The sequence below is a fragment of the Massilia sp. PWRC2 genome (assembly GCF_049896725.1).
Lineage (GTDB): Bacteria > Pseudomonadota > Gammaproteobacteria > Burkholderiales > Burkholderiaceae_D > JAFCUW01.
Window position 1 is genome coordinate 341,751 of record NZ_JAFCUW010000004.1, and the last position, 57,671, is coordinate 399,421.

At 64.9% G+C, this 57,671-nt stretch carries 34 protein-coding genes and 2 pseudogenes (3 of these 36 running past the window's edge); 21 read left to right on the top strand and 15 right to left on the bottom strand.

The genetic code is table 11. The annotated features are described in order from the left end of the window. On the top strand, positions 1-2 hold a 2-nt sliver of the coding sequence (locus tag ACP7BZ_RS11085) for an alpha/beta fold hydrolase (RefSeq protein ID WP_426113005.1). The gene continues 823 nt to the left of window position 1, outside the view; a 2-nt sliver of its 825-nt coding sequence is all that appears in the window; its start codon lies off the left edge, out of view; its stop codon straddles the left edge of the window (only 2 of its three bases are visible, at positions 1-2). After that, a protein-coding gene (locus tag ACP7BZ_RS11090) for a PAS domain-containing protein (RefSeq protein ID WP_426113007.1) crosses the window boundary here: on the top strand, positions 1-772 show its 3' portion. The gene continues 2 nt to the left of window position 1, outside the view; 772 of the gene's 774 nt are visible here — the last part of the coding sequence; only part of the start codon is in view: it crosses the left edge, with 1 base visible at position 1; the stop codon is at positions 770-772. The genes ACP7BZ_RS11085 and ACP7BZ_RS11090 overlap by 4 nt, the downstream gene beginning before the upstream one ends. After that, on the top strand, positions 766-1,755 hold the full coding sequence (locus ACP7BZ_RS11095) for an ABC transporter substrate-binding protein (protein ID WP_426113009.1): 990 nt from the start codon (positions 766-768) through the stop codon (positions 1,753-1,755). Before ACP7BZ_RS11090 ends, ACP7BZ_RS11095 begins: the two co-directional genes overlap by 7 nt. Positions 1,756-1,758: 3 nt before the next feature. Continuing rightward, on the top strand, positions 1,759-5,202 hold the full coding sequence (locus ACP7BZ_RS11100) for an ATP-binding protein (protein WP_426113011.1): 3,444 nt from the start codon (positions 1,759-1,761) through the stop codon (positions 5,200-5,202). Next, positions 5,202-6,155, top strand: coding sequence for a diguanylate cyclase (locus ACP7BZ_RS11105; protein ID WP_426113013.1), 954 nt, complete (start codon positions 5,202-5,204; stop codon positions 6,153-6,155). The genes ACP7BZ_RS11100 and ACP7BZ_RS11105 overlap by 1 nt, the downstream gene beginning before the upstream one ends. Before the next feature lie 167 nt (positions 6,156-6,322). On the opposite strand, the gene ACP7BZ_RS11110 is transcribed toward ACP7BZ_RS11105, so the two are convergent. The 3 genes from ACP7BZ_RS11110 to ACP7BZ_RS11120 form a co-directional block, all read right to left on the bottom strand. Beyond that, positions 6,323-10,753, bottom strand: coding sequence for a CHASE domain-containing protein (locus tag ACP7BZ_RS11110; protein WP_426113015.1), 4,431 nt, complete (start codon positions 10,751-10,753; stop codon positions 6,323-6,325). Positions 10,754-11,046: 293 nt separating this feature from the next. Further along, positions 11,047-12,105, bottom strand: a complete 1,059-nt coding sequence (locus tag ACP7BZ_RS11115; RefSeq protein WP_426113017.1) for an NAD(P)-dependent alcohol dehydrogenase — start codon at positions 12,103-12,105, stop codon at positions 11,047-11,049. A gap of 284 nt (positions 12,106-12,389) precedes the next feature. After that, on the bottom strand, positions 12,390-14,573 hold the full coding sequence (locus ACP7BZ_RS11120) for a copper-transporting P-type ATPase (protein ID WP_426113019.1): 2,184 nt from the start codon (positions 14,571-14,573) through the stop codon (positions 12,390-12,392). Between the two features lie 280 nt (positions 14,574-14,853). Here ACP7BZ_RS11120 and ACP7BZ_RS11125 point away from each other — a divergent pair, with 280 nt between their 5' ends. Further along, positions 14,854-16,620, top strand: coding sequence for an oleate hydratase (locus ACP7BZ_RS11125; RefSeq protein WP_426113021.1), 1,767 nt, complete (start codon positions 14,854-14,856; stop codon positions 16,618-16,620). Positions 16,621-16,636: 16 nt separating this feature from the next. On the opposite strand, the gene ACP7BZ_RS11130 is transcribed toward ACP7BZ_RS11125, so the two are convergent. The 3 genes from ACP7BZ_RS11130 to ACP7BZ_RS11140 form a co-directional block, all read right to left on the bottom strand. Next, positions 16,637-18,028, bottom strand: a complete 1,392-nt coding sequence (locus ACP7BZ_RS11130) for a multicopper oxidase family protein (protein ID WP_426113023.1) — start codon at positions 18,026-18,028, stop codon at positions 16,637-16,639. Beyond that, entirely contained in the window at positions 18,025-19,374 is a 1,350-nt protein-coding gene (locus ACP7BZ_RS11135) for a TolC family protein (RefSeq protein ID WP_426113025.1), read from the bottom strand. Before ACP7BZ_RS11135 ends, ACP7BZ_RS11130 begins: the two co-directional genes overlap by 4 nt. A gap of 162 nt (positions 19,375-19,536) precedes the next feature. Beyond that, a complete protein-coding gene (locus ACP7BZ_RS11140) occupies positions 19,537-19,890 on the bottom strand; it encodes a hypothetical protein (RefSeq protein WP_426113027.1) in 354 nt (117 codons plus the stop codon). Positions 19,891-20,046: 156 nt separating this feature from the next. On the opposite strand from ACP7BZ_RS11140, the gene ACP7BZ_RS11145 reads away from it, so the two are divergent. The 4 genes from ACP7BZ_RS11145 to ACP7BZ_RS11160 are packed head-to-tail and all read left to right on the top strand — an operon-like array spanning position 20,047 to position 24,336. Next, positions 20,047-20,766 (top strand): ABC transporter ATP-binding protein, encoded by a 720-nt coding sequence (locus ACP7BZ_RS11145; RefSeq protein WP_426113029.1) that lies wholly within the window; start codon positions 20,047-20,049, stop codon positions 20,764-20,766. After that, positions 20,766-21,668, top strand: a complete 903-nt coding sequence (locus ACP7BZ_RS11150; protein ID WP_426113112.1) for an efflux RND transporter periplasmic adaptor subunit — start codon at positions 20,766-20,768, stop codon at positions 21,666-21,668. Before ACP7BZ_RS11145 ends, ACP7BZ_RS11150 begins: the two co-directional genes overlap by 1 nt. After that, on the top strand, positions 21,665-23,128 hold the full coding sequence (locus ACP7BZ_RS11155) for an efflux transporter outer membrane subunit (protein ID WP_426113031.1): 1,464 nt from the start codon (positions 21,665-21,667) through the stop codon (positions 23,126-23,128). Before ACP7BZ_RS11150 ends, ACP7BZ_RS11155 begins: the two co-directional genes overlap by 4 nt. Positions 23,129-23,133: 5 nt before the next feature. Next, complete coding sequence (locus ACP7BZ_RS11160; RefSeq protein ID WP_426113033.1) at positions 23,134-24,336, top strand: ABC transporter permease; 1,203 nt, start codon at positions 23,134-23,136, stop codon at positions 24,334-24,336. A 91-nt stretch (positions 24,337-24,427) separates the two neighbouring features. Here the strand turns inward: ACP7BZ_RS11160 and ACP7BZ_RS11165 are convergent, their stop codons facing one another. Next, a complete protein-coding gene (locus ACP7BZ_RS11165) occupies positions 24,428-26,047 on the bottom strand; it encodes an alpha-amylase family glycosyl hydrolase (RefSeq protein ID WP_426113035.1) in 1,620 nt (539 codons plus the stop codon). A 164-nt stretch (positions 26,048-26,211) separates the two neighbouring features. Between ACP7BZ_RS11165 and ACP7BZ_RS11170 the strand changes: the two genes are divergently transcribed. Next, a complete protein-coding gene (locus ACP7BZ_RS11170; protein ID WP_426113037.1) occupies positions 26,212-28,953 on the top strand; it encodes an alpha-1,6-glucosidase domain-containing protein in 2,742 nt (913 codons plus the stop codon). A gap of 93 nt (positions 28,954-29,046) precedes the next feature. Here ACP7BZ_RS11170 and ACP7BZ_RS11175 read toward each other — a convergent pair whose 3' ends face one another. From ACP7BZ_RS11175 to ACP7BZ_RS11185, 3 genes are all read right to left on the bottom strand, one after another. Next, complete coding sequence (locus ACP7BZ_RS11175; RefSeq protein WP_426113039.1) at positions 29,047-30,894, bottom strand: glucokinase; 1,848 nt, start codon at positions 30,892-30,894, stop codon at positions 29,047-29,049. A 75-nt stretch (positions 30,895-30,969) separates the two neighbouring features. Continuing rightward, positions 30,970-32,646 (bottom strand): alpha-amylase family glycosyl hydrolase, encoded by a 1,677-nt coding sequence (locus ACP7BZ_RS11180; protein ID WP_426113041.1) that lies wholly within the window; start codon positions 32,644-32,646, stop codon positions 30,970-30,972. A 24-nt stretch (positions 32,647-32,670) separates the two neighbouring features. Beyond that, positions 32,671-34,008, bottom strand: a complete 1,338-nt coding sequence (locus tag ACP7BZ_RS11185) for an MFS transporter (RefSeq protein ID WP_426113043.1) — start codon at positions 34,006-34,008, stop codon at positions 32,671-32,673. Positions 34,009-34,243: 235 nt separating this feature from the next. Here ACP7BZ_RS11185 and ACP7BZ_RS11190 point away from each other — a divergent pair, with 235 nt between their 5' ends. Beyond that, the gene (locus tag ACP7BZ_RS11190) at positions 34,244-35,515 is read left to right on the top strand and encodes an MFS transporter (RefSeq protein ID WP_426113045.1); all 1,272 of its coding nucleotides are present in this window, start codon (positions 34,244-34,246) and stop codon (positions 35,513-35,515) included. Between the two features lie 171 nt (positions 35,516-35,686). On the opposite strand, the gene ACP7BZ_RS11195 is transcribed toward ACP7BZ_RS11190, so the two are convergent. Next, on the bottom strand, positions 35,687-38,338 hold the full coding sequence (locus ACP7BZ_RS11195; protein WP_426113047.1) for a TonB-dependent receptor: 2,652 nt from the start codon (positions 38,336-38,338) through the stop codon (positions 35,687-35,689). A gap of 632 nt (positions 38,339-38,970) precedes the next feature. On the opposite strand from ACP7BZ_RS11195, the gene ACP7BZ_RS11200 reads away from it, so the two are divergent. From ACP7BZ_RS11200 to ACP7BZ_RS11210, 3 genes are all read left to right on the top strand, one after another. Then, positions 38,971-41,370, top strand: a complete 2,400-nt coding sequence (locus ACP7BZ_RS11200; RefSeq protein ID WP_426113049.1) for an amylo-alpha-1,6-glucosidase — start codon at positions 38,971-38,973, stop codon at positions 41,368-41,370. Beyond that, positions 41,370-44,303, top strand: a complete 2,934-nt coding sequence (locus ACP7BZ_RS11205; protein WP_426113051.1) for an esterase — start codon at positions 41,370-41,372, stop codon at positions 44,301-44,303. Before ACP7BZ_RS11200 ends, ACP7BZ_RS11205 begins: the two co-directional genes overlap by 1 nt. A gap of 218 nt (positions 44,304-44,521) precedes the next feature. Then, complete coding sequence (locus ACP7BZ_RS11210) at positions 44,522-45,637, top strand: alpha/beta hydrolase (RefSeq protein ID WP_426113114.1); 1,116 nt, start codon at positions 44,522-44,524, stop codon at positions 45,635-45,637. On the opposite strand, the pseudogene ACP7BZ_RS11215 reads toward ACP7BZ_RS11210, so the two are convergent. Together ACP7BZ_RS11215 and ACP7BZ_RS11220 are read right to left on the bottom strand one after the other, a co-directional pair. Continuing rightward, a pseudogene (locus ACP7BZ_RS11215) lies at positions 45,555-46,239 on the bottom strand (ATP-binding cassette domain-containing protein); the annotation flags it as partial. The gene ACP7BZ_RS11210 and the pseudogene ACP7BZ_RS11215 sit on opposite strands and share 83 nt — an antisense overlap. 21 nt (positions 46,240-46,260) lie before the next feature. Next, positions 46,261-47,814, bottom strand: coding sequence for a succinate CoA transferase (locus ACP7BZ_RS11220; RefSeq protein WP_426113053.1), 1,554 nt, complete (start codon positions 47,812-47,814; stop codon positions 46,261-46,263). Between the two features lie 437 nt (positions 47,815-48,251). On the opposite strand from ACP7BZ_RS11220, the gene ACP7BZ_RS11225 reads away from it, so the two are divergent. The 4 genes from ACP7BZ_RS11225 to ACP7BZ_RS11240 all read left to right on the top strand — a co-directional run bounded on the left by ACP7BZ_RS11225 (position 48,252) and on the right by ACP7BZ_RS11240 (position 53,392). Next, complete coding sequence (locus tag ACP7BZ_RS11225) at positions 48,252-49,463, top strand: patatin-like phospholipase family protein (protein ID WP_426113055.1); 1,212 nt, start codon at positions 48,252-48,254, stop codon at positions 49,461-49,463. Positions 49,464-49,585: 122 nt separating this feature from the next. Beyond that, positions 49,586-50,326 carry an acetoacetate decarboxylase gene (locus ACP7BZ_RS11230; protein ID WP_426113057.1) on the top strand — a complete coding sequence of 247 codons (741 nt, stop codon included), beginning with the start codon at positions 49,586-49,588 and terminating at the stop codon, positions 50,324-50,326. A 63-nt stretch (positions 50,327-50,389) separates the two neighbouring features. Further along, a complete protein-coding gene (locus ACP7BZ_RS11235) occupies positions 50,390-51,175 on the top strand; it encodes a 3-hydroxybutyrate dehydrogenase (RefSeq protein ID WP_426113059.1) in 786 nt (261 codons plus the stop codon). A 453-nt stretch (positions 51,176-51,628) separates the two neighbouring features. Beyond that, positions 51,629-53,392 (top strand): ShlB/FhaC/HecB family hemolysin secretion/activation protein, encoded by a 1,764-nt coding sequence (locus tag ACP7BZ_RS11240; protein WP_426113061.1) that lies wholly within the window; start codon positions 51,629-51,631, stop codon positions 53,390-53,392. A gap of 185 nt (positions 53,393-53,577) precedes the next feature. Here ACP7BZ_RS11240 and ACP7BZ_RS11245 read toward each other — a convergent pair whose 3' ends face one another. Beyond that, positions 53,578-53,880: a hemagglutinin repeat-containing protein gene (locus ACP7BZ_RS11245; protein WP_426113063.1), complete on the bottom strand. Its 303-nt coding sequence runs from the start codon at positions 53,878-53,880 to the stop codon at positions 53,578-53,580. A gap of 323 nt (positions 53,881-54,203) precedes the next feature. Between ACP7BZ_RS11245 and ACP7BZ_RS11250 the strand changes: the two genes are divergently transcribed. After that, positions 54,204-56,363: an alkaline phosphatase family protein gene (locus ACP7BZ_RS11250; protein WP_426113065.1), complete on the top strand. Its 2,160-nt coding sequence runs from the start codon at positions 54,204-54,206 to the stop codon at positions 56,361-56,363. Positions 56,364-56,377: 14 nt separating this feature from the next. Then, positions 56,378-57,010 carry a hypothetical protein gene (locus ACP7BZ_RS11255; RefSeq protein ID WP_426113067.1) on the top strand — a complete coding sequence of 211 codons (633 nt, stop codon included), beginning with the start codon at positions 56,378-56,380 and terminating at the stop codon, positions 57,008-57,010. 213 nt (positions 57,011-57,223) lie between these two features. On the opposite strand, the pseudogene istA reads toward ACP7BZ_RS11255, so the two are convergent. After that, a pseudogene (gene istA / locus ACP7BZ_RS11260) lies at positions 57,224-57,671 on the bottom strand (IS21 family transposase); its annotated part runs 821 nt beyond the window's last position; the annotation flags it as partial.

A 57,671-nucleotide genomic window follows, 5' to 3' on the forward strand; every position in this document is an offset into this window, starting at 1 on the left:
GATCGCCTTCGACCAGCTGCCCTGTGCCATCCTGCACACCGACCACAGCGGCAGGATCTTGCAGATGAACCAGGAACTGCTGCACATCCTCGGCAGCGCCAGCGGCAGCGCGCCGCCGGCGGCGGTAGAGCAGATGCTGCCGCCAGCGAGCCGGATTTTCCTGCAGACGCACTTGTGGCCGATGCTCATGCGCGACGGCCAGGTGCGCGAAATTTACCTGCACCTGCGCACCCACGCGGGCGAACGGCTGCCGGTGATGGTCAATATCGGCCGCAGCGTGCTCGCCGGCGCGCCCTGCTATGCGTGGGCGCTGTTCGTCGCCCACGAGCGCAGCCGCTTTGAAGCGGAGCTGATCAAATCGCGCAACCGCAGCGAAGCGAGTGCCGAACTGGCCGAAGTGCAACAGCGCTTTGCCCAGCGCGTGGCCGACGCCAGTGGCCAGGCCATCGCCTTCTTCGACCTGGCGGCGCGCTGCCGCTTTGCCAGCAGCCGCTTTGCCGTGCTGGCCGGCCGCAGCCTGGCCAGCCTGCAAAACTGTGCCTGGCACGAAGTGTTCGATGCCGCCACCTGCGCCCAGCACCGCCACTCGCTGGAGGCGGCCCTGCGCGGCGAAAACGGCAGCGTGCCAGCGCCGCTGGTCAGCAGCGACGTCATCAGCGACGTCAGCGGCAGCGCCAGCGCCTGGCACGTCGCCTACCTGAGCAGCCGCGACAGCGCCGGCATCGTCGATGGCTGCTTCATGGTCGAACAGGGTGCGGCGCCGCCATGCTAAAACGCCGTCACCTGCTGATGCTCGCCATGGTGTTGCTGGCCGGCGCGGCGCTGGCATGGCGCTGGCAGGCAGCGCCGGCGCCGTTGACGCTGACCATCGCCGTCCCCACCCAGCTCAGTAGCGGCGCCGTTTTTGTCGCCCGCGACCATGGCGAGTTTGCGCGCCAGGCGCTCGACGTCAAGGTGCGCTCGACCACCCTCGGCAAACAGGCACTGCAGGCGGTCATCGATGACCAGGCCGACCTGGCGCTGGTGGCCGATGTGCCGTTCATGCTGGCCAGCCGGGGCGGTGCGCCGATTGTCGCGATTGCCACCGTGTTCGCCTCGCGCCAGGCGATGGCGCTGGTAGGCCGGCGCGACCGCGGCATCGGCGCCTTTGCCGACATCGGCGGCAAGACCGTCGGCACCATCGGCGGCACCAACGCCCAGTATTTTCTCGACCTGATGATCAGTACCGGCCAGTTGCCGGCGCCGCCGCGCGCCATCATCGATTTGCCGCCCGACCAGCTCGGCAGCGCCCTGCAGGCCGGCACGGTCGATGCCGTCACTGCCTGGAATCCGCTGCTGGCCAACATGTTGCAGCAGCAGGGCAGCAACGCCGTCGTCATGCGCATCCCCGACCTGTTCGTGTTCCGCTTTCTGCTGGTCGGCAAGCGCAGCCACATCGACGCCCATCCCGACGCCATGCGCCGCACCCTGCTGGCGCTGGCACAGGCAGTCCAGTATATTCAGGCGCAGCCGGCGCCGGCGCAGGCGCTGATCGGCGCTGCGGTCGGTTTGCGCGATGCGCAACTGGCGCCGTTCCACCCCGACGACTTCGCGCTCTCGCTCGACCAGTCGCTGCTGCTGTCGCTGGAAGACCAGACCCGCTGGGCCGTGCGCAAAGGCTTGCTTGCCGCCGCGCCGGCGCCGAATTACCTCGACGCGCTCGATGTGCGCCCGCTGACGGCGGTGGCGCCAGCGGCCGTCACCCTGATCGAATAGCAGATGACGCTACGCCGCCAAACCAGCTGGTTCATGATCGTCACTGCGGTGGCGGTGCTGGTGTGCCTGTCGATCACCGGCTACGCCAGCGGTCTGGTAAAGGCGGAGGCGGCGCAGGCCGCCAGGGCCGAAGCGGTGGCGCGCGCCGTCAGCCAGTTCCGCTATCTGGCGATCGAAACGGCGCTGTACCAGCAGGACCGCACCGACGAACAGTGGCGCCGCCGCGTCAACAGCTTTCGGGGCGCGCTCGACGCCCTGTCAGCGGGCACGCCGGCGGCGCTGTCGCTGCAGGCGCGCGAACGCAGCAATCTCGACGTCATCGACCGCCTGTACGCCACCCTCACCGCGCCCGGGGTGGCGCCGCTGCTGGCGGCCGGCACCCAGCGCGCATCGGCGGCGCCGGTGATCGGTGCGCTGCTGCTGGCCACCCAGACCATGACGGACGATGCCTTCGCCCTCGCCCGCATCAGCCGCGCAGCGCTCGACAGCGCCCATTACCAGTTGCTGGCCCTGATGCTGGTCAACGTGGTGCTGCTGGCCAGCCTGATCGCGCTGGGCTGCGTGGCGATTCGCCGGCGCATCCTGCGCCCCATCGCCAGCATGACCCTGGCAATGGAACAGGTCGGCGCCGGCAACCTGGCGGCGCGCTCAGGCATGCAGTCGTTCGATGAACTGGGCTATCTGGCGCACGCCTTCGATGCGATGACCGGTCAGCTCGAACGCAGCGGCGCCAGCAGCGCCCAGGAAATCGCCGCCACCCGTCAGGCCCAGCAGTCGCTCGAAGACACCGTGCGCGCCCTGCACCGCACGCGCGCCGACCTGCAGGCAATCGTCGACCATACGCCGGCGCTGGTGGTGTACTGGGACCGCCACCTGATCAACCGCTTCGCCAACCGCGCCGCGCTCGACTGGCTGGGTATGGCGCCCGAAGCGATGCGCGGACGTTCCATGGCCGAGCTGATTGGCCGCAAGCGCTTTGCCACGCACCAGGCGCGGCTCGAGCAGGTGCTGCAGGGCCAGCCCACGCTGTTCGAGGCGGAAGTGGCGATGGCCGATAGCAGCATCCGCCAGGTGCTGTTTTCGTATATCCCCGACGTCGACGGCGCCACCGGCGTGGTCAAGGGCTTGTATGGCTTCGTCAGCGATATCAGCGCCCTGCGCCAGGCCGAACAGGGCGAGGTGGCGGCGCTGGCGCGGTTGCGCGGCGTGGTCGATGCGGCGCGCGATGTGGCCATCATTCTGATGGACCTCGATGGCACCATCGATCTGTTTAGCGCCGGCGCCGAACGCATGCTCGGTTACACAGCAGCCCAGCTGATCGGCCGCAGCAGTCTCGCTGTGCTGCACGATGCCGATGAACTGCGCGCGCGCGCCGCTGCGCAGGCGCACCCCATCCCAGCTGACAGGCTCGCCGACGTCGTCCTGGCGCCGGTGCGCGGCGGCGGCTCCGATTCGCAGGTGTGGACCTTTTGTCGCAGCGACGGTGGCCGTCTGCCCGTCAATCTGACGGTGTCCGCAGTGACGGCGCCCGGTGGCAAGGTGATCGGCTTTCTGGGGCTGGCGCGCGATGTCGGTCCGGAACAGAAGCGCCAGCAGGAACTGATCGCCGCGCGCGATGCGGCGCAGGCGGCCAGCCGCACCAAGGGCGACTTTCTGGCCAATATGAGCCACGAAATCCGCACGCCGATGAATGCCGTGATCGGCATGCTGCAACTGCTCACCTACACCGAACTGGACCAGATACAACGCGACTACGCCGGCAAATCGCTGGCGGCCGCCCGCTCGCTGCTCACTTTGCTCAACGACGTCCTCGACCTCTCGCGCATCGAGGCCGATGGCTTGATCCTCGACATCCATCCGTTCGAGCCAGCCCAGCTGGCCAGCGAACTGTCCAGCGTGCTGGGCGGCCTGATCGGCGACAAAGATGTCGACCTGCTCATCCGCATCGACCCGGGTCTGCCGGCCAGCCTGTGCGGCGACGCCCTGCGCCTGCGCCAGGTGCTGATCAATCTGGCCGGCAATGCCATCAAGTTTACCGCGGCCGGCAGCGTCAGCGTGACCATCGCCCAGGGCGAGCACGGCACCATCGCCTTTGCCGTCAGCGACACCGGCATCGGCATCGCGCCCGAGCAGATCGAAGTGATTTTCGATCCGTTCAGCCAGGCCGAAGCCTCGACCACGCGCCGCTTCGGCGGCACCGGCCTGGGGCTGGCGATCAGCCAGCGGCTGGTGCAGCTGATGGGCGGCCAGCTGAGCGTCGACAGCACGCCCGGCGCCGGCAGCGTGTTCCGCTTTGCGCTGCCGCTGCCGGCAGCGCCAGCGCACAGCGCCGGCATTGGCGCCGTGCCGCTCGAGCAGCCTTACAGCGGCGGTGCAGCGGCGTCGCTGCCGCTGGCCGGCCTGCAGATTCTGCTGGTCGACGACAATGAACTGAACTTGCAGGTGGCGCGCGAGCTGCTGGTGATGCGCGGCGCCCGGGTGACGGTAGCCGATAGCGGCCAGGCCGCGCTGCGACTGGCACTGGCGCCGTCAGCACAGTTCGACGCCATCCTGATGGATGTGCAAATGCCCGACCTCGATGGTTATGCCGCCACCGGCGCCATCCGCGCCGCCGGCACCCACGCCAGCCGCATGCCGATCCTGGCGATGACGGCCAACGCCATGCAGGGCGACCGCGAGCGCTCGCTGGCGGCTGGCATGGACGACCACATCAACAAACCGATCGATCTCGATCACATGGTAGCGGTGCTGCTGCTGCACTGCCGCCAGCAAGCGCTGCCGGCCACCGCAGCGGCAACCGGGGCGACGGCGGCGCATGGCCCAGCGGGTACGGCTGGTACAACTAGTACGGCTAGTACGGCTGGCGCGGCCAGCATTGATTACGCCGGCGCCATGCGCCGCGTCGGCGGCAACGCCGAGGTCTACTTTACGGCCAGCGATGGCTTTGCCAGCCAGAGTAGCGCTTTGTTGCCGCAGTTGCGCAGCCTGTTTGCCCAGGCCGACTGGCGCGCCGCCGCTGACTGCCTGCATATTTATAAGAACAGCGCCGGGCTGGTCGGCGCCGACGCCCTGCAACAGTTGGCCGCGACGCTTGAGCAGCAACTGCGCAGCGCACCCGCCCAGCTCGACTGCACCGCCGCCTTGCATGAACTCGCTGCGATCACCGACGATATCGTGCTCGAACTGCAGCTGATCGAACAGGCCAACCGGCCGGCGCCGCCAGTGCTGCCGGCGGCGGCGCTGAGCGAATTGCCGGCCGCGCTGGAAGAGCTGGAAACGCTGCTGGCCGAATCAAACATGCGCGCCAGCGCGGTGTTTGTTAAACTGCAAGGCAATTTTGGTTCACAACTGGGACTGCAGTTGCAGCCGCTGGCCATGGCCATGGCGCAACTCGATTTCAAGACCGCCGTCACCTGCAGCCGGACGCTGCGCAAGGATTTGATTTGATGACAGATTTCCACTATGTCAGCGACCGCCTGACTGGCAACACCAGGAATGCCCCGCTGGTGCTGGTGGTCGATGACCAGCCCAGCAATATTCAGACGCTGTATGCCATTTTCCAGGACCGCTACGAAGTGTGCATGGCCGTCAACGGCGCCGACGCCCTCGCCTTTTGCGCGCGCCGCACACCCGACCTGATCCTGCTCGACGTCGTCATGCCGGGCATCGGCGGCTATGCCTTGTGCGAAACGCTCAAGCACGACCCGCGCAGCTGCGACATCCCGATTATTTTTGTGACGGGTAACTCGGACCCGCTCGACGAGGTACAGGGCTTCGACGTCGGCGGTGCCGATTTCATCACCAAGCCGTTTCACGCCACCGTGGTGCGCGCCCGCGTGCAGACCCAGCTCACCCTCAAGCGCCAGTCCGACCTGCTGCGTCTGATGGCGCTGGTCGATGGCCTGACCGGGGTGGCCAACCGGCGCCAGTTCGACCAGGTGCTGGGCGCCGAGTGGAGCCGTTGCGGCCGCAGCGGCCAGCCGCTGTCGCTGTTGATGATCGACGTCGATCACTTCAAGCGCTTCAATGACCATTATGGCCACCAGGAGGGCGACGTCTGCCTGCGCGCCGTTGCCGGCGCCATCAAAGCGGCAATGCGGCGCCCGCACGACCTGGCGGCGCGCTACGGCGGCGAGGAATTTTCCTGCATCTTGCCCGATACCGGACGCGAAGGCGCAGCAGTCAAAGCGGTCGAGATCGAGCAGGCGGTACGCCAGCTGGCGCTGCCCCACCTCGATGCTCCGCAAGGCATCGTCACCGTCAGCATCGGCGTGGCCAGCATGCTGCAGCAGGGCGCGGCCGAAACAGCTGCCAGCCTGGTGCTGACCGCCGACACCTATCTGTACCGTGCCAAGCGCGAAGGGCGCGGGCGCGTCTGCAGCGTGCTCGATCTGGCTTGAGCGGGTTTGCCGGACGCGCTCGGTTGCACGCTCGGTTGCACGCTCAGTTACGTGCTCAGTTACGTGCTCAGTTACGTGCTCAGTTACGTGCTCAGTTGCGTGCGCGGGCTCCGGCCGGTGCCAGCAAACTATGCAAGCGATCTATGTAAGCGATCTATGCAAGCGATCTACGCGAGAAACAGCAGGGCGGCGCTGAAATCGAGACGATCGATGGCGGCGCGCAGTTGCCCGGTGGCGTGCTCACCCAGCAACTGCGGCAAATCGGCCTCGATGCTGGCAAACACGGTGCCGGCGGCCAGGTTGCGGCCGTGTAGCAGCTGGCGCAACTCGGTGAGCTGCGCGCCGTCGACGCTGCCGGCGCCAGCGCTGTCGCGCTGCTGCGATGGGGGTTGCTGCTGCTGCCAGCGCTCCCGCCAGTCGCTGGCGGCCGCCAGCGTTGCCACCAGTTCGAGCCGCACGGCGGCCAGCAACTGCTCCAGCCGGGCCGCGGCAGCCGCGTCCTGCAAGGCCTGTTCGAGCTGGTGCGCGGCGGCGACCAAGCGCTGCGCGCCAAAGGTGCCGAGCGCGCCGCGCAAGGTGTGCAGGCTGCGGGCGGCGGCGGCGCGGGCAGTGGCGCTCCAGTCGTCGCCCAACTTGTCCAGTTCGCTGGTGCCGGCATCGAGCAGCATGCCCACCAGGCCGGCCAGGGTGCGCCCCTGATCGTCGCCGACGCCGGCAAGCGCGCTGACATCGAACACGCCCTCGGCCGTCGTCGCTGCCGCCGTCACCGTCAATGCCAGCCGGCGCGCCATTGGCAGATGCTTGCAAACCTCGCCGATCAACTGGTCGAATTCGATTGGCTTGGCAATAAAGCCATTCATGCCGGCGCCAATACAGCGGCTGCGTTCGTGCGCCATCACCCCGGCCGTCATTGCCAGCACGGGCAAACCCAGCCCCAGCTCGCCGCGGATCACGGCGATCGTCTCAAAGCCGTCGAGCACCGGCATCTGGATGTCGAGCAGCACCAGGTCGAAGCGCCAGGGCGCCGCGCGCAGCATGTCGATGGCTTGCTGGCCGTCGCCGGCGATGGCCACTTCGGCGCCGGCTGCCTCGAGCATGCGCCGCGCCACCATCTGGTTGAGCGGGTTGTCTTCGACCAGCAGCAGGCGGCAGGCCAGCACCGGCGCCGCCGGCGGCAACGGGCGGGCCGGCGCCGCCCCGGCTTCGGCCAGCGCCAGCAGACAGGCCAGCAGCGGCGCCGGCGTCACCGGCTTGTCGATGATGGCGTCGACACCGAAGCTGGCAGCGTCGTAACGTCGATGGCTGCGCTCGCAGGCATCGAGCATATTGATCACCGCGATGCCAGGATGGGCGGCGCGCATCTGCCGCACCTGCTCGACCAGCACAGCGTCATTCGGGGCACCGATAAAGACAATGTCGGCGCCGCCGGCGTTGACAGCGGCGCTGCCGCCGCCATCGACCAGCGCAGCCTGGCAACCGAGCGCGCGCAAGGCATCGAGCAGCACCGTGGCAGCGCGGCCCGGGCGCTCCCATACCAGCACCCGCAACGGCGGCAGCGCAGGCTGCTGCGGCTGCGCTTGTGCCAGCACCAGCGGCAAGCGCACGGTAAATACGCTGCCCTGCCCCGCCACGCTGTCAACGTCAATGGTGCCGCCCATCAGTTCAACCAGCCGGCGTGAAATCGCCAGTCCCAGTCCGGTGCCACCAAAGCGCCGCGTGGTCGAACTGTCGGCCTGCTCGAAGGCGCCAAACAGTTTATCGATGGCCTCAGCGCTGATGCCAATGCCAGTGTCGCTGACGGTCACCCGCAAGCCCTGCGCGGCGCGCTCGAAGCGCACCGCCACCTCGCCCTGCTCGGTGAACTTGAGGGCATTGGCGGCCAGGTTGATCAATACCTGCTGCAGGCGCAAGCTGTCGCCGATGACCAGCGCCGGCAGCGCCGGATCGAGCGCCACCGTCAGCATCAGCGGCCGCTCGCGGGCGTTCAGGCCCATCATCGTCGCCAGGCTGGCGGCCAGCGCGTCGAGGCGAAATGGCGCCTGCTCGATGGCCATTTTGCCGGCCTCGATCTTGGAGAAATCAAGGATGTCATTGAGGATGGCCAGCAGCGCCACACCGGCGTGACGAATCGCCGCCAGGTCGCGCTGCTGCGACTGGTCGAGGGTGCTGTGTTCGAGCAGTTGCGCCATCCCCAGCACGGCGTTGAGCGGGGTGCGCAGTTCATGGCTCATATTTGCCAGAAATTCGCTCTTGGCGGCACTGGCCTGGTCGGCCCGCAGCATGGCCCAGCGCAGCTCCTCGTCGGCGCGCCGTTGCTCGGTGATGTCGCGCGCGATACCGAGAAAGCCAGTCAGGGCGCCATCGGCGTCGCGGATCGCGCTGACGGTCAGCTGCACCGGCACGGTGCTGCCGTTTTTGCAGCGGTAAGTCCACTCGCGCGTTTCCGCCTGGCCGCTGCGGGCGCGCTTGACGAACACCTCGAAGCCGGCGGCGCCATCGAGTTCGGCCGCGCGGGCATTGACTTCCCCTGGCAGGTGGAACAGGGCTGGCGTATGGCGGCCGATCACCTCGTCGGCGCGATAACCGAGCATGCGCTCGGCGCCCACGCTGAACACATCGATGACGCCATCGAGGCCGGTGGCGATGATGGCAAATTCGCCGGCCGAATCGACCAGCACGGCGAAGCGGCGCTCCGACTGCCGCAGCGCGCCAGTCATCTGCGAGGCCAGCGCCAGGGCGTCGTCACTGGTCACGCGCAGCGCCCGCGTGATGCTAAACATCAGCAGCGCGATCAGGGTGCCGGCGAACAGCACGATCAAGCCCTTGGCGCGGTCGATACCGGCATCGAATGCGGGCAGCGAGACGATGCGCAGGGTCCAGAAGCTGTCGCCGACGGCGACGCTGGCGCTGCCGTGGTAAGCGGCGCGCACGCTCTCCTGCTCGGCGAGGGAGCTGGCGTACAGGCGGGCGTCAAGCGCGGTGGTCTGGCCGTCGAACAGCTCGATTGCCACTGGCGGTACGCTGCTGCCGAAAATCCCGGCCATCAGATCGTCCATCCGGAAGGCGCCGTAGACATACGCTTCGAGGGCCTGCTGGCGCTCGCTCCAGTTGCCGTGCGCGGCGCCCTTGCGGTACACCGGCAGGAACATCAGAAAGCCGTTTTGCCGGGCCGCCCCCCGCTCCTGCACCAGGGTGACTTTGCCGGTCAGCGCCAGCGTATCGAACTCCATCGCCCGCACCAGGGCGGCGCGCCGCACCGGCTCGGACAGGATGTCGTAACCGAAGCTGAGCGCATTCAGGCCGGTGGCCGGCTCGGCGCGCACCACCGGCACGTAGGCATCGCGCTGACCGGCGGGCCAGATGGTAAAGCCGCTGGCGCCCGCGCTGCGCATGCGGCGCTCGAGGGCATTGCGGTCGGTCACCTTGAGGGCGATGCCGAGCGACTGGATGCCGGGGTATTTGTCGGCCAGCCCAAGGCCGCTAACAAACTCGTGCCATTGCGGTGCATCGATGGCGGCCGCCCCGTGCAGGGCAAAACGGGCACTGTGCAAAATCTGGCCGTAGGCGGCGATGCGGTCACCCACCCGCTGGCGGACATCGGCGATCTCGCGATCGAACTGTTCGACCGCCCGCTGCTCGGTCGCCACCGTGACGTAATGCCAGGCCCCCACGGTGAGCGCCATGGCGCCCAAAAATACCGTCCAGTGCAGCCAGTCGGCCGCCAGCCGTGGCGCCCGCCGCTTCGCGCTGTCGGCATCGGCGGCCAGCACCAGGCCGACCAGGCTGAAGATGCCGATGAAGATCTCCAGCGCAAACAGGGCGTCCTGGCGCCCGGCGGCGGCAAATGGTCCCTTGCCGGCGCTGGTGGCGAGCACCGCCGCGGTGGCGATCACCAGCAGCGCCAGGGTGACCCCGCGAGCGCGGTAGCGGTAGGCGCAGGCGGCGATCAGGGGCAGCAAGACAAACACCAGGATGCGCCGCGCGGGGTCGGCGGGCGCCGCGAACAGCCAGTACAGCAAGGCGAGCAGCACGGCCGCCGCCAGCGCCCCTTCCAGCAGGGCGGCGCGGCCAGGCAGACGGCGCCAGCCATGCCAGCAGAGCAGGAACGGCGTGACGATGAACATGCCGGCGAGGTCGCCCACCCACCAGGTGGTGGCGATGGTGCTGGCGCTCGCTGGCACGACCAAAGCGGCAGACAGCAGCGTGGTGGTGCCGACCAGCGCGCTCACGGCGGCGGCAGCGGCGGCGGCGGCGGCGAACTGGTAAGCACGTTCCGGCCGCTTGAACAGGGCGCCATCGGCGACCACCCGGCGCAACAGCCAGGCGCCGCTCAAGGCTTCGAGCGTGTTGCCGCAGGCGATCGCCAGCGACGGCGCCAGCGCTGCTGACAGCGTCAGCGTACCGCTCTCGGTATCGCTAAAGCCCGCCAGATTGGCGGCCAGGGCGCCGAAAAAAATCCCCGGCCAGAAACGCCAGCCGATCAGCAACAGGGCGGCCAGCGCAATCCCCGACGGCGGCCAGACCGGCGATACATTGGTACCGGCGAAGGCCAGCAGCAGGCCGGCACGGGCAGTCAGGTAGTATACCGCCGCCAGCAAACCACATTTTGCGCATCGTAGGACGGCCACTGGCAAACGCTGGTGAAACAAGCAACCCTCCGGACCGTGAATGTTTGTTCTGACCTTCCCATTACGATGAAACAATATAGCCGCCACCGCTGCGTGACAAGGGTTAATCTAGCGATTTGGCAACTTTCGGTGGCTGACAGCACGCGAAAAAGACAGCCCGATACCTTGGGCTGTCCTGCGTGTTTTGTCGCGCTGTGTGCAACCTTGCACGGAACGCCATTTTATGGCGCAACAGGCCCGCTTTTTGCCCGCCTGCTGCCCGCTCAGGCAGCCGTCATGGCCCCGATGTCGATCACGAAGCGGTATTTGACATCGCTGTTGAGCATGCGCTCGTACGCTGCGTTGATGGTGCCGATCTCGATCAGTTCGATGTCCGAAGTGATGCCATGTTCGCCGCAGAAATCGAGCATTTCCTGGGTCTCGGCGATACCGCCGATCAGCGAGCCGGCGACTGCCTTGCGACCGCCGATCAGCGGCGCACTGTCCAACGGTGGCGCGATCGGGCCCAGATAACCGACCATCACCAGGGTGCCGTTGGTGGCCAGCGTCGGCACGTAGGGATTGACGTCGTGCACGTCGGGCACCGTATCGATGATCAGTTCAAAAGTATTGGCAACCAAGGCCATTTGCGCGGCATCGGTCGACAGCACCACGTGGTCGGCGCCCAGGCGGTGCGCGTCTGCCTGCTTGCCGTTCGAGCGGGTGAACAGGGTCACTTCCGCCCCCATCGCGTGCGCCAGCTTGAGCGCCATGTGACCGAGGCCCCCCAGTCCCACCACCGCCACCTTGCTGCCGGCCTTGACGTTCCAGTGGCGCAGCGGCGAAAAAGTGGTAATACCGGCGCACAGCAGGGGCGCCGCACCCGCCATGTCGAGCTGTTCGGGCACGCGCAGCACGAATTTTTCACGCACCACGATGCGGCTTGCATAGCCGCCGAAAGTGGGCGTGCCGTCCTGGCGGTCCACGCTGTTATAGGTGAAGGTCGCCTGCTTTTCGCAAAACTGTTCGAGATCGGCCGCGCAAGCCTTGCAATGCTGGCAGGAGTCAACCATGCAGCCGACGCCCACCTTGTCGCCTTCCTTGAAACGGCTGACGCTGGCGCCGACCCGCTTGACGCGGCCAATGATTTCGTGGCCTGGCACCATCGGATAGCTGGCGTTGCCCCAGTCGTTGCGGCTGCTGTGCAGGTCGGAGTGGCAGACGCCGCAAAACAGCACCTCGATGTCGACGTCATCGGCGCGCAGTGCGCGCCGCTTGAACGTAAAAGGCGCCAGCGGGGTGTCGGCGGAATGGGCGGCGTAGCCGGAAACGGTAAATGTCATGTGTGATCCTGTGGATGGATGAAAGGTGGCGGCGCAGCGGCTGAGAAGCGCCGTCGATGTGCTTGGGTGATTTGTATCAGTGTAGGGGCTGCACGCTTGAATCGGCGGTACGTCTGGCAATCACGCATTTTGTTGACGTTGAGCGGCCAGCCACGCACAGCGCGGCCGGCGCTGCGCCGATGATGGCGGCGCCGGCGCGTTGCCAGAGCTGCCGGCCAAGGCGCCAAGAGTCAGCCGGTGATCCGGTATTGCGTTAATCCGCTCGCTGAACTGCGGGGCACAGATCACGCGCTGCGCGCTGCGGGGGCCGCCTTGCCGCGCAGCCGCAGCGCATTGCTGATCACCGAGACCGAGCTCAGGCTCATCGCCAGCGCCGCAATCATCGGCGAGAGCAGCTGGCCGGTCCACGGATAGAGCACCCCCGCCGCCAGTGGAATGCCCAACATGTTGTACATAAAAGCAAAGCCGAGGTTCTGCCGCATATTGCGCACGGTCGCAATCGACAGCTGTCGCGCGCGTGCAATGGCGCGCAAGTCGCCGCTCACCAGGGTCAGGTGGGCGCTGTTGATCGCCACGTCGGTGCCGGTGCCCATGGCGATGCCGACATCGGCACGCGCCAGGGCGGGAGCGTCATTGATGCCGTCACCGGCCATCGCCACCACCTTGCCCTCCTGTTGCAGGCGCTCGACCAGGGCCAGCTTGTCCTGCGGCGTAACCTCGCCATAGAACTCGGCGATCCCCAGCTGCGCGGCGACTGCCCTGGCGGTGGTCACGCCGTCACCGGTGGCCATGATCACCGTAATGCCGGCCTCACGCAGGGACGCGATGGCTTCCATCGTGCTGTCCTTGAGCGGATCGGAAACCGCCAGCAGGCCGGCCAAGCGGCCGTCACAGGCAAGCAGCATGACGCTGGCGCCGCCGCCGCGCAGCGCCTCGGCCTGGCGACCCAAGCCGTGCCAGTCGATCTGCTCGCCATCCATCAGCGCCGTGTTGCCCAGGGCGATGCGCTTGCCGCCCAGTACAGCGCGCACGCCGATGCCGCTGGCCGATTCAAACCTGTCCGGCTGCTCCAGCGCCAGGCCCCGCTGGTGCGCCTCGGCGACAATCGCCCGCGCCAGCGGATGCTCGCTGCCCTGGTCGATACTGGCGGCCATCTGCAATACCGCCTGCTCGCTGAAACCAGGCGCGGCAATGACGCGCTCAAACGCCGGTTTGCCGGCCGTCAGGGTGCCGGTCTTGTCAACGATCAGGGTACTCACCTTGCACAGCGCCTCGATCGCCGCCGCATCGCGAAACAGCATGCCCTCGCTGGCGGCGCGGCCCGTGGCGGCCATGATCGACATGGGCGTGGCCAGTCCCAGTGCGCAGGGACAGGCAATGATCAGCACCGCCACCGCATTGGCAAAACCAAACACCCAGCCCGGCTGCGGACCGGCCAGGCCCCATACCAACAGCGTGAGCAGCGCGATGGCAAGGACGATCATGACGAAATAGCCGGCGACAACGTCAGCCAGCCGTTGCATGGGCGCGCGCGAACGCTGCGCCAGCGCGACCATCTGCACGATTTGCGCCAGCATCGTCCGGGCGCCGATTTTTTCGGCGTGCATCAGTAGCGCACCGCTGGTGTTAAGGGTGGCGCCGGTGACCTGGTCGCCCGGACGTTTATTGACTGGCATCGGCTCGCCCGTCAGCATCGATTCGTCGACGGCGCTGTCGCCCTCGACCACCTTGCCGTCGACCGGTACCTTTTCGCCGGGACGCACGCGCAGCGTATCGCCCACCTGCACCGCGGTGAGCAACACATCTTCTTCGCTGCCGTCAGCGCGCACGCGCCGCGCCATTTTCGGCGCCAGCCCCATCAGTGACTTGATGGCGGCCGAGGTGTGCGCGCGCGCGCGCAGTTCCAGCAATTGCCCCAACAAGGTCAGCGAGATGATGACGGCGGCCGCTTCGTAGTATACCCCCACGCGGCCACCATCCATGGCAAACGCCATGGGAAACCAGCCAGGGGCGAAAGTGGCGACCAGGCTGTAGCCGTAGGCTGCCGTCACGCCCGCGCCGATCAGGGTCCACATATTCGGGCTGCGGTGGCGGATCGAGGCGATGCAGCGAACAAAAAAAGGCCAGCCGGCCCACAGCACGACCGGCGTACTGAGGCCAAGTTCAATGAGGCTTTGATGCGCGATGCCAGCGGGGAACAGCATGGTGCCGAACATCGCCAGCACGAACACGCCCATCGACAGCGGCAAGGTGCACCAGAAGCGCCGTCTGAAATCGGCCAGTTCGGGATTGTCGGCCTCCAGCGGCGACGGCATCAGCGCTTCGAGGGCCATGCCGCACAGGGGGCAGCTGCCGGCTGCGCTTTGCCGAACCTGCGGGTGCATCGGGCAGGTGTACAGCACCGCCGCCGCCAGTGCCGGGCTGTCGCCATCGTTGGTCAGCGCCGTGGGCGCAGTGGCATTATTCATTGGGTCTCCTGGGTCATGGTCAACAGACCATACGCCTTCGCGGGAAAAACGCCCGCTCGCTTGTCAGGCACCTTTTTGCAAGCCAGTGCAGCAGGGGGACTGGTGCGAAGGCACGGTTTAGCCGGGAGACATGGGTGACACTTGCGCTGCCAGCCACAGCTAAGTGCGCAGGCACACAGAACATCTGCCGGCAGCAGCGCAAGCTGAATGATTGACCAGCGCGCAACCGGTCACCACCGGCCAGCTCGGCACGGCCTTCACATGCAAGGGACCCCCATTCATGCATTACAGCAGCGGCAATTACGAAGCATTCGTTCACCCGCGCACGCCACCAGGGGCCGAACATAAAACCGCCTGGTTTGTCGGCGCCGGCCTGGCCGGCCTGGCCGGCGCCGCCTTTCTCATTCGCGACGCGGGTGTCGCCGGTCAGCGCATCACCATCCTCGAACAGCAGCCGCTTGCCGGCGGCGCCCTCGATGGCGGCGATGTGCCCGAAAAAGGCTTTGTCATCCGCGGTGGCCGCGAGATGGAAGCGCACTTCGAATGCCTGTGGGACCTGTACCGCTCGATCCCCTCGCTGGAGATCGAAGGAGCCAGCGTGCTCGACGAATTTTATCGGCTCGACAAGGACGATCCCAACTATTCACTGCAGCGCGTCACCCAGGATCGCGGCGAGGATGTGCTCGACAAAGCGCTGCTGACCCTGAACGAAGCGGCGCAAAAAAATCTGCTGTCGGTCTTTCTGGCCAGCCATCAGGAAATGGAGAACCAGCGCATCAGCGATGTATTCGGCGCCGATTTTTTAAAGAGCAATTTCTGGCTGTACTGGCGCACCATGTTTGCCTTCGAAGAGTGGCATTCCGCCCTCGAAATGAAGCTGTATCTGCACCGTTTCATCCACCACATTGCCGGCCTCGCCGATTTCTCTTCGCTCAAGTTCAACCGTTATAACCAGTACGAATCGATGGTGCTGCCGCTGTTAAAGTGGTTGCAGGGGCACGGTGTGCAGTTCCGTTATGGCGTCGAAGTGACCGACGTGCAGTTCGACATCACGCCGGCGCGCAAGCAGGCCACCCGCATCGACTGGCGCAAAGACGGCGTCGCTGGCGGCGTCGACCTCGGCGCCGACGACCTGTTATTTATTACCATCGGCTCGCTGACGGAAAACTCCGACAATGGCGACCATCACACGGCAGCGAGACTCAACGACGGCCCGGCCCCGGCCTGGGACCTGTGGCGGCGCATCGCCGCGCGCGATGCCGCCTTCGGCCACCCCGACGTGTTCGGCGCGCATATCGGCCAGACCAAGTGGGAATCGGCCACCATCACCACACTCGACGGCCGCATTCCACCCTACATCGCCAGGATCGCCAAGCGCGACCCGTTCAGCGGCAAGGTGGTGACAGCCGGCATCGTCACGGTCAAGGATTCGGCCTGGCTGATGAGCTGGACCATCAGCCGCCAGCCCCACTTCAAGCAGCAGCCGAAACACCAGCTGGTCGGCTGGCTGTACGCGCTGTTCGTCGACGTGCCTGGTGACTACGTCAACAAGCCCATGCAGGATTGCACAGGCGAAGAAATCACCCAGGAGTGGTTGTACCACCTCGGGGTGCCACTGGAGGACATTGTCGCGCTGGCGGCCACCGGCGCGCGCACGGTGCCCGTCATGATGCCTTACGTCACCGCCTTTTTCATGCCGCGCCAGGCGGGCGACCGCCCCGATGTGGTGCCCGCAGGGGCTGCCAACTTCGCCTTCATCGGCCAGTTCGCCCAGACGCGCGAGCGCGACTGCATTTTTACCACCGAATACTCGGTCCGCACGGCGATGGAGGCGGTCTACATCCTGCTGGGCGTCGAGCGCGGCGTGCCGGAAGTGTTCAATTCCACCTTCGACCTGCGCACCCTGCTGGCGGCGGTCAAGCCGCTGCGCGACGGCCAGCCCCTGGCCATTCCGGGGCCGGCTTTCCTGCGCGACTACGTGATGGGGAAACTGGCGGGGACGGAACTCGGTGACTTGCTGGGCAAGTACAAGCTGATCGAGAAATAAGCCTGTTGTCCTATCCTTAATGACCGTGCTGCCCGCCGGGTTTGCGCACCGTCACTTCCACCTCTGGCGCATCGATGGCGGGCATGGCCTGGCCTCCACTGCCGGGCGCGCGCACCGCTGCCGGCACGGCGCCAGTCCATTCATAGGCCCGGGTGCCCGGTGGATGCTGGTACCAGCCAGGGTCGCGGTAGTCGCCACGCCGCTGCTCCGCCCGCACTTTGAGGACGGTAAACATGCCACCCATCTCGACGCCACCGAACGGACCCTGGCCTGTCATCATCGGCAGGGTATTGTCCGGCAAGGCCATGCGCATGGCGCCCATCGAACCGCCCTTCTCGCCCATCACCATGTAGCCGGGAATGAGCTGGTTGATTTTCTCGGCGATGCCGCGGTGGTCGACGCCGATCATGGTCGGCACCGCGTGCCCCATGGCATTCATGGTGTGATGGGATTTGTGGCAGTGCAGTGCCCAGTCGCCCGGCTCGGCAGCGACAAATTCGATGGCGCGCATCTGCCCCACCGCGATGTCGGTGGTCACTTCGGGCCAGCGCGCAGCCGCCGGGGTCCAGCCGCCGTCGGTGCCGGTAACCTGGAATTCGTGGCCATGCAGGTGGATCGGGTGGTTGGTCATCGTCAAGTTACCGACGCGAATGCGCACCTTGTCGCCCTGGCGGACGGGCAAGGCATCAATGCCGGGGAACACCCGGCTATTGAAGGTCCACAGGTTAAACTCCAGCATGGTGTTGATGTTCGGCGTGGCGGCGCCGGGCGTGACATCGTAGGCGCTGAGCAAAAACACGAAATCGCGGTCGACGGCATGCTGCGTGTGGTCTTTCGGGTGGGTCACCCAAAAGCCCATCATGCCCATCGCCATCTGCGCCATCTCGTCGGCATGCGGGTGGTACATGAAGGTGCCGGCGCGGCGCGCTTCGAACTCGTAGACAAAAGTTTTGCCAGGTGCAATTGCCGGCTGCGTCAGTCCGCTCACCCCATCCATGCCATTGGGCAGGCGCTGGCCGTGCCAGTGCACGCTGGTGTGTTCCGGCAGCCTGTTGGTCACAAAAATGCGCACGCGGTCGCCCTCGACCACCTCGATGGTGGGACCGGGCGACTGGCCATTGTAGCCCCACAAATTGGCCTTCATGCCAGCAGCCAGTTCGCGCACGACGGGTTCGGCGACCAGGTGAAATTCCTTGACGCCATGGTTCATACGCCACGGCAGCGACCAGCCATTGAGGGTGACGACGGGGTTGAAATGGCGCCCGTCAGACGGTGGCGGCGGCACATGGGTGCTGGCATTGTCCATCACCACCGCTTCCGGCAGCGACGCCGCGCCCACCCGGCTCACTGCCGCGCTGCTGACGGCCAGTGCACCGGCCCCTTTGAAAAAATCTCTGCGTGATGTCATGGCGTGGTCCTGGTGTCGCTGTGATTGGTGGAGTCACCGCTACCGTGCACGGCTGACTGCAGCCGGCTGTCGGCAAGCCAGAAATCGCGTTGCGTCTCGATCGCCATGTTGACGCTGGCCAGTTGCTCGCGGGCGTCGGCCAGCAGTTCGAACACGCTGGCCAGCATGCCGTTATAGCGCAGCAAGACTTGATCGGAGATTGCTTTGCGTAGCGGCAGCACCTGATCGCGATATTGGCGGGCGATGTCGTAGCTGCTACGGTAGGCGGAATAGGCCTCGCGCACCTCGGAGCGGGCGCGCAGCGCCGTGTCCGAGGTGCGGTGGACCGATGCCATGTAGCGCGCCTGGGCCCGTGCCACCGTGGCGCCGCCCCAGTCGAACAGTGGCAATTCGAGCGCAACCTCGTAGCCGCCCTGCCCTGGCTGGGCGCTGCTGCTCTTGCTGGCGTAGCCGGCATCGAGCACATTGATGAAGCCGGTCGCGCGGTTCAGGCCCAGCGCAGCTGCGGTCGCTGCCGTGTCGCGCCGCGCCGCCAGCAGGTCGAGGCGCTGCGCCATCGCGCGTGCTTCGGCGTCGCCCATTGCCTGCGGCTGGTCGGGCAGCGCCGGCAGGCGCTCTGGCAGGACGAACTGCTGCTCACCTGACAGGCCGAGCAGGCGGGTTAACTGCTCGCGCGCGGCCAGCGCCTCATGGGTCTTTTTCGCCTGCTGGGTCAGCGCATCGAGATAAAAGGCGCGTTCACGCTGCATGTCGAGCGCGCTCCAGTTACCGGCCCGGGCCATCCGCTCGGCCAGCTGTGACGACGCCTCGGCGGCGCTGCGCACCTGCGCGGCAAAACTGGCCGATTGCGCGGCGGCGACGGCAATAAAAAATGCCTGGCGTGTCTCAAAGGCCAGTTGCACCGCCTGCGCGGCGCTGTGCAACTTGGCCTGCTCGAAGCGGCCCTGCTCGATGCGGGTGCGGGCGGGCAGCGTCAGCACACCGATGATGTCGACCATGATGCTACGGTCGATCTCCGTCGTGCCACCGCCGCTGAGGCGGCCAAAACTGACGCCCGGATTGCGCAGGCGGCCCGCCTGCACCAGATCCGCCTCGGCGATGCCCAGCTGGTCGAACGCTGCCTGCAAGGCCGGGTTGTTCAGTAGCGCCAGATCGACCGCCGTATCGGCCGTCAGTGGGCTCGCCAGCAGCGACTGCAGCGTGGCGTCGCGGGCGGGGGCGTGACCGATGCGCGCTGCGGTCAGGCTGGCGACGTCATTGCGGCCGCCATCGGCCGAAAAACTGGCGCAGCCGGCGAGCAGGGGCAAGCCGACCGCTGTGACTAGCAGCAAGGGCAAGGATGTCATGGTGTTCCTTAAAAAAATGGCAGGCGCTCGCAACCGGGGGACTGGCCGGGTCACGCGTTGTGCGAATGACCCGGTCCGATTTGTGGGCTGCACGGCGCTACGGCTCCACACGCCCTAACAATGGGGCGTAACAGCGCTTCAACCTTCCGTGCAGCTTTGATTTCAGGAAAGGACGCGCGGCGGCCGCTCCAGCGTGGCAGCAATCGGCGCCGTCATCGCCGGTTCGATGGACGCGCCGGCAAAGCGCGCCGGCATGGCGGGCATGGCCAGCACCGGCACGGTGGGCGGCGCGGCGGCGCCCACGCAGCAGCCGGCGCTGTGGCTGCATTTGCCATGCGGCGCACTGGCGTGATCGTGAACCGACGGCGCGCAGTGCGCTGCAGCCTCAGCCACATGATGGCCGCCGGTCAGCACCACTGGCGTCGCTGCCGCGCCAGCGAATGACGACGTGGCGCCCCCTTGCAAAGGCAGGGACACCATCAATATCCACAACAGCAGGCGGGCGAATAAGCGCATCGGCCAATTGTACAACAGCGCCCCGGCAGCAAGACGGTGCGCCACGCTACCGTGCCGCACCAAGCCGCGCCGTCACAACAATAAAAAGTCACAAAATTCCAATCAGATGTTGTCAATCAGATATACTCGGGCGCCCGAATGTTTCGCTGGACCATCATGGAATTTTGCAACGACAACGCCGTCCGCTGTCACCAACTGCTTGCCTCCTACGGTGCCGGTGCCACCCGGGTCGCAGCGCTGCGCGGTGCTGATCTCGATGTGCGGATGGGTGAGCTGCTCATGCTGGTCGGGCCGTCCGGATGTGGCAAAACCACGCTGCTGTCGATCATCGCTGGCATCCTCGACCAGGATGGCGGCCAGTGCACGGTCCTCGGCCGCGACTGGCTGTCGATGGGTGCCGACCAGCGCATCGCCTTTCGCGGCAGCGCGATCGGCTTCGTGTTTCAAGCGTTCAATTTGCTGCCGGCCCTGACGGTCGCGGAGAATGTGGCAGTGCCATTGATCATCAACGGCGTGCAGCGCAAGCTGGCGCTGGCGCGCGCCCGCGCAATGCTGGCCAGCGTCAACCTGACTGAACGTGCCGACCAGCTGGTAACCAAGCTCAGCGGGGGACAACAGCAGCGGGTGGCGATTGCCCGCGCGCTCGTGCATGCGCCTGCACTGCTGATCTGCGACGAACCGACCAGCAGTCTCGATCATGCCAGCGGACAGCAGATCATGACGATCCTGCGCTCGATCGCCCGCGCGCCACAGCGGGCGGTACTGGTGGTGACCCATGACGCCCGCATTTTTCACTACGCCGACAGGATCGCACGGATGGAAGATGGAACAATAGTTGACATGAGCAATACCTTGGAAACGGCGGTGACGCCGTGATGCGAAGGTACGCGCTGGCGCTGCTGGCGCTGCTCGGGGTGATTGCACTGTCGGTGGTGATCGTGCTCGACCACCGCCCCGCCCCTGCTGTTACACCAGCACCCTCGCCGCAGGCACCATTTGCTGCATCCATCGCTGGCACCGGCATCGTCGAGCCGCTTAACGGCAGCGTCGCCGTCGGCACGCCAGTGGCGGGTATCGTCACGCTGATCGAGGTACGCCCGGGCGACCAGGTCAAGCAGGGCACTATCCTGTTTCGCATCGATGACAGCGAACTGCAGGGGCAACGCCTGGTAGCACAGGCGGCCAGCAGCGAGGCGCAGGTGCGGCTGGCCCAAGCGACCGCCCTGTATCAAATCGCCCTCAAGGTGCCCGACCGGCGCGCGGTAAGCGAAGAGGAAATGGTCCAGCGTCGCTCGGCGGTCGAGGTGGCAAACGCCGCCCTCGTCTCGGCGCGCGCGCGCGCGCAGCAGATCGACCTGGAAGTGGGTCGCCGCAGCGTGCGTGCGCGCGGCCCGGCCCAGGTCCTGCAGGTCAATCTGCGACCAGGTGAATTCGCCCAGCCGGGCGCCGCCAGGCCACTGATCGTGCTCGCCGGCGGCGAATCTCTGGTGCTGCGGGTGGACGTCGACGAGTTTGAAGCGGCTCGCATCAAGCCCGGCGCGCGCGCCGTCGGCTTCCTGCGGGGAGGACCGACGCTGGCACTGCCATTGACTTTTGAGCGCATCGAGCCCGTCGTCGTCGCCAAGACGTCGCTGACGGGGTCGGGCAGCGAGCGCGTCGACAGCCGGGTGCTTCAGGTGATCTACCGCTTTGCACCGTCGCCGTTGGCATCGAGCGCGCTGGTCGGTCAACAGCTTGACGTCTTCATTGCCGTCGACGGCGCGGAGCCGGCACCGTGAGAGCGCTGCCGGCGATCGCCTGCGCGCTGCTGACAGGGTGCGCGGGCACCGCGCCAGCGCCGCCGCAGTTCGCTGCTGCGCCGATACCGCCGGCCTGGAGCGAAGCGGCGCCGGCACCACTGCTGAACGGCACCACGAGCGTCTGGCCAACCCTGTTCGACGATCCCATCCTGAGCTCGCTAATGGAGCGCGCGGCGCTGGCCAACCTCGACCTTTGGCTGGCAGACGCCCGCCTGCGCGAAGTGCGCTCGCAAGCCGACGTGGTGGGCGCCGCCGGCCAGAGTGCGCTCAACGTGAACGCTTCCTATGCGCGCGAACGCGACAGCCAGAATGTGCCACAACCCCTGCAGGTCGGTCGCAGCGGCACGGTCGAGCCGCCGTCGGGGCGCGCGGAGAGCGTCTACCGGGTCGGCATTGATGCCGCCTGGGACATCGATCTGTTTGGCGCGCGCAGCCACGCCGCCGATGCCGTGCACGCCGAGGCGCAGGCATCGGGGCATGCTCGGGACGCGGTGCTGCGCACCGTGTGCGCGGCGGTGGCGTACCAGTATGTAGTGCTGCGCGCAGCGCAACAACAGGGCCTGCTGGCACGCGCTGACCTGGCGGCGCAAACCGACCTGCTGGCACTGCTGCGGGCGCGCCTTACCGGCGGCATGGGAGCGGCCAGCGACGCGGCACAGGAGGTGGCACGTGCGGCCGACCAGGTGGCGCGGCTGGCAGCCCAGGATGCCGACCATGCGCTGGAGGCGAAACGCGCAATGCATCGCCTCGGCGTGCTGCTGGGGCAACCAACGCGGGCCTTGCTGGGCGAACTCGGTGCAGTGCGCCCGATCCCGCGCGCGCGCGCGGCGCTGCCGCTGGTAATGCCGTCGGAACTGCTGCGGCGCCGCCCTGACATCGCGCGCGTGGAACAACAGCTGGCGGCAGCGAGCGCGCGCCGTGAAGCGGCCATCGCCGAGCTGTTTCCCCGCCTTTCGCTGAACGGCGCAGCCGGCCTGGCCAGTGTGTCAGCGGGCGAACTGTTAAGCAGCGCCAGCCTGCTGACGCGGATCGGTCCGACGCTGAGCTGGCCTATTCTGCGCCGCCAGCAGATTACCGCCACCATCGCGGTGCGCCAGGCTCAGCAGGAAATCCTGTTCGTACAGTATCGCCAGGCGGTGGCGGCAGCTTTCGAGGACGTCGAAAATGCGCTGGCGGCGCTCGCTGCCGCCAGCGCCAAAAATGTCGCCATGACCAGTGCCGTGCGCGAGAGAGCGCTGGCGCTTGAGCTGGCGAGCGCGCGCTATCGGGGCGGCATGAGCGACTTGCGCAGCGTACGCGATGGCGAGCACGCACTGGCACAGGCGCGCAGCGAGCACGCCAGTAGCGAGGCAGCGCTTGCCAGCGCTGCCATCGCCCTGTTCAATGCCGCCGGCGGCAACTGGACGCCGGCGGCGCCGTCGACACCAACTGAGGGCTGACGACGATGTGGTTCATTGCGATCAACATGCTGCTGGGAGACCGCGCCAAGTACCTGGGACTCATCTTTGGCATCGCCTTCACCGCCTTCCTGGTGACATTCGCGGCATCGTATTTTTGCGGCTTCATGACGCGCGGCTTCGCGCTCATTGCAGAAAACAGCTTTGCCGACGTCTGGGTCATGGATCCGGCCGTCAGTTCGGTCGAGCAAAACACCGGCTTGCCGCCGTGGGCGCTGGAGCGCGTGCGCAACGTCGAAGGCGTGCGCAGTGCGCTGCCGCTGGCCGTGGCCAGCGCCGAAGCGCGCTTTCCGGGCGGGCGCTTTCAGTCGTTCCAGGTGATTGGCGTGGACGACGCCACGCTCGCTGGCTTGCCGCCGCTGTTACCGTCAGCAGCGGGCCCCGCCGCCGTCAGCGTTCTGCGCGCACCGACAGCGGTGGCGGTATCGTCCGGTGGCAGCAGCGGCAAGCTTGATACACCGCAGCGCAGCCATCGCGGGTGGCCCACATGGCGCAGCGACGCCGCCACCCCGTCGCGCGAACTGGCCGCCGGTGATGAGCTGATACTCAACGATCGCACGGTACACATTGCGGCGACCGCCAATGCACTGCCGCGCTTTCCACCGCGCCCGCTGCTGTATATGCCTTTGAGCCGCGCCCGCGCGCTGCTCCCGGAGCGCCGCCCGGTCACCTTCGTGCTGGTGCGCGCAGCAGCGGGACTGGACACGGCCAGCCTGGCTGCGCGGATCGAGGCGCGCACTGGCCTGCGCGCCCGAACGGCAGCACAGTTTCGGGAAGATACCGTGCGCTGGTTCCTGATCAATTCGGAAGACGTCGGCGATATCGCCTCGATGCTGGTGTTGGCGATGTCGGTCGGCTTTGGCGTGACCGGCATCATGCTGTATATGTTCACGATCGAAAACTTGCCGCAGTACGCGGTGCTTTGCGCCATGGGCACGCAACGACGCACCCTGCTGGCAATGATCTGCATGCAGGCGGCAGTATCTGCACTGATCGGCACCGGCCTGGGTTTTGGCCTGTGCGCCATTGCGGGACAGTTCGCCGACGTTGCCGGCTACCCGTTTCGCGTGATGTGGTTCACCCCCCTGCTTGGCGCAGCGATGGTATTGATCATCAGCGTGGTCGGTGCTGCGCTGAGCGCGCGGCCCGTGCTGCGACTGCAGCCGGTGCTGGTGTTTAGCAACCGCTAAGGTCAGCCGGAATGGACTTCGCTGCCGGCACCGGTACCGGCAGCCCCTGCGTGCGCGGGCATGCGGGCCAGCTCCCCTGAAACGCTGCCCCTTAATCGACCAGCCCGAACCAGCCGCCGAACGCCGGCAAATCGACCACCGTGTCGTTCAGCGCGCCCACCAGGCCATGGCCATCGACGGCACGCGCGCCTTTTGCTGCCGCCCAGGCAAACGTCACCGGCGCCGTTCCCAAATTAAAAATCGCCAGCATCGACGGCATGCCGGCCAGATCGCGGCGCAGCGCCAGGATCGGCTCGGGGGCGTCGAAAAACACGATGTCGCCGCGGGTGAGCTGCGGCTGCGCCTTTCTCCACTTGATCAGGCGGCGGGCGGCGTTCAGCGGCGAGGCCGGCTCGCCATCCTGGACGGCGGCGGCAGCGGCGATGTGCGCCGGATCGAGCGGCAGCCACGGCGTGCCGCTGGTAAAACCGCCATTCGGTGAGGCGTTCGTCCACGGCATCGGCGTGCGGCAGCCATCGCGGCCTTTAAACTCCGGCCAGAAGGTGATGCCGTAGGGGTCTTGCAGCAGTTCGAACGGCACCTCCGCTTCCGTCAGCGCCAGCTCGTCGCCCTGGTACAGGCAGGGCGTGCCTTTCAAGGCCAGCTGCATCGCCAGCACCACCCGCGCCAGTGCGGACGATGGCTGGGTGCCGCCCCAGCGCGTCATCACGCGGATGCTGTCGTGGTTGCCCACCGACCAGGAAGCCCAGCCACCCTTGACGCGCGCTTCAAACTGTTCGACCTGGGTGCGGATGTGGCGTGCCGAGAACTCGGGCGTGAGCAAATTAAAACTGTAGGCCAGGTGCAGCTTGTCGCCATCGGCCGTGTAGGCGGCCATCACGCCGAGCGCATCGTCGGCGCCGACTTCGCCGATGGCGATCGCCTCGTACTCGTTGAGCAGGGCGCGCACGCGCAGCAAATACGGAATGTTTTCGGGGCGGGTCTTGTCGTAGACGTGGGCCTGCATGCCGTACGGGTTGACGTCGGTGACGGTGGCGGTGTCGCGCGTCAGTGCCGGCGGATTGCTGCGCAATGCGAGGTCGTGAAAATGAAAATTGCAGGCATCCATGCGCACGCCATCGACACCGCGCTCGAGCCAGAAACGCAGATTGTCCAGGTGGACCTGCTGCACCTCGGGATGATGAAAATTCATGTCCGGCTGCGACACCAGAAAATTATGCAGGTAATACTGGCGCCGGCGGCTGTCCCACTGCCACGACGAGCCACCGAACACGGACAGCCAGTTATTGGGCGGATTGCCATCGTCGCGCGGATCGGCCCAGACGTACCAGTCCGCTTTCGCATTATCGCGGCTGGCGCGACTTTCGGCGAACCACGGGTGCATCTCGGCCGTGTGCGACCACACCTGGTCGATCATGATTTTCAGACCCAGGCGGTGCGCTCTGGCGATCAGGCGGTCGAAGTCAGCCAGCGTGCCAAACAGGGGATCGACGTCGCAATAGTCGGCAACGTCGTAGCCGAAGTCCTTCATCGGCGAGGTAAAAAACGGCGAAATCCAGACGATATCGACACCCAGGCCAGCGATGTAGTCGAGCTTTTCAGTGATGCCGGCAAGGTCGCCGACACCGTCGCCGTTGGTGTCGAGGAAGCTGCGGGGATAGACCTGGTAGATGGCGGCTTCACGCCACCACGGCGCGTCGTTGACGATCATGAGAATTTTCCGCGAAATGATAAATTTGTAGATAATATACAGCACAGAGCGTTGACCGACAATCTTCGCCACCTTGCGCAATGCCATGCTTATCAATGGCTTAGCGTAGCAATACAGGTACCGGCGTAGTTAAACTACATGAAAAAAAGAGAAAAAAGGGTTACATGAGGATACGTTTAGGGGCCATCCACCGGGTCCTTGCAGTGGCCTGCGCACTGCTGGCGTCGCTCGGCCACAGCAGCGCCGCGGTTGCCGCGGCTGCCGCGCCTGCAAGCGTCGCCGCCTGCGACGGCCCGTTCCAGGCCATGCTGCAGAAGGCGCCCCAGCGTTTCGATGCGCGCGCGCTGTGGTTAGATGCGCACCGCATCAGCTGGCCCGGCGCGCAGCTAACGGTCGACGGCCGCTTCAAGTTGTACCATGCAGCCGGCGCCACCATCAGCGCCGCTGTCGGCGCCACCGTCAGCGGCGACGATGGCACCGTGCCGTTCACAGTCGCCGCGGCGCACATCGATCTTCCCCAGTTTCGCTACACCGGTGGCGGCGCCCAATTCGTCGTCGACGCCGGTGACGAACAACTGCGCGCACTGCAGCGCGGCCAGCTGCTACTGGTGCAGGAAAATAGCGCCGGCGTGGTGCTGGCCGCCACCCGCCTGCAAGCGGCCGGCGCCCTCGACCGCCTGTATGCGGGCGCCGTCGACGTCCCTGACCTCGGCGTGACGGTCACTGCCAGCGGCGCGCGCTTTGCCTTGTGGGCGCCGACCGCACAGCAGGTGGCGGTGTGCATCTACGACAGTGGCAACAGCGGCGCGCGCATGCTCTCTCGCATGCAGCGCGACGACGCCACCGGCGTCTGGCGCGCCAGCGTGGCGGGCGATGTGGACGGTGGCTATTACACGTTTCTGGTCGATGTCATCGTCGATCCGGTGGCGGGCGACAGCGGCCTGGTACGCAACCTGGTCACCGATCCGTATTCGGTCAGTCTGACCACCGATTCGGCGCGCAGCTACATCGCCAACCTGGCTTCGCCCCGACTGGCGCCACCTGGCTGGGACACGGCAGCGGCGCCGCCAACGGTACGCCGCCTGACCGACATGGCAGTCTACGAACTGCATGTGCGCGATTTTTCCATCAACGATGCAAGTGTGCCAGCTGCCCACCGCGGCAAATACAGCGCCTTTGGCGACACCGGCTCGAACGGCATGCGCCACCTGGCAGCGCTGGCAAAGGCCGGCCTGACGGACATTCACCTGCTGCCCATCTATGACTTTGCCAGCGTGCCGGAACAGGCCTGTACTTCACCGACGCTCACGCGAAGCGGCAGCGCCAGTCAAGCGCAGCAAACGCTGGTGATGGCCAGCGCCGATACGGACTGCTTTAACTGGGGCTACGACCCGCTTCACTACAGCGCGCCGGAAGGCAGTTACGCCAGCGATGCCGGCAATGGCCGGCAGCGCGTGATCGAACTGCGCGCGATGGTCGCCAGCCTGCACAGACTGGGCCTGCGGGTCGGCATGGACGTGGTCTACAACCACACCTACCGCTCGGGTCAGCACCCGCGTTCGGTGCTCGATCGCATCGTCCCCGGCTACTACCACCGGCTCGATGGCGCTGGCGCGGTGGCGCAGTCGACCTGCTGCGACAACACGGCGACTGAACACGCCATGATGGGAAAACTGATGATCGACTCGGTAGTCATGTGGGCAAGCGCCTACCGCATCGACTCGTTCCGCTTCGACCTGATGGGCCACCAGCCGCGCGCCGTCATGGAGCAGCTGCAAGAGCGCGTCAACGCCGCCGTCGGCCATCCGGTAGAGCTGCTCGGCGAAGGCTGGAATTTCGGCGAAGTGGAAAACGGCGCGCGCTTCGTCCAGGCGTCGCAACTGTCGCTCGGTGGCAGCGGCATCGGTAGCTTCAGCGACCGCGCGCGCGATGCCATGCGCGGCGGCAGTGCCGCAGACAGTGGTGCACTGTTAATCAGCGAGCAGGGATTCATCAATGGCCTGGTGACGGCGCCGAATGCGCTGGCCGGCGCGCGGCCGCTGGCCAGCCTGCAGCGCGCCGCCGATCTGGTCAAGGTGGGGCTGGCCGGCAGTTTGCGCGACTACCGGCTGCGCACGGCGGACGGCACCGTCAAGCGGCTGGCCGACATCGATTACCACGGCCAGAGCGCCGGCTACGCCGTCGATCCGGGCGAAGCGGTCAATTACGTGGAAAACCACGACAACCAGACCCTGTACGACATCAACGCCTTCAAACTGCCACGCGCCACCAGCAGCGCCGAACGCGCCCGCGTGCAGATGCTGGGGGCGGCGATCGTCGCCTTCAGCCAGGGCGTGGCCTACTACCACGCCGGCATCGACACCCTGCGCTCGAAGTCACTCGATCGCAACAGCTTCAATTCGGGCGACTGGTTCAACCGCATCGACTGGACTTATCAGACCAATTATTTCGGCAGCGGCGCGCCGCCGTTGGCCGACAACGGCAAGGACTATGCGCTGATCAAGCCGCTGCTGATGGACGCGCGCCTGCGACCGACGGCGCGCGACATCGGCTTTGCGCGCGACGTCTTCCGCGAGCTGCTGGCGGTGCGCGCCAGTTCGACCCTGTTCAGGTTACGCAGCGCCGCAGACGTCCTTGAGCGCCTGCACTTTTTGGACAGTCCGGCGCCGCTGATTGCTGCGCGCATCGATGGCGAGGGCTATGCGGGGGCCGGTTTCAAGACGGTGGCGTATTTTGTGAATGTCGACCGGGTGGCCCGCACGGTGGTGGCCAGCAGCGAACAGGGGCGGCGTTACCGCCTCCATCCGGCGCACCGCGCTGATCGGCGCGTGAGGCAGGCACGCTTTGATCGGGCCAGCGGGCGCTTTGTGATTCCAGCGCGGACGGCGGTGGTATTTGTGGAGTGACGCACCGTTTGCAGCAGGCCGACTGGCAGGCGCGCACCGCGCGCGCTGCCGCTGCCACCGCTGCGCAGCCGCCTGCAGTGCCTGGCCGACGCCTTAGACGTCGAGGTGCGAAATCATCAACCGGGCCGGTTCCAGTTCGCCCTCGTCCGGCGCGCCCAGCGATATGCCGACCGACATGATATCGATAAGCAGTAACTGCAGTATCCGCGAAATCATCGACAGGAAGGTGGTGCTGTCTTCGCTGTGATCGACCGCCAGGCAAATGCTGGCTTTCTTCGCCAGCGCCGATTTGCTGCTGGTAATGGCAATGACGTCGGCGCCGGCCGCGCGCGCCGTATCGACTGCCGTCAGCAGGTCAGGCAGCTCGCCGGAGGTGGAAATGGCGATGACGACGTCGCCCGGCTTGAGCAGGTCGGCGGCCAGTTTGAACAGGTGCGAGTCGCCATACGCCGAAGTGGGAATGCGGAAGCGGAAAAATTTGTGCTGGCCGTCGAGCGCCACCACGCGCGCATTGCCCATGGCGTAAAACTCGACGCGACTGGCCTTGCGCAGCAGTGCGATGGCGCGCTCGATAGAGACGACGTCGAGCTGGTCGCGAAATTTTAAAATTGCCGATACCGTATTGTCGATCACCTTGGCCGACAGATCATGGGTGCTGTCCGACACCCGCACCTGGCTGTGACGCACTGGAATGGTGCCGGTCAGGCTGTTGGCAAATTTGAGCTTGAAGTCAGCCAGCCCCAAAAAGCCCAGCGAGCGGCAAAAGCGGATCACGGTGGGCTGGCTGACGTCGGCCAGGCGGGCGATTTCGGCGATCGGTTCGTGCAAGACTTTGCGCGGATGCTCGATCACCAGCGCGGCCACGCGCTGCTCGGCGGGCGAGAGTTCATGCTGCAGATGCTGGACGCGCTCCATCAGGGTGTTGGCACCGCTCCTGCCGCGCAGGTGCTCGGACAAAATGGTGGCCACCCCATAAAAGGCGGGGTTGGGGGTCATGATGACGTAGGTGGGAATCTGCGCCAGATAATCGGTGAACCGCCCCTTCGCTTCAAAGCGCGCGCGAAACGGAGAGGTTGCAAACCACTCGGCCATGCGCGGCACGATGCCGCCACCGATAAAAATGCCACCGAAGGCGCCCAGCGTCACCGCCAGATTGGCGGCCGCCCCGCCCAGCATGCCGCAAAAGCATTCGAGCGTTTCCAGGCACAGGGCGTCGTGCTGTTCGAGCGCGCCGCTGATGATGTCGGGCGCACTGCGCGCCGCGCTGGCGACGCCATTGCGCGCGGCCAGCGCCCGATAAATGATTTCCATGCCGGGACCGGAAATGAGCCGCTCGTTCGACACGTGCGGCCACTCGCGCCAGGCGAACTGCAAGATGGCGAACTCGCGTTCATCGGCCGGGGCGAAGCTGACGTGGCCGCCTTCACTGCCGAGGGTCACAAAACCATCGAGGGTGGGAATCACGCCCGATACACCGAGGCCGGTGCCTGGCCCCAGCACGCCCACCACGGCGTTTTCGGCCGGCGTGCCGCCGCCCACCTGCAGCAGGCTGTCGGCCTTGAGAACCGGCAGCGACATCGCCAGCGCCGTGAAGTCATTGACGATCAACAGGGTCGACAGATTGAGTTGGCGCCGCACGTCGTCAGTGGAAAACTGCCAGTCGCGGTTGGTCATGCGGATCAAGTCGCCGCTGATCGGATTGGCCAGGGCGAATGCCGCGTGGTGGATGCGGGTGCCGGCGTGGTCGGCCAGGTAGCAATGCAGCAGCGGCACGATGCCGCTAAAATCGTCGCACATCAGCACCCGCACGGCGCGCACCGTGCCAGGCGCCGTCTCCAGCGCAAAGCGGGCGTGGGTAGCGCCGATATCGGCCAGCAGACGGGGGCCGTCGGCATAGGCAGTGCGGCTGTAGGTTGTTTCGGTGGCTAATAGTCTGGTCATCGGTTCGCAGTGCGTGGCGTGCTTGGTCGCGGTAGCATATCCCATTGCATCTCTTACATCAAAATACAGCGGATCCTAGTGTGGTGAATCAGAAATCAGGGCGACCGGCGCTGCCACCGCAAACGTGACGGCACCGTTGGCAACCACCGCGCTGGTGCCGGTGTAAGCATCGCGCACGATCTGACCGTCGCTAAATACGCCGTGCACGGCAATCGCCGTCGGCCCGCTCGCTGGCAATCCCAGTGCCACCACCACGCGATCGCGCACGCCGCCTTCATCATAAGTGCGCTTGAACACGTAGGGCGACGCTTGCAGCATCTGGTGCACGCCGGCGCCGACGGCCAGGTGATCTTGCCGGAAACGCCCCAGCTTTGCCCAGTGCGCGCGGACGTCGGCCACGCCAACGCTGGCAGCACCCTGCCCGCGCGGCGCATTGGTCGCCAGCTCATCCCAGTTCATGAAGCTGCGCAGTTTGGCGTCGCCGCTGGCCGCTGGCACATCGAGCAGGCGCGCGCTCTCGTCGCCATAATAAATCTGCGCAGCGCCAGGCGCGAGCAGCAGGCGGGTGCCGGCGTCGATGGCGCGCGTGCGCGCCGCATCGAACGGTTCGCCGTCGTCGTGCGAACTGAGATAATTGAGCACCGAGCGCCCCTGCAGGGGCCCGTGCAAGGCGTGTGAATAGCTGGCAAACAGCGTTTCGTAGGCCTGCTTCGCATCGGTTTTCATGCCGAAGTTGATCATGCTGTCAAAACCCTGGTCAAAATAGTCGACCAGGGTGCCGCCGCCGAGATCGAACTGGCGGCCATTGGCGATGCTGTAGTTATACACTTCGGCGGTGGCATAAAACGCTGCGTCGTCGATGCGCTCTTTGGGATGGGCTCTTTTCCAGTCTTCGAAGGCGCTGGCAGCGACCTTGTTCAAGTCTTTCCAGACGCCTGCCTCGACATGCTTGACGGTGTCGGCGCGCAGGCCGTCAAAACCGTAGGTGCGGATCCAGTCGGCGTGCCATTTGATCAGGTAATAGCGCGGCGTGCGCGGGTAGCCGGTGCGCTTGAAGAAGGCATCGAGTTCGCCCTTCTCCTTTGCGTAGCGCCCTTCGCGCTTCCACTTCACCACCAGCGCCGGCGGCAGCGGCACTGCCTTGACGGCATCGGTGCGGATGTCGGGCAAATTTTTTACCAGAGTGCAGTCGATGGTGCTGGCCGCATCCTGGTAGGTGCAGGCAGGACCGGTCCTGACCCACGCCGCTGGCCACAGCGGGTCTTGCGCGGTGACGGGACCGGTGTGGTTCATGACGACGTCGAGGATCACCCGGATGCCCTTGGCGTGGGCGCTGTCGACCAGCGCGTGCAAATCGGCGGCGCTACCGAGATTGGCGTCGATGGCGGTAAAGTCGCGCGCCCAGTAGCCGTGAAACGCGTAGGATTTGCCGCTGCCTTCGTCGGTGCCGGCGTGGATCTGTTCGACCGGTGGCGTGATCCAGATGGCGTCGACACCGAGCTCGTTAAAATAGCCTTCGCGGATTTTGGCGGTGACGCCGGCGAAGTCGCCCCCCAGGTAGCCGCGCAGGGGCGCGCCATCACTCTTGCGGCCGTAGGCGTGGTCATTTGCCGGGTTGCCGTTGTTGAACCTGTCGGTGAGCAGAAAGTAGATGGTGGCGTTGTCCCACGAAAAAGGTTTGACAGGCAGGGGCGCCGCCTTGACGGCGCCCGCCAGCAAACCGAGGGACAGTACGAGTGCGCGCAGTTTCATGCAGAGGTCACTTTCATGCAGCGCTTAATCGGCCGCTTCGGCGCGGTCGGTCACCAAGAGGGTCAACACGCCGGCCAGGACCATCGATGCGCCGCCGAGCACCAGCGTGTTGACGGTGTGGCCGCCGAAGGCGTGCACCGTCATCCAGCCGAGTAACAGGCTCGAGAGAATCTGCGGGATGACGACGAAAATATTGAACAGCCCCATGAAGTAACCCATGCGCGCAGGCGGCAGCGCCGCGGCCAGGATCGCGTAAGGCATGGTGAGAATGCTGGCCCAGGCGATGCCGACACCGACCATCGGCAGCAGCAGCATGTGCTTGCTGGTGATGACCAGCAGGCTGGCCAGACTGACGCCGCCGATCATCAGGCACAGCGCGTGCACCGCCTTGCGGCTGGTTTGACGGGCCAGTACCGGCAGAATGAATGCAGCCAGCGCCGAGACGCCGTTATACACGCCGAACATCACGCCGACCCAGTTACCGGCCGCCTGGTAGGCGGGCGACTGCGGATCGCTGCTGCCATAGACGGTGTCGGCGATCGAGGTGCCGGTGTAGATCCACATGGCGAACAGGGCGATCCAGGTAAAAAACTGCACCAGCGCCAGCTGCAGCATGGTCTTGGGCATGTGCAGCAGGCCGCCGACAATGCCGCGCGCAGCGGCGCCGAAGCGGCGGTTGCGGGCCCGCTCGGCGCGGAACTGCGCCAGGTCGGCGGGCGGCGTTTCGCGCGCGCTGAGCACCGTCCACAGCACCGCCAGGAAGAACACGGCGCCGCCGACATAGAACGAGTAGCGCACCGTATCGGGGATCATGCCGCCAAAGGGCACGTTGGAGACGCCAAAGCCGTCGGAAAAGATGGTCGGTAACAGCGAGGCGATGACGGCGCCGCAGCCAATAAAGAAGGTCTGCATGGCATAGCCGGCGGTCTGCTGGCTGCTGTCTAATTTGTCGCCAACGAAGGCGCGGAACGGTTCCATCGACACGTTAATCGCGGCATCCATCATCCACAACACCGCCACTGCCATCCACAGCACCGCGCAATTGGGCATCAGGATCAGGGCGATCGATGCGACCACCGCGCCGGCGAAGAAAAATGGCCGGCGCCGGCCCCAGGTCGGGTGCCAGGTGTTGTCACTGAGGTAGCCGATGATGGGCTGGACCAGTAATCCAGTGACGGGCGCGGCCAGCCAGAAAAACGCCAGGTCGTCAGCCTGCGCGCCAAGGGTGGAAAAGATGCGGCTGGTGTTGGCGTTTTGCAGGGCGAAGCCGAACTGGATGCCAAAAAAGCCGAAGCTCATGTTCCACAGCTGCCAGAATGTCATACGCGGCTTGCGCGTCGCCAGGGGGGAATGCAGCTTCATCGTGTCTCCGGAAATAGTGGTTCCGGACGTCGCCGGCTTGAGGCTTTGAGCTTGTCGGCGACGCCGGGCGCACCGGCAGTCAGCCAAGTTTTGTAGCAAAGTAACATGGGCATGCCACAGTGTCAATTCAAACTATTCCATAGTAAAATCGGTGACACACATGCACGCTAATGCATCGATTTGTAGTCAAATAACAGGCACCTGCAAGGGGCCGTAGAACAACTCTGGAGACTCCATGCTGGACATGCAACGGCGCCTGACGCCGGCCTTCAACGCCCTCATCAGCCTGCCCTCGACAGCGATGGGCTTCGCCCTGTGCATTCAAATTTCGGCCTTGAGCTGGCTGCTGTCGACCAAGTACCACCTCGATATCGACGAAATCGGTATTGTCTGGGCGGCCGGTCCGCTGGCCGGGATTGTCGGCCAGGTCATCATCGGCATGGTCAGCGACAAGGTGTGGTTCTGGGGCGGACGGCGGCGCCCGTTCATCCTGATCGGCGGCGCGCTGGCCGCGCTGATGGTGTTCCTGCTGCCGCGCATCGACCAGGTGGCCAGCCTGCTCGGTATCGGCAATCTGCTGGTGGTGGCGGTGATTGTCGCCCTCACGCTCGACCTGTCGATCAATATCGGTTTTAATCCGACCCGCTCGCTCATTGCCGACGTCACCCCGGAAGGCGATGCCCGCACGCGCGGCTTCACCTCGATGCAAACCATCTCCGGCTTTTTTGGCGTGCTCGCCTACCTGATCGGCGCCCTGATCGGTAACAACACGCTGATCTCGGTCGGCGTGGTGATCGTGTTTGCCTTTTCCGTGCTGCCGATTTTCTTCGTCACCGAACCGCGCTCGCTGCGCGTCCAGGACGATCCCGTCGCCGCCACCCCGACCGAGTGGGGCCAGCTGTGGCGCATTTATTTTGCCCACGGCTTTGCCTGGCTGGGGGTGCAGTCGATGTTCGTGTATATCATCGCGTTCATTCAACAGCACATCGTCAGCGCCGGCGTGTCACCGGCCGACTTCGCGGCGCAGTCAGGCCATGTGATTGCCATCTCGTTTGCCGTGATGAACGTGGTCGGCTTTGTGCTGCCGGCGCTGGTGCTGGCGCCTGTGGCCCGCCGGATTGGCAGCGTGCGTTCCCAGGCGGCCTGCATGGCCATCATGGCAGCGGCGTATTTCGCCATCGCCACCGGCGCCAGCACGCCGCACCGGCTGTACGCGCTGATGGCGGTGGTCGGCATCGGCTGGAGCGCTGTCGTCAGCCTGCCATTTGCCATCATGAGCGAAAAAGTCGACAAGAGCCGCATGGGGTTTTTTATGGGAATGTTTAATTTGTCGGTAGTGCTGCCACAGCTGCTGTCGACCGGCGTCGGCTACATCATGAAAAGCGCAGCCGACTCGAATGTGCTGTTTTGGATGTGCGGCGGCTGCCTGGCGGTATCGGCGCTGCTGTGGTGTTTGGTCAGCGAAAAGCAGGCGCCGCAGGGGCTTACGCTGCAGGCGAGCCACTGAGCCGCTGAGCCTGACGATATGCGTCGATGCGCTGCTGATACTTCGATGCGCCAGATATGGGGCAGGCAGCGTGCGGTGCCTGCCCGGCCCATGCCTGCCCGCCCCCACTTCAAGACGTAAAAAAACCCCGCCGCTCGCGCGACGGGGTTGCTGCAACAGCGCTATCTCAACTTAGAACTTGTAGTTCGCGCCAACCAGAATGGTACGGCCGTATTTCTGGTATTCCAGCTGTTTGGCACGGTCACCGTTGTACGTCTCGTAGGCCTGGTTGGTCAGGTTATTGACCTGAGCGACCAGTCCCAGGCCCTTGAGCGAGCCGCTCTGGAAGGTGTAGCCAATCTGGAAATCGACGACATTCTCGCCGACCACGTAGCGCAGGGTGCGGTCGTTCGAGAAGTTGCCGATTTCACCGACGAAATCGGAACGACGACGCTGGCTGATGCGGGTTTCAAACCCATTCTTTTCGTAGTACACGGTCAGATTGCTGGTATTTTTCGACAAGCCCGGCAGCGGGATATTGGTGCCGATGTTGCTGTTCGGGTCTTCGATCTTGATGTCGCTGTCGCTGTACGTGTAGCTGGCCTGGATACCGAAACCGTCGAGCATCGGCGAGACCAGGTTGAACGGCATCGAACCGGACAGCTCGGCGCCCTTCAGGGTGCCGCCCTTGCCATTGAACGGCGCCGTGTAGTTGCCGAACGGGGTCTTGGCGATGGTTCCCGGGATGTACTTCGAGAAATCGTAGTTCAAGGTTTGCGTGTAGATATAGCTGGTCAACTTCTTGTGGAAACCAGCAACCGCCACGTATGCCTTCTTGCCGAAGTACTTTTCATACGAGACGTCGAAGGCATTCGCGCGCCATGGATCGAGCTGGGCATTGCCGCCGCTACCACCCGGTTTGAAGTCGGTGGTCGAGACACCAAAGTCGAGTGCCGAGCGCAACTGATCGACGCGGGCGCGGGCGATCTGGCGGGCAGCGGCCAGGCGGATGGTCTGGTCATATGGCAAGCCAAAGGCCAGATTCAAACTCGGCAGGTAGTCGGTGTACTTCTTGCCATCGTCAACCGGCTTGATCTGCTGGCCGACAGCGGCGGTGCCATCGTAATAGTTGGCGTGCGACGATTGATCGGTGTGCTGGATCTGCACGCCAACGTTACCGCGCAGGCTGATCGTTTCCGACAGGTCGCTATTGATGTTGCCCTTGACGTAGCTGGTGGTGATCTTTTCGTTCACATCCCACGCCTTCGACACCAGGTAGCTCTGGGTATCGGTGGGGTTAAAGATCATGTACTTGGCGACCACGCCTGGCACGTTCCACGACGGGATCATGCCACTGTTGGCAAAGCCGAGGTCGACCAGGCCGTATTGCAGGTCAGACGAAATGGTCGACGGCGCACCTTTCAGATCGATATTGCCTTCCGGCTGGCGTTTGCTCTTGTTGCGGTCGGAATAATTCATGCCGACATCGACACTGGCGATGGCGAAACGGTCGATGGGGAAATTCGCCGAGAAGCGCAAGCTCTTCAGTTCATCTTCGACGCGCGGCGTCTTGCCGTAGCCGGAACCGTAAATGGTATTGCGCACGTACAGGCTCGCCGGATCGCTGTAATTGCGCCCGCCCGTCAGGGTGGGGAACGCGCCCTGGTTGAATGCCAGCTTGACGGTGTCGAGGAACGGCGCGCCGGCAGCGTTGCTGATCTGCGTATTGCTCTCGAGGCTAAGCTCATCGCGCTTGGCTTTCGAGTACGACACGTCCGCCACCAGGGTGACGTCTTGCAGCTTGACCGTGTTGTTCCAGCCGGCAGCATGGATGTCATCTTCGCGCTTGTTGTACATGCCGCGCACCAGGGGATAGACGCCGGTAGCAGTGCCGCCGGTCAACACGCCATTCGCAATCGTCGGTGGATTAAACAGCAGTCCTGGGGTGAAGCCGCCGTTGTAGTTACTCAGGTTCACTTCGAACTGGTTGGCGGTTTCTTCACGCTTGAATTTCGACGCATACAGGTCCAGCACGCTGTTCCACTGCTGGTTCGGGCGGTATTGCACCACCGCCATCACGCCATCGCGCTCATTGGTGCCGCTGCGTGCCAGCGACTTGATGCCGTCGGTAACAAAGGTACCGGCAGGCACGCCTGGACGACCATCGGTCTTCCACGGTTCGTACAGACCGGTTTCCTGATCGAGTACCGGCGAGGACAGATGGGAAAAGCCGAGGGCGATACCGATCGTGCGGTTGGCGAACTGGTCGATGTAGCTGGCGCTGAAACGGTTGCCGGTGGCTTTTGCATTGGCAATCTTGCCCAGCGAATTGCGCTCGCCGCGGGCATTCAAGGCCACGGTGCGGCCACCGAATGACAACGGACGCACGGTCTGCATGTCGATGGTGCCCGACAAGCCCTGGCCGACCAGCGCGGCGTCCGGGGTCTTGTAGATCAGCACGCCGCTGAGCAGCTCGGAAGGGTACTGGTCGAATTCGACACTGCGGTTGTCACCGGTGCTGACCTGTTCGCGGCCGTTGAGCAGGGTGGTGGCAAAATCGGGCGACAGACCGCGCACCGAGATGACCTGGGCGCGGCCGGCCACGCGCTGGGCGGCCAGACCTGGCAGGCGGGCGATCGACTCCGCGATCGACGAATCGGGCAGTTTGCCAATGTCTTCGGCGGAGATGGCCTCGACGATCGAGGTCGCATCTTTCTTGACCGAGATGGCGTCTTCGATACCACGGCGGATGCCCGCCACGGTGACGCTGGTGATCGGTGCGTCGGCCAGCGGTGCGCTGGCAACCTGGGCTTGCGCCTGTGCCGAGATCGCGCTAACGAGCACGGTGCAAGCTGCCGCAACCGGGCTCAACTTGAAGAAAAGGCTGGAACGACGTGCGCCCGACCGCTTGCTTGCAAAGATATTCATATGTCCCCTTGAAATCATGAATGACTGACTGTTTTTTCGCGCCCCGGCGTCCGACCCGTTTGACGGATCATGAAACCGGACTACACGAAATCCTCATGCGAACGCTCTTGGACGTTGTCGAAAAGATTTTGTATTAAAACTAGATTGCAAGTCAACGTGACTTACAGACACAGTGTGTCAACACGGTGTTTTGATGGATTTCTCACGATTCCGGCAATTTTCTCGTTGTATTATTGCTACAAATTGGTGCCAGGCAATCTATACTTGCACTACATTTGTGCGTTTTTAAGAACGGAATGGGGCGTTTTTGCGCTATCTGCGCAATTTTTCGCATGTTGGGCTCTAGCGGGCCCTGCACCTGGCTGACGGCGCTCATTGAAGCACCCGCGCATTAAGCGTATCCTTCCGACACAAATGCACGGGCCAACCGCGGCGCCACGCGCGCTGCCGGCCCCTCTTCGATGTAGTGCAACTACTAAAATCCAATCGGGGCACCCAGCGCAAGATGCCCGCGCGCCGCGCCCCGATTGCGCACAATGAATGTGACCATGCGCCACCTGTTTGCCACCGCCCTGCTCACCGTGCTCTCCCCGCTCACCGTGCTTACCGTGCTTACCGTGCTCAGCGTGCCCGCCTTGCCGGCCGCCGCGCAGGTCCCCGCCATCGACGCTTTCTTTGACAGCATGGCAATTGACGTCGGCGCCGGCCGCCACGCGCGCTTCGTCGCCGGCGACAATCTGGACGGCTACTACGCCGGTTTCACCCAGGGCACCGGCAACGGCGAGGGTTACGTGACGCGCGCCGGCACCCAGTTACTCGACTTCGCCAGCACGGTTGCCGGCGTCGCCGTCGAGCGCAGCGGCGCCGCCGAGCAAATCGTGCCGTGGGGCCGCCGCCTGCGCAGCGCGGAAGGCGTCGTCGAGGAACTGGCGCTGCTATCGAAACAACACGCGCTGGCGATGGCCCTGCGCGCGCCGCACCCTGCGCTGCTCGCCATTGCGCCGCTGTTGCGTGCCCCCGGCACCATCTGGCAGCAGGACGGCGCCGTGCTGGTGGCGCCCGCTGCGGGCGAGAGCGTGTTTGTGGCGCTGGTGGCCGACCAGCCGTTTCGCCTCGACGCCGGCCTGGTGCTGCGCACCACCGTGCCGGTATCGTCGTTGACCGTGGTCGCGGCCGTCGGCACCAGTGCCGACCAGGCGCTGGCGCGCGCCCGCGCGATCGCCCCGGCGGGCGCCATCAATGCAGAAAAAGCGGCGCGCCACGCGGTGCTCACCCGCAGCTACCTGGCCACCAGCGACGCCACCTATAACCAGGCGCTCAACTGGGCCAAGGCGTCCGCCGCCATGTTCGTGGTCGACGAGTTTGGCGCGGGTATCTGGGCCGGTCTGCCGTGGTTCCGCGACAACTGGGGACGCGACACCTTCATTGCGCTGCCCGGCACCCTGCTGGTGAGCGGTCAGTTCGATCAGGCGCGCGCCGTGCTGGCCAATTTCGCCCGCTACCAGCAGCGCCAGCGCGGCCCTGACTACGGGCGGATTGCCAACCGCGTCGCGGCCAGCGCGCCGCTCATTTTTAATACCGTCGACGGCACCCCGTGGATGCTGCGCGAGGCACTCGAGACCATCGCCTACACCGGCGACAAAGCCCTCGCCCGCCAGATGTACCAGCTGGCGCTGCCGTATTTTGAAGGGGCGATTGCCAGTGACATGGATGCCGATGGCCTGCTGCGCCACGACAGCGCCGACACCTGGATGGACGCCCGCATCGCCAACCGCCAGCCATGGTCGGCGCGCGGCCCCTACGCGGTCGAAATCCAGGCGCTCTGGTACACCGCCCTGCAAACCGGCGCCGCACTGGCGCGCCAGGCCGGCGATGACGCCAAGGCGCGCTACTGGAGCGGCCTGGCAAGCAAAGTAAAAGACCGTTTTACGCGCCGCTTCTGGGATGCGCAGCGCCACCTGATGGCCGACCGCCTGCGCCAAGACGGCAGTGCCGACGTCAAGGTGCGACCCAATCAGCTGATGCTGGTGACCATTCCGTTCGACGATTTTGTCGCGCCGACGATCCAGGCGCATGTCATCCACAACGCCACCAGCGCCCTGCTCTACCCCTATGGCATCGCCTCCTTGAGCCAGGACCATCCCTATTTTCATCCGCGCCACGAAAACCCGGCGTTTCACCACAAGGACGCCGCATACCACCAAGGCACCATCTGGGGCTGGAACGCCGGCTTTACGATCAGCGCCCTCACCAAATTCGGCTACCAGGACCACGCCTGGCGCCTCACCGAGAGCCTGGGCCGGCAAATGCTCGGCATCGGCGCGGACGGTGCCCATGCCACCCTGGGCCACATGAGCGAACTGCTCGACGCCGTGCCGCAAAGCGATGGTTCGCTCACACCGTCGGGCACCTACGCGCAATCGTGGAGCGTGGCCGAATTCGCCCGCAACGCTTACCAGGATTACCTGGGTTTTCGACCCGACCTGACCGCCGGCGTGGTGCGCTTCGTGCCGGCCATCCCGGCCGCCTGGACTTCGCTGTTCGCCCGCCTGCCGTTTGGCGTCGACCAATCGCTGACTGTCGATTTCAGGCGCAGCGGCCACAGTGGCCGTGTCCAGTCGTGGCGCCTGAGCTTGCGTGCGGCGGCGCCGCGCACCGTGACTTTCGATCTGCTCGACCCGCTGCAGCGGCGCGTGCGCGTGCGTTTTACGGTGCGCCCGGGGGTGCCGGTGCAGCTGGCCAGCGCGCCATGCGGGGCGCGCAGCGCGCGCCTGTGCGTCACCCTGCACCATCGTGCACTGGCCGGCACGGTGGTGCAGGCGGCGCAAACAGCGATCATCGGCCGCCTGCGCTTTCGCCAGCCGCCAGCCTATGACCCGGCCCACTTCCCCATGCTGCGTTCGACCAACGCCCTGCACGACATCATTGTCGATGGCGGCTACCGCTGATGGGCCGCCTGCGATTGACCGTCGACACACCCGGCACGGCCGGCAAGCTCGCCATCCTGGCCATTTTCGCCTCGAGCTTTTCCAGTCATGCAGCGCCGGCGCCGCTGCCGCAAGCGCTGTTCGTGCGCGGCGGGTTTAATGGCTGGGGCACCAGCGACGCCCTGATCGACGTCGGTGCTGGCCGCTACCAGGCGCGCATCACGATTTACCCCGGCTATCACGGTTTTAAGCTGGGCAGCGCGGACTGGAGCACCGAGTGGACCATTGCGGCGGCCATCGGGGACGCCATCAGCCCCGGCGCCGACACGCCCCTGCTCACCCACGCCGGCGCCGAAACCCACCTGTTTGTCCGCGCGGCAGGCAGCTACCTGTTCACGGTGGACGTCAGCGCAGCGCCAGCGCCGCAGCTGCGCGTCGAGCGGCTCGGCGCCGCCCCGGCTGCCAGCGCCGGCGGCCCTGACCCCCACTCTGCTGGCGCTGGCGTCATCAGCCTCGACTGGCCGACCTGGGACGGCCAGCACGACACCACGCGCTTTTCGTCACCCAAGCCGGCAGCGGCGCTGCGCGACTACACCATCTCGACGACGATGACGCTGCGCGACCGGCGGCCGCCCTTCGTCAGATTGCGCGAGAGGCCAGCCGATGCCGTCAGCCGCAGCGGCAACCTGGCCTTCGACGCCCTGTTCGCGCTGGCCAACCATGAGATGCACCAGGACGCCGTCAGCGCCATCCGCGACGGTAACTACAACGGCGGCCAGCCGATTGCCTGCGCCTGCTTCGAGACCGGCGAGCAGTGGCACTATGTGTGGACGCGCGACCTGTCGTATGCGGCCGACCTGGGCCTGGCCCTGCTCGAGCCGGCCCGCGTGATGCGCTCGCTGGACTTCAAGCTCTCGCCATGGCGCGCTGGCCTGGTCCAACCGGCAGCGGCAGGCGGCAGCGCCGACGGCCTGCAAATCCTGCAGGACACCGGCAGCGGCGGCAGCTGGCCGGTCAGCACCGACCGCGTGGCCTGGGCTTTTGGTGCCGCGCGCGTGCTCGACTTGCTCGACGGCGCCCGCCGCGCCGCCTTCGCCGCGCGCGCTCTGCGGGCGCTGGTCAACACGGTCGAGAACGACCGGCTGGCGGCGTTTGATGGCAGCGACGGTTTGTACCGCGGCGAAGCCTCGTTTCTCGACTGGCGCGAGCAAAGCTACAGCAGCGCGATCGGCGACGATATCGCGTCGCTCGCCAGCAGCAAGGCGCTGTCGACCAACCTCGCCCACTTCAAGGCGCTGGGCCTGACCGCCGCACTGGCGCGCGAGCAGGGCCGCCTGCGCGATGCAGACAAATACCGCCACTGGGCGGGCGCACTCAAAGACGCCATCAACGCGCGCTTCTGGCTGGCCGACGCCGGCATGTACGCCAGCCTCACCGCTGCGCACTTTGATGGCGCTCCCCTGCATAAATTCGACTGGCTGGGCCAGTCGCTGGCCATCGTCAGCGGCGTGGCCGAGCGCGCGCAAACGGACAGCATCCTGGCGCACTACCCCCACGGTCCCAACGGCCCGCCGGTGATTTTTCCGCAGCAGCCGGGCCAGCCGATTTATCACAACCGCGCCATCTGGCCGTTTGTGACCGCCTACGGCTTGCGCGCGGCCGCCATCGGCAAGAACGTGGCGGTCGCCGATGCCGCTTACGCCAGCCTGATACGCGGGGCGGCGCTGAACCTGTCGAATGTCGAGAATCTCGAGTGGCTGTCGGGCCAGCCGCTGCTGCTCGACGACGCCCAGCCCGCCCTGTCCGGCCCCGTGATCAATTCACGCCGCCAGCTGTGGTCCGTCGGCGCCTATCTTGGCATGGTGATCGAGTCGGTGTTCGGCGTGACCGCCGACGCCAGCGGCGTGCAGCTAAAGCCTTTTATTACCAGCCGCCTGCGCCGCCAGACGTTTGGCGCTGCCGAGCGCATTGCCCTGCGCGGCCTGCGCCTGCGCGACAAGACCATCGAGGTCGTCATCGAACTGCCGCCCGCCGAGCAGGCCGACGGTTATTACGCGGTCGCTGGCGTCACTGTTGACGGCGTGCGCAGCGCCGGCGCGATCGCCTGGCAGCGCCTGCGCGCGCACAGCCGCATCGTGCTGCGCCTGGGTCGCTTGCAGGCGGGCCGCCAGGCCATCACACTGGTCGCTGGCGCCCCTGACGCACGCTCGCCAGCGCTGTATGCGCCCGCCGAACCGCAACTGCGCCTTGCCGGTCCGGGGCGCGTGGCGATCGCCGATGCGGCTGCCGGCACATCGACCAATCTGTATCGCGACGGGGTGCAGATCGCCAGCGGCCTGGCGGCCGGCACCTATGCCATCGACGGCGCTGGCGGCTGCTACACCGCCGAAGCGGTGTTTGCACAATCGGCTAACCGCAGTCATCATAGCCAGCCGCTGTGCAGTGGCACTGCCATCGAGGTTGCCATCGCCGACGCCGGCCCATGGGGCGCACCGGGCGCCAGCCGGCGCATCGACGGTATCGAGATCAGCAGCGCCGGCCGCTATCAGGTACAGCTGCGCTACTACAACGGCAGCAACCAGATCAACCTGGGCATCAGCAGCGGCGTCAAACGGCTCAGCCTCATCGATGGGGCCGGCGCGACCATCGCTGCCGGCGTGCTGGTACTGCCGCACACCCGCGCTGGCGCCAGCGGCAGCCCGGCCAATTTTTCGACGCCGCTGACGGCGCAGCTGGCCGCCGGCAGCTACAGTGCCCGCCTCGACGATTTTTACAATATGAGCTACCTGGAAGCGAACCGCAATTTCAGCGGCGCGGGCGGCGTGGCCGGTCCTTCGAACCAGTTCACGCTGTTTGGCATCCGCCTGCGCAAGGCCAGCGCTTCAGGCGATCTTCACGATCTTCACGATCTTCACGACCATCACGACAACCACGACAACTACACCCCGCCATGAACATTCGCCTTTGCGCCCTGCTGCTAACGGTCTTTGCAAGTTCGGCAGGGTCGGCCTATGCCACCACGGTGCGCATCCATTACGACGCCGCTGACGCCGCCCTGACGGTCGCCAGCGACAAGGGTGGCGCGGCGTCAGCGACAGCCGCATTTACCGGGGCCGGCGCCGGCGACCCGGTCTGGACCGCCAGCTGGCCGGATGCGCTTGGCACGATCGTCATGCAGCCCTGCCTCAATGGCGCGCCGTCGCGGGGCGGGCGCTATCGGGTAGCAGGCGGCGCCACCCTCGACATTTACCCCTTCTTCGGCGCCGCCCACGGCACGGTCGACATCGCGCCGGAGGTCTTCTCGGAGCAGCTCAACAACAGCCGCCGCTTGCGCATCTATTATCCGCCCAGCTACCGCGAGAACAGCGCCAAGCGCTATCCGGTGCTGTACATGCACGACGGTCAAAACCTGTTCGACCCGATCACTGCCGCTTACGGCGTCGCCTGGGACCTGGCAGCGAGCCTCGACAGCTTGATCGCCACCGGCCAGATGGAAGAAATCATCGTGGTCGGCATCGACAACAGCGCCGCGCGCCTGGCCGAGTACACCCCCTGCTGCGACCCCAGGCATGGCGGCGGTCAGCTCAGTGCCTATGAAGCTTTTGTGGCCGACACCGTCAAGCCCTTGATCGACCGCACGCGACGCACCCTGCCCGGCCGCCAGCACACGGCGCTGATGGGGTCCTCGCTGGGCGGCCTTGCCGCGCTCGCCATCGCCCGCCACCGTCCCGCACAGTTCTCGATGGCTGCCGGCCTGTCGAGTTCCTTCTGGTGGGCGGGCCAGGCGATGATCAAAGATCCCCCTGGACCAGCGCGCGCCAGCCTGCCGCAGCGTTTTTATATCGACGCCGGCACCGTCGACGATGGCCTGGACGACACCAAAGCGATGCACGACGCCCTGCTGGCCCAGGGATACACCGATGGCCGCGATCTGCTGTTGTACGAAGCGCCAGGGGGGCGCCACAACGAAGCATCGTGGGCGGCGCGGGTGCAGCGGCCATTGCTGTGGTTTTTTCCGTGGCAGGCTGACCAGGAAATCAGGGCAGCTCGCCCTGCTGGCGTCTGCCGCCACAAGGCACGAAGTTATCTCTACGAAGTTACATCTACGAAATTACATAATGGGGCCGCAGCTGCAAGCTGCGGGCGCGCCATGCCAGCACCACCTCGCCGTGGCCGGCGGCAGCCTGGCGCTGCGCCGGCGTCAATGGCAGCGCCACCGCGTTGCCCTGCTGCGCCACGCCATCGCCATCGATGCGGGCCGCCATCAGGTTCATCGGCGGGTTGCTGAAGGTGCGCGCCACGGCAATCGAGGCCGGCGCGCGAAAAACATCCAGCGTCGGGCCCGGTTACAGCAGGCGGCCTTCGTGCAGCAACGTGCAATGGCCGCCCGGCTGCAGCGCTTCGAGCATCTCGCTGGTGGCGTGGACCACGCTGGTGTGCCCCTCCGAAACCAGCGCGGTCAGGTCGCGCCGCCGTTCTTCACGCAACTTGTAGTCGAGGTTGACCAGCGGCTCGTCGAGCAGCGGCAGCAGCAGCGGCAGCAGAGCGGCCAGCTTGATCAGGGCCCGTGCCAGTGCGGTGCGCTGCTGCTGGCCACCGGGCAGCGCGGCCAGCGCCAGCACGCGTGCACGGATCTGCGCTTGCGGCATTTTTACGAATGCGCAGCGGCGACGCGATATTGTCGAACACCGTCAACACCGGGTAGTGGATGAACTGCTGATACACCATGGCCAGCTGGCGTTTGCTGACGGCCACCCCGCTGCAGTCGCGCCCATCGACCAGGATGGCGGCACTGGGCCGGTCCAGTCCCGCCATCAGGCGCATCAGGCTGGTTTTGCCGGCCCTGGTTGTGGCCAACAGCACATTGATGGTCCCTGGCGCCAGCGCCAGCGGATAGACAGCATGGGGCGGTCACAAGCCGGTTTGACATCCTGCTGCCGCTGCAACGGTCGTGTTGACGACAGCGGGCACCAGCATCGAACCCGTCGCGCCATAGCGGATATGCCATGACAGCGCCTGCTCGAGCAGGTGCGGGGTATGGCCGCCGCGCAGCGTGGCTGCCGCCACGTAGTCGCGCAGCATCTGGCGATACGGCTCGGCCACGCAGTGTTCGACGATCAGGGCGGCGCGCTCACGCGGCGCCAGCCCGCGCAGATCGGCCAGACCAATTTCGGTGACGATAATATCGACGTCATGTTCGGTGTGGTCGACATGGGCGACCATCGGCACAATGCTCGACACCAGACCGCCCTTGGCAACCGACTTGGTGGCAAACACCGACAGATAGGCATTGCGCGCAAAGTCACCCGAGCCGCCGATGCCGTTCATGATGTGAGTACCGCCGACGTGGGTCGAATTGACATTGCCATAAATATCGACCTCGAGCGCGGTGTTGATGGCGATGATGCCCAGGCGGCGCACCACTTCCGGATGGTTACTCACCTCTTGCGGGCGCAGCACGAGGCGCTCCTTGTAACGGCCGATGTCGCCGAACACCTGGGCGCTCTTCTGTGCCGACAGCGTGATCGACGAGCCGGAGGCGAAATCGAGCTTGCCGGCGTCAAACAGGTCGAAGGTGGAATCCTGCAGCATTTCGGAGTACATGGTCAGGTGTGAAAATGGGCTATCGATGAAGCCGGCCATGACGGCATTGGCAATCGTGCCGATGCCGGCCTGGATCGGCATCAGACGCTCGGTCAGGCGTCCCCGTGCCACCTCGCGTTCGAAGAAGGCGACCAGGTGCGCTGCAATCGCTGCCGTATCGCCGTCGGCGGGCAGATTGGTCGAGCAGCTGTCGCTTTTCTCGGTAATGACGATGGCAGCGATTTTTGCCGGGTCGATCATGATGGCGGTGGTGCCGATGCGCTCGCTCGCCGTCATCAGGGGAATCGGTTCGCGCTGCGGCCGGTGCTTGGGGATGAAGATGTCGTGCAAGCCTTCGAGCGCCAGCGAGTGCGCCAGATTGATCTCGACGATCACCTTGCTGGCCAGGACGGCGAAACTGGCGCTGTTGCCAACCGACGTGGTGGGGATGATGGCGCCGCTTTCAGTGATGGCGATGGCCTCGATGATGGCGATATCGACCGGCGCAATCTGTCCGGTGCGCAGCAATTCGACGGTTTCGGACAGGTGCTGGTCGATAAACATCACTTCGCCCCGGTTGATCGCCGCGCGCAGCGTGGGATCGGACTGGAATGGCATGCGCCGCGCCAGCACGCCGGCCTGCGTGAGGATCTTGTCGACGTCGCCGCCCAGCGATGCGCCGGTCATCAAGGTGACCTGCAGCGGCGTCTGACGCGCGCGCTCGGCCAGCGCCAGCGGCACCGCCTTGGCATCGCCGGCACGGGTGAAGCCGCTCATGCCGATCGTCATGCCATCGTCGATCAGGGCGGCGGCGGCCGCAGCGCTGGTGATGCGCTCGCGCAGCAACGGGTGGCGAATGCGATCGTGGTACTCGTCATGCATATGTGTCCTTTTGAGCGGGGAAAATACGGGTGCCGGCGAGGTCAGGCCATCGGCGACCGGCGCTGGCGCGCCATCAGAATCGGGCTGGACGTCGACCAAGGAGGGACGAGGCAGACCTGAAATTTACTAGCATATGAGCAATTTAATCACTCATATACTAGTAAGTCAAGGCGAATGTCCTCTGCTGACAGCTCGCCTGTCATCGCCTTCGCGGTATGGCGCTCAGGTGCGTGCGGTGCCACAGCAGCCTTGGCAGGTGCGCTGCGCGTGTCGACGCGCACGATTGCCTGTCGATCCGCACGATGTCGAAAGACAGCGTGGTGCGGCACTGCGACGATGGCACCTCATGAACAGAATTGAACCGAACAGAATTGAACCGAACGACTTCGCGCCCCCCGGCCAACGACCGGCATTGAAACTTCACGACTGAACGCTTTATGATTTCCCACAATAAAACTCTGGTCCTTCAAGGTGGCGGCGCGCTCGGTGCCTACCAGGCTGGCGTCTTCGAAGCCCTTGCCGCGGCAGACTTGACGCCGGACTGGGTCATCGGCACATCGATCGGTGCCATCAATGGCGCAATCATTGCTGGTAACGAAGCCTCGCGCCGCACCTCAAAGCTGCAGGAATTTTGGGACATGGCAAGTACACCGCCGTGGCCGTGGCAACACTTCCAGTACCTGCATGCCTGTCTGCCTCCAGCGCTGTCGGGATGGGCTGAAACATTGCGCACGCTGCCCTTCCTGACATGCGGCGTGCCCGGATTTTTCACGCCGCGCGTGGGCGCCCTGTCGGTGGCGGCGGCACGCTTGCCCCTGCAAGCACCGTCGTTTTACGACACCTCGGCGCTGGCCAGGACGCTCGAGCGCCTGGTCGATTTCGACTATCTGAACGAACGTCACCCCCGTTATACGGCGTGCGCCGTCGATGTCGACACTGGCGAGCGCGCCGATTTCGACACCAATACCATTCGCGTCGATGCGCGCCACGTCATGGCCTCGGGCGCCTTGCCGCCCGGATTTCCCTATGTCGAAATCGATGGGCGCCGTTATTGGGATGGCGGCATGTATTCGAACACGCCCATCGACCTGGCGCTGGAAGCCTCGCTCGACCGCGATCTGGCCTGCGTCATGGTCGACCTGTGGAATCCTTCGGTACTCACCGCACCGGGGACCTTCGGCGACATTATGTCCCGCCAAAAAGACATCATCTACGCCAGCCGCGTCAAGGAGCACTTGCGGCGCCATCGCGAGAGCCTGGATTTGCGCCGCGCACTGCACAGTCTGTCGACGCTGCTGCCGCCCGAGGTGCGCGAATCGGCAGGCGTGCGCGCGATACTCGAACGCGGCCAGCAGCATTCGATTCATATCGCGCGCCTGATGATGCCATCGCTTGCGGGCGACGGCGCCGGAAAAGACATCGATTTCTCTCCTGCCATCGTGAAAGCGCGCTGGCAAGCCGGCGTGAACGACGGCCAACGGCTGGTGGCCCACAAGGAATGGCTCGAGCCTTTACCGCCCAGCATCTGCATGCGCGTGCACGCGTTGACGACGCCGCCGGTGGATCAAGCGATCAGCGCAGACCTGACCTGGGAGTACCCGGCAGCGCCATCGGCATCTGACAATGGTGCAGACGCGACCACTGCTTAAGCCGGTGCAGCAGGCAGCTGGCGGCGCGTTGGTTAGATGACCCTGGCCGCGTCTTGCAAGTCGTGGAAGTGGGACCGAGACCATCGTTTTCTACTCGACATATTCTGTATGAAGGAGCTGCCATGAAACACAACGACGTCTTGCATCATGCGTTCTCGATGCCGCTCGATTCACCGTCTTATCCACGCGGCCCGTATCGTTTTATCGACCGCGAATACCTGATCATCAGCTTTCGGACCGATCCCCACATCATCGCAGCGGCGCTGCCGGAACCATTACAGCCGCGGGACGATGCCATCGTCAAATTCGAGGTCATCCGGATGCCGGACTCGACCGGTTTCGGTGACTACACGGAATCGGGCCTGGTCATTCCGGCGCGCCTGCAGGGCCAGGACGTCGGCTATGTCCATTCCATGTTCCTTGACGATGAAGCGCCGATTGCGGCAGGACGGGAGATTTGGGGCTTCCCCAAAAAATTGGCCCAGCCCAAAATGGAAGTACGCACCGACACCCTGATCGGTGAATTAAGCTATGCAGGATCGACGATTGCGCGCGCCACCATGGGCTATAAATACCAGGGTATCGATCATCGGCAAGCAGCGGCGTCGCTGGCGGCGCCCGCCGTCCTGCTGAAAATCGTGCCACACGTGGATGGCACGCCCCGCATATGCGAGCTCAACCAATACCAGCTCGAAGATATCCACATCAAAGGGGCCTGGAGCGGACCTGGCGCACTGCAATTGTTCGACCATGCGCTGGCGCCTCTTGCCAGGTTTCCAGTACTGGAAGTGGTCTCTGCAGTCCATATTCTGGCGGACCTGACGCTTCCCTATGGCACGGTGGTCTACGATTATCTGAACTAAATTGCCGTCCCTCCAGAGCGGAATTCATTCTTTAAATCACCTTGTCAACCAACAGGACACGCTATGACAATCAGTGGCAAAGCAGCGCTTATCACCGGTGCGGCATCCGGCATTGGCCGCGCCATCGCCGAGGTCTTCGCAGGTGCAGGCGCCCGTGTCTGTATTGCCGATATCTCGATCGACGCGGCGCAGCAGGCAGCTGCGCAGATCGCCGCGACCTACGACGTCAAGGCATGTGCAGTGGAAATGGACGTGAGCGATGAGTCGCAGGTCAGTGCCGGCTTTGATGCGATGGCGGCGCAGCTGGGCAGTGTCGACATTCTGGTGTCGAATGCCGGCATCCAGATCATCAGCCCGCTCGTCGATCTCAAGTACGAAGACTGGAAACGCCTGATGGCGATCCATGCCGATGGCGCATTTTTGACGACGCGCGCCGCCATGCGCAAGATGATCGCGCAGGGCAACGGCGGCGCCGTTATCTACATGGGTTCCGTGCACTCGCACCAAGCGAGCCCGCTGAAGGCGCCGTACGTCACCGCCAAGCATGGCCTGCTCGGTCTGGCGAAAGTGGTCGCCAAAGAAGGCGCAGAACATCGCATTCGCGCCAACGTCATTTGTCCCGGCTTCGTCCGCACACCCCTGGTCGACAAGCAAATCCCCGAACAGGCACGCACCCTGGGCATCACCGAAGCGGAGGTCGTCAAAAACGTCATGCTGAAGGAAACCGTCGATGGCGAATTTACCACCGCGCACGACGTCGCGCAAACCGCCTTGTTTTTGGCGGGATTCGACACCGCCGCCTTGACTGGCCAGTCGATCACGGTCAGTCATGGCTGGCATATGCAGTAGCATTGGCAGTAGCATTGTTAGCGGCAAGAAAACGCGTGCGGGAGGGCATTGCTCACTCGCTCAGCAGGATGGCAGCGTTTCTGGCACATAGCATTGCTTGCGCCTTTGATACCGGCCGGGCGGTTGCGATCGAGGCCGTACACCGTTGCGGGGACATCCGGCGGTATTTGCACGTGCCAGATTTGGTCGTTCAACGCGTTTATGACCAGGCGGAACTTGACAGCCAGCATGCCAATCGCGCATGTCCTGTTTGTGGGTAAGACCACACCAACGGTCCACGTTGAACACGCTGTACCCAGCAAGGTAATCCGGCGTCAGCACCCGCTGCGCTGAGTCGAATGGCTCATATCACTAGGCTGCAATAACCACAACATAGCCGGCCCGGCTAGATAAATCGCAACAATGCATTGTTAAACTTGCACCACTTTAAAAACTCCGGGCGGGCCAGCGGCAATGCATTCGACAATCGGCTTTGATGGATACGCTGCCCGGGTGCAGATGCCATCGCGCATTGCCCGCTTCGCACCACCGGTGCTTCAGGTCGGTGGACTGTGGCTCGCCGGCACCTGCGTCGTGGCAGCAGCGCTGGCCCCTTCGTGCCTGGCGCAGACAGTACCGGACACGGGACGTTTGCTGCAGGACCAGCGGCGTACAGGCTTGCCGGAACCGGAACGGCGCCAGGAGGTGCCGTTGCCGCTTCAGCCACTGCGCACCGCGGTCACGGATGCGCCTGCCGAAGCGCAGCGCGTGCATATCACCGCGTTCCATTTCAACCGCAACACCGCGTTCACGTCCGCCGCGCTGGAAGCACTGCTGGCTGATCTGGTTGGAAAACAGCTGACGCTGGTGCAGCTGAACGTCGCCGCCGACCGCATCACCGCCCATTACCGCCACCAGGGCTACTTTATCGCCAGGGCTTACTTGCCGGCGCAGGACATCCGCGATGGCATCGTGGAATTGACTGTCCTTGAAGGAAATGTCGGGTTAGTAACCATTGACAACCGTTCGAGGGTTGACAGCAGCGTGGTGCGCGCATTCTTGCCCACAATTGAGGCAGGGCGGCCGCTGCGCCAGGACAGCCTCGAGCGCAGCCTGCTGTTGCTCAATGGGTTGCCTGGCGTCGCGGTGCAATCGACCGTCACGCCGGGCGCCTCACTGGGCGTGACTGACCTCGATATTCGTGTCAGTGGTCAGGGTGCGATCGGCGGCAACGTCAGCCTCGACAATTATGGCAATCGCTTCAGCGGCGCCTGGCGCGCTGGCATGCAACTGACGTCGAACAGTCCGCTGGGACTGGGCGACAGCCTGTCAGTGCGTGCAACGGCCTCCGATGCGCAGTTTCGTTACGCCAGGCTGGCCTACCAGTTACCCGCCGGTGGCAGCGGCCTGCAACTCGGTAGCGCGTGGTCGGGCATGCGCTACCGGCTCGGCCAGGACTTTGCCACGCTGCAGGCGCATGGCACTGCCGACATCGTCAGCTTGTACGCGCTCCATTCATGGCGTCGCAGCCGCCTCGGCAACCTGTCGTTGCAGGCCAACGTCGAACGCAAGCGGCTCGACGATCGCAGCGATGCTACCGGCAGCGTGTCAGGCAAGTCCATCAGCGTGCTCACCCTTGGCGTGACCGGCGACCAGCAGGACAGCACGATGGATGCGGCCGTCAATACATGGAGCCTGTCCTACGCCGGCGGCGTGCTGCAACTCGATCCGACGACACTGGCGGTCGACGCGGTCGGCCACCGTACGGCAGGCCGTTACGACAAGCTGTCACTGCAATGGAGTCGCCAGCAGCGCTTCGGCGGCGCCGCGCGCGGCTGGAGCTGGTCCGGCCAGCTGAGCGGCCAGCTGGCAGCGCACAACCTCGACTCTTCCGAAAAGTTTTCCCTGGGCGGGGCCCAGGCTGTGCGCGCGTATCCGCAAGGCGAATCGGCTTGCGACGATGCCTGGCTGGCCAGTGCTGAACTGACTTACTCCGTCACGTCGGCCTGGCAGCTGGCCAGCTTCGTCGACCGCGCCGCCGGCCGCCTCAATCACACCGCCCTCGCCGCTGACGGTGCGCGACACCAGCGTCTCGCTGGCGCCGGTGTCGCCGCCACGTACCGCGGCGCCGACGGTTTCACGGTCGCCGCCAACCTTGCCTGGCGCGGCAGCGCCCCGCCGCAGTCGGACCGTGACCGCGCGCCACGCCTGTGGATGCAGGCGCTGAAATATTTTTGAACCCGCACCGGACCTCGACGCCGCCCTCTCCTACGCCGCACTCAACCAGAAAGCCTCTATGAACCACGTCTACCGCCTCACCTGGAATGCATCCCAGCAAAGTCATACCATCAAAAATACCATCACGACAAAACCGTATTTTTGGACCGCAAGCACCTCGATTTACGGTCCGACAACCCTGCTCACTACCCGCATTGCCATCTCCGCAGGAGCGCTGGCGAAGCAGCCTGCAGTTTATCCATCCAAGGGTAGTGTGCGCGCGCGTCGCTGCTGCCAAGGCCACCGCCGCTCAGAAAGCCTCTTTCCTTGCCCTCGCTGTGGTAATGCTCGGTGAGCGTGCTGGTGGCCGCGGCGATGTTGCCGGCGGCGACCAGGCTGACGTCGCCCTCTCCCCCAATGGCGCTACCCAGCACCATGATGTCCTTGCCGGCATTCAGATTGACCGCTTTGCCCGACAGCGCCCTGCCAATGGCGTCGCTGCGCGCCACGTGGTCGCTCCGCGCTTTCGTCGCGCTTTGAAAGAGGTCGCCGGAATTGCGGGTCGATACCGTGCCAGGAAGCGAAAAATAAAAGTTCAAAAATTTTAATTTTCTTCAAAATCCTGCAACTAGCCATTGGATGCAACGAGTGACCATGGCCCGAACAGCCTGCCGTCGCAGCGAGCAAGACAGTGCAGCAGCCGCCAGGCCCAAACAAACTTTTGGTATGTCACCAGCCTGTCACATCGATCGCGCATGATCTTGTCAAAGATGAATGCAGGCGTATCGATCGCCTGCTCGATCCTTCAAACAACTTATTAGGAGATTGAAACGTGCAGCCACGCCTTGCCTTGATCGCTTCCCTGCTCATCGGCCTCGTGCTGGCCGGCTGCGGCAGCAGCAACTCTTCAACCATCCCTGCGACGCCAGCAACGCCGGCGCCGACAGCCACGCGCACCGTGATTATGGTGTGGGATGGTTTGCGTCCCGACTCGGTGAACGCGACCGATACGCCGAATCTGTACGCGCTGCGCCAAAGCGGCGTCAACTTCAGCGACAACCATTCGACTTATCCCACCTTCACCATGATGAACGGCTCGTCGTTTGCGACCGGTTCATTTCCGAAAACCAGCGGCTTTTATGGCAATACCTTCTGGACCCCGCCCCAAGGTGCCGGCAACACTATTCCTGCCGGCAATGGCGCAGCAGGCACGGCCCAGGATTATCAGGACCCGGTCTTCACTGAAGACTACCAAGTGCTTTCCACGCTCAACACTTACTACGGAGGCCAACTCTTGCTGGTGAAAAGCCTGTTCGCCACGGCGCAAAGCGCCGGTCTGGTCACGGCCACCATCGGCAAGAGCGGTGCGGCGTATATTCAGGACCTGGGCCAGGGCGGGATTTTCCTTGACGAAAACACGGTACAGCCGCGCAGCCTGGTCACCGATCTGCAGGCAGGTGGCTTTGCATTGCCGGCCAACGTGGTGAAGAACTATGCAGGCGCAGATGCTGTCACCTTGGCGGCCAGTAACGGCAACCCGACCGCGCGCGCCGGCTACGTCACGTTCAACACGACGGCCTACGACCCTGCTGGCCAGCAGACCGTTTCCTCGCGCGACGCCAGCGACACCACGCAAGGCGCACCGGAAGACGCGGCCAACAAATACATGATGTCGGTGTTCACGCAATTTATTTTGCCGAACAAGAAGCCGATGCTCTCGCTGATCTGGTTCCGTACACCCGACAACGTGGAACACGGCTATGGCCCTGGTTCGCCGAACATGAAAGCAGGCCTGCGCTCGCAAGATGCCCGTCTGGGCGAGCTGCTCGCTGGTCTGCGTGCCAACGGCATGGACAGCAATACCAATATCGTCGTTGTCTCGGACCATGGCCATTCCAGTGTTTCCGGTCCGCTGAGCCTATATCCTTTGCGGGCGATCACTGCTTCGGCCACCTTGCCGAACGGCGGCCTGGTCAATGGTGCAACCAGCGGTAGCAACACCGCCGCGCTCGGCGCGCTCAACGCCAACGGCTTCTCTTTCTCCGGCGACGTCCGTTCGGCTGACCTGTTGACCTACCGCGGCTTCAAAGCCTTCGACGGCGCCGGCTGTTCAACGAGCGCGATGTACGGTCTCGATGCGAACGGTGCGCCCACTGTGCCGGTCAAGCTCGACGCCAGTGGCAGCCTGTGCGGCAGCGCCAATACGAAATACCAGGCTATCAGCGCCACGCTGGCCACGCCGGTGGCAAGCTTCAAGGTGCCAGCGCCGGGCAGCCTGCCGGCCAACGCCATCGTTGTCGCCGCCAATGGGGGTTCCGACTATTTCTACGTCCCCGGCCACGATGCGGCGACGGTAAAAAACCTGGTCAAGATGCTGCAGCAGCGCGAAGAATACGGCGCAATCTTCGTCGACAGCCGCTACGGCGCCATTGCCGGCACGCTCACCCTTGCGCAAGTCAACCTTGAAAACGCCAATCGCCAGAACAATGGGCAACCGGATGTGGTGGTCTCGTTCAACTGGGATCACGGTGTATCCGTGCAAGGCATGCCCGGCATCGAATTTGAAAGCGTTGGCGGCCAGCGTGGCATGCACGGCAGCTTTGGCATCGCCGACGTCCACAATACGCTGATCGCCAACGGCCCGTCATTCCAGCCGGCCAAGACGCTCGCTACGCCATCGGGCAACGTTGACGTCGCCCCTACCGTCGCTTACCTGCTCGGGCTGTCGATGCCGCAGGCTGATGGCAGGGTACTCAACGAAGCGCTTGTCAAGCCGGCCAGCAGCACCGCCATTAGCGTCACCACTTCGGCGGTCAATCCCGCGGCCGCTGCCACCGGTCTGTCGTTCGAGCTGCCAACAGATCCTACCGGCGTACTCAAGGACACCGCCCTGACCCTTGGCACGTACAACATTGAACTCGGTGTCAAGGATGTCAGCGTCGACGGCAAGACCTACCGGTATTTTGATTACGCCAAGGCAGTTCGCAAGTGAGGCCGCTGCTCAACTTGCGCCTGGCGCTGCTGTGGCTGGCCGTGCCAGCTTGCAGCGCCCATGCCTTCGAGCCGAAGTTCGAGCAGATCTTCAACACCAAGGGCGAGCCGGCGGCAACCCACTTCAAGGCGACCTTCGTGGCCAACGGCGCTGAGCACCAGCTCGAAGTCTGGCGCGAAGCGAACCGCATTCGCCGTCTGACCGATGGGAGTGCCGAGGTGTTTGCCGTGCGCAAAACTGGTAGTGATGGCTATCGGCTGTCTGTCCTGGACCTGAAGAAAAAGATCCATACCGACATTGACCGCGACAACCTCTATCGCATGGGCAATTTCACTGACTGGTTCGATCTCGGCCACGGTCTGCGCCATCCCAAAGGACCATACCACCTGAGCGCCGCCACTGCCCCGACAGGAGCTGCCACGCCGGTGGCGCCCTGCTCTTGGATCGACCTGGAACAGCAGGGGCGCGTGACCCATGTGTGCTGGAGCGCCAAAAGCAGGCTGCCTTTGCTGATGCAAGCGGACGATGGCCGCACAATCTGGCGATTGAGCAGCGTCGACCATAAACCGCTCGCGGCCGCCACCTTCGTCATCGACGACGCCGGTTTCGTGCGTAACGATGCGAATCGCGATATGGCGCAGGATTAAACAGCGAACAAGCAGCGATCTTTGAGCGAAAAGACAAAAAGCATCGACGGCCGGTGGAGGCATTTCATCGGGGACCAGCTGTGCCCAATATTGCGGCATTTGAAATCAGCGGACCCGTGCTTCCAGTCTGGCTGATGCGATCCGCCGATCGGTATCACTGTTTGACATCTCACCCACGGTTATAACGTTCACGGACGAACTCGACGAGCCGACCAGAATACTGTCGCCACCGGCATGGCGTAGCAGGCCCTGCTTCAGGCGCAGCAACGGCACCGGTAGATAGGCGAACGGTGTGCCATTGCGCAACGCCCCAGGCTTTCTCTGCAGCAGCGGGATGTTATGCTGCCAGTCGTAGCGCACCTGGCCGCGTTTGGCGATCCGATCGTGGCTGGCCACGATGACGTCGCCGGCGACGACGCATACCCGGCCTGGATACAGGCGCGCGCTCACCATCTGCCCGGAAAATTCGCAAGGCACCGAACAACGGTTGCGGCTCACCGTGACCAGGCAAGTGGACCACACACGCGCCGGCTTCTCGACGTCGCCGTCGAACGGCGTGGGTATCGGCATCATCTGCGACCGCTCCTGCTCGAGCACCTCTGCCACGCTCAGTGCCGGGTGCTCCGGGTGACGCAGTTCACCCCAAACCACCCGGCAGCGT

Bases quoted from the DNA above. Each gene is read 5' to 3' on its own strand.
- ACP7BZ_RS11160 (WP_426113033.1), top strand. From the start codon at position 23,134: ATGTGGTTCATTGCGATCAACATGCTGCTGGGAGACCGCGCCAAGTAC.
- ACP7BZ_RS11135 (WP_426113025.1), bottom strand. From the start codon at position 19,374: ATGACATCCTTGCCCTTGCTGCTAGTCACAGCGGTCGGCTTGCCCCTG.
- ACP7BZ_RS11200 (WP_426113049.1), top strand. From the start codon at position 38,971: ATGCGCCACCTGTTTGCCACCGCCCTGCTCACCGTGCTCTCCCCGCTC.
- ACP7BZ_RS11140 (WP_426113027.1), bottom strand. From the start codon at position 19,890: ATGCGCTTATTCGCCCGCCTGCTGTTGTGGATATTGATGGTGTCCCTG.
- ACP7BZ_RS11190 (WP_426113045.1), top strand. From the start codon at position 34,244: ATGCTGGACATGCAACGGCGCCTGACGCCGGCCTTCAACGCCCTCATC.
- ACP7BZ_RS11240 (WP_426113061.1), top strand. From the start codon at position 51,629: ATGCATTCGACAATCGGCTTTGATGGATACGCTGCCCGGGTGCAGATG.
- ACP7BZ_RS11165 (WP_426113035.1), bottom strand. From the start codon at position 26,047: ATGATCGTCAACGACGCGCCGTGGTGGCGTGAAGCCGCCATCTACCAG.
- ACP7BZ_RS11115 (WP_426113017.1), bottom strand. From the start codon at position 12,105: ATGACATTTACCGTTTCCGGCTACGCCGCCCATTCCGCCGACACCCCG.
- ACP7BZ_RS11150 (WP_426113112.1), top strand. From the start codon at position 20,766: ATGCGAAGGTACGCGCTGGCGCTGCTGGCGCTGCTCGGGGTGATTGCA.
- ACP7BZ_RS11095 (WP_426113009.1), top strand. From the start codon at position 766: ATGCTAAAACGCCGTCACCTGCTGATGCTCGCCATGGTGTTGCTGGCC.
- ACP7BZ_RS11145 (WP_426113029.1), top strand. From the start codon at position 20,047: ATGGAATTTTGCAACGACAACGCCGTCCGCTGTCACCAACTGCTTGCC.
- ACP7BZ_RS11100 (WP_426113011.1), top strand. From the start codon at position 1,759: ATGACGCTACGCCGCCAAACCAGCTGGTTCATGATCGTCACTGCGGTG.
- ACP7BZ_RS11225 (WP_426113055.1), top strand. From the start codon at position 48,252: ATGATTTCCCACAATAAAACTCTGGTCCTTCAAGGTGGCGGCGCGCTC.
- ACP7BZ_RS11210 (WP_426113114.1), top strand. From the start codon at position 44,522: ATGCAGCCCTGCCTCAATGGCGCGCCGTCGCGGGGCGGGCGCTATCGG.
- ACP7BZ_RS11125 (WP_426113021.1), top strand. From the start codon at position 14,854: ATGCATTACAGCAGCGGCAATTACGAAGCATTCGTTCACCCGCGCACG.
- ACP7BZ_RS11120 (WP_426113019.1), bottom strand. From the start codon at position 14,573: ATGAATAATGCCACTGCGCCCACGGCGCTGACCAACGATGGCGACAGC.
- ACP7BZ_RS11130 (WP_426113023.1), bottom strand. From the start codon at position 18,028: ATGACATCACGCAGAGATTTTTTCAAAGGGGCCGGTGCACTGGCCGTC.
- ACP7BZ_RS11230 (WP_426113057.1), top strand. From the start codon at position 49,586: ATGAAACACAACGACGTCTTGCATCATGCGTTCTCGATGCCGCTCGAT.
- ACP7BZ_RS11185 (WP_426113043.1), bottom strand. From the start codon at position 34,008: ATGAAGCTGCATTCCCCCCTGGCGACGCGCAAGCCGCGTATGACATTC.
- ACP7BZ_RS11235 (WP_426113059.1), top strand. From the start codon at position 50,390: ATGACAATCAGTGGCAAAGCAGCGCTTATCACCGGTGCGGCATCCGGC.
- ACP7BZ_RS11105 (WP_426113013.1), top strand. From the start codon at position 5,202: ATGACAGATTTCCACTATGTCAGCGACCGCCTGACTGGCAACACCAGG.
- ACP7BZ_RS11220 (WP_426113053.1), bottom strand. From the start codon at position 47,814: ATGCATGACGAGTACCACGATCGCATTCGCCACCCGTTGCTGCGCGAG.
- ACP7BZ_RS11180 (WP_426113041.1), bottom strand. From the start codon at position 32,646: ATGAAACTGCGCGCACTCGTACTGTCCCTCGGTTTGCTGGCGGGCGCC.
- ACP7BZ_RS11170 (WP_426113037.1), top strand. From the start codon at position 26,212: ATGAGGATACGTTTAGGGGCCATCCACCGGGTCCTTGCAGTGGCCTGC.
- ACP7BZ_RS11175 (WP_426113039.1), bottom strand. From the start codon at position 30,894: ATGACCAGACTATTAGCCACCGAAACAACCTACAGCCGCACTGCCTAT.
- ACP7BZ_RS11205 (WP_426113051.1), top strand. From the start codon at position 41,370: ATGGGCCGCCTGCGATTGACCGTCGACACACCCGGCACGGCCGGCAAG.